Annotated in this window: 52 protein-coding genes (1 of these 52 only partly in view); 22 read left to right on the top strand and 30 right to left on the bottom strand. The window is 65.1% G+C overall.

Features of this window, described 5'->3' with window-relative positions; translation table 11 throughout:
* The 5 genes in view from PVZ78_RS05480 to thrS are tightly spaced (at most 41 nt apart) and all read left to right on the top strand, a layout consistent with a single transcriptional unit that may run on beyond the window.
* A protein-coding gene (locus PVZ78_RS05480) for a metal ABC transporter substrate-binding protein (RefSeq protein WP_009051647.1) crosses the window boundary here: on the top strand, positions 1-538 show its 3' portion. Its footprint begins 347 nt before the window's first position; only the last 538 of its 885 coding nucleotides appear in the window; its start codon lies off the left edge, out of view; its stop codon occupies positions 536-538.
* Positions 535-972, top strand: coding sequence for a phosphoribosyl-AMP cyclohydrolase (gene hisI, locus PVZ78_RS05475; protein ID WP_273828331.1), 438 nt, complete (start codon positions 535-537; stop codon positions 970-972). The genes PVZ78_RS05480 and hisI overlap by 4 nt, the downstream gene beginning before the upstream one ends.
* Positions 969-1,529 carry a gamma carbonic anhydrase family protein gene (locus tag PVZ78_RS05470; protein ID WP_009051649.1) on the top strand — a complete coding sequence of 187 codons (561 nt, stop codon included), beginning with the start codon at positions 969-971 and terminating at the stop codon, positions 1,527-1,529. Before hisI ends, PVZ78_RS05470 begins: the two co-directional genes overlap by 4 nt.
* 2 nt (positions 1,530-1,531) lie before the next feature.
* Positions 1,532-2,869: a dihydroorotase gene (locus tag PVZ78_RS05465; RefSeq protein ID WP_273828330.1), complete on the top strand. Its 1,338-nt coding sequence runs from the start codon at positions 1,532-1,534 to the stop codon at positions 2,867-2,869.
* A 41-nt stretch (positions 2,870-2,910) separates the two neighbouring features.
* Complete coding sequence (gene thrS, locus PVZ78_RS05460) at positions 2,911-4,809, top strand: threonine--tRNA ligase (RefSeq protein WP_273828329.1); 1,899 nt, start codon at positions 2,911-2,913, stop codon at positions 4,807-4,809.
* 107 nt (positions 4,810-4,916) lie between these two features.
* Here the strand turns inward: thrS and PVZ78_RS05455 are convergent, their stop codons facing one another.
* Positions 4,917-5,438 (bottom strand): DUF3617 domain-containing protein, encoded by a 522-nt coding sequence (locus PVZ78_RS05455; RefSeq protein ID WP_025806930.1) that lies wholly within the window; start codon positions 5,436-5,438, stop codon positions 4,917-4,919.
* A gap of 237 nt (positions 5,439-5,675) precedes the next feature.
* Between PVZ78_RS05455 and cls the strand changes: the two genes are divergently transcribed.
* Complete coding sequence (cls, locus tag PVZ78_RS05450; RefSeq protein WP_273828328.1) at positions 5,676-7,115, top strand: cardiolipin synthase; 1,440 nt, start codon at positions 5,676-5,678, stop codon at positions 7,113-7,115.
* A 1-nt stretch (position 7,116) separates the two neighbouring features.
* On the opposite strand, the gene cfaB is transcribed toward cls, so the two are convergent.
* The 5 genes from cfaB to hflK (PVZ78_RS05425) form a co-directional block, all read right to left on the bottom strand.
* Positions 7,117-8,304: a C17 cyclopropane fatty acid synthase CfaB gene (cfaB, locus tag PVZ78_RS05445; RefSeq protein WP_009051653.1), complete on the bottom strand. Its 1,188-nt coding sequence runs from the start codon at positions 8,302-8,304 to the stop codon at positions 7,117-7,119.
* Between the two features lie 326 nt (positions 8,305-8,630).
* Positions 8,631-10,535: a cation-translocating P-type ATPase gene (locus tag PVZ78_RS05440; protein ID WP_028683619.1), complete on the bottom strand. Its 1,905-nt coding sequence runs from the start codon at positions 10,533-10,535 to the stop codon at positions 8,631-8,633.
* Positions 10,532-11,590, bottom strand: coding sequence for a protease modulator HflK (gene hflK / locus PVZ78_RS05435; RefSeq protein WP_009051655.1), 1,059 nt, complete (start codon positions 11,588-11,590; stop codon positions 10,532-10,534). The genes PVZ78_RS05440 and hflK (PVZ78_RS05435) overlap by 4 nt, the downstream gene beginning before the upstream one ends.
* A complete protein-coding gene (gene hflC, locus PVZ78_RS05430; RefSeq protein WP_273828327.1) occupies positions 11,587-12,636 on the bottom strand; it encodes a protease modulator HflC in 1,050 nt (349 codons plus the stop codon). The genes hflK (PVZ78_RS05435) and hflC overlap by 4 nt, the downstream gene beginning before the upstream one ends.
* Entirely contained in the window at positions 12,633-14,600 is a 1,968-nt protein-coding gene (gene hflK, locus PVZ78_RS05425) for a protease modulator HflK (protein WP_273828326.1), read from the bottom strand. The genes hflC and hflK (PVZ78_RS05425) overlap by 4 nt, the downstream gene beginning before the upstream one ends.
* A gap of 240 nt (positions 14,601-14,840) precedes the next feature.
* Here hflK (PVZ78_RS05425) and PVZ78_RS05420 point away from each other — a divergent pair, with 240 nt between their 5' ends.
* From PVZ78_RS05420 to lpdA, 7 genes are all read left to right on the top strand, one after another.
* The gene (locus PVZ78_RS05420; RefSeq protein WP_041987965.1) at positions 14,841-15,494 is read left to right on the top strand and encodes a CDP-alcohol phosphatidyltransferase family protein; all 654 of its coding nucleotides are present in this window, start codon (positions 14,841-14,843) and stop codon (positions 15,492-15,494) included.
* Between the two features lie 10 nt (positions 15,495-15,504).
* Positions 15,505-17,262 carry a bifunctional alpha/beta hydrolase/class I SAM-dependent methyltransferase gene (locus PVZ78_RS05415; RefSeq protein ID WP_101284042.1) on the top strand — a complete coding sequence of 586 codons (1,758 nt, stop codon included), beginning with the start codon at positions 15,505-15,507 and terminating at the stop codon, positions 17,260-17,262.
* Positions 17,262-18,605: a phosphatase PAP2/dual specificity phosphatase family protein gene (locus PVZ78_RS05410; RefSeq protein WP_273828325.1), complete on the top strand. Its 1,344-nt coding sequence runs from the start codon at positions 17,262-17,264 to the stop codon at positions 18,603-18,605. Before PVZ78_RS05415 ends, PVZ78_RS05410 begins: the two co-directional genes overlap by 1 nt.
* A complete protein-coding gene (locus tag PVZ78_RS05405; protein WP_110176385.1) occupies positions 18,595-19,050 on the top strand; it encodes a hypothetical protein in 456 nt (151 codons plus the stop codon). The genes PVZ78_RS05410 and PVZ78_RS05405 overlap by 11 nt, the downstream gene beginning before the upstream one ends.
* A gap of 9 nt (positions 19,051-19,059) precedes the next feature.
* Complete coding sequence (locus PVZ78_RS05400) at positions 19,060-19,683, top strand: lysophospholipid acyltransferase family protein (protein ID WP_009051662.1); 624 nt, start codon at positions 19,060-19,062, stop codon at positions 19,681-19,683.
* Between the two features lies 1 nt (position 19,684).
* Positions 19,685-20,617 (top strand): phosphatidate cytidylyltransferase, encoded by a 933-nt coding sequence (locus tag PVZ78_RS05395; protein WP_009051663.1) that lies wholly within the window; start codon positions 19,685-19,687, stop codon positions 20,615-20,617.
* 234 nt (positions 20,618-20,851) lie between these two features.
* A complete protein-coding gene (gene lpdA / locus PVZ78_RS05390; RefSeq protein WP_124302285.1) occupies positions 20,852-22,252 on the top strand; it encodes a dihydrolipoyl dehydrogenase in 1,401 nt (466 codons plus the stop codon).
* A 115-nt stretch (positions 22,253-22,367) separates the two neighbouring features.
* On the opposite strand, the gene PVZ78_RS05385 is transcribed toward lpdA, so the two are convergent.
* Complete coding sequence (locus PVZ78_RS05385; protein ID WP_009051665.1) at positions 22,368-22,841, bottom strand: Lrp/AsnC family transcriptional regulator; 474 nt, start codon at positions 22,839-22,841, stop codon at positions 22,368-22,370.
* A 145-nt stretch (positions 22,842-22,986) separates the two neighbouring features.
* On the opposite strand from PVZ78_RS05385, the gene PVZ78_RS05380 reads away from it, so the two are divergent.
* Positions 22,987-23,613: a LysE family translocator gene (locus PVZ78_RS05380; RefSeq protein WP_009051666.1), complete on the top strand. Its 627-nt coding sequence runs from the start codon at positions 22,987-22,989 to the stop codon at positions 23,611-23,613.
* A gap of 171 nt (positions 23,614-23,784) precedes the next feature.
* On the opposite strand, the gene PVZ78_RS05375 is transcribed toward PVZ78_RS05380, so the two are convergent.
* The 5 genes from PVZ78_RS05375 to PVZ78_RS05355 are packed head-to-tail and all read right to left on the bottom strand — an operon-like array spanning position 23,785 to position 29,546.
* On the bottom strand, positions 23,785-24,609 hold the full coding sequence (locus PVZ78_RS05375) for a class I SAM-dependent methyltransferase (protein WP_009051667.1): 825 nt from the start codon (positions 24,607-24,609) through the stop codon (positions 23,785-23,787).
* Positions 24,603-25,760, bottom strand: a complete 1,158-nt coding sequence (locus tag PVZ78_RS05370; RefSeq protein ID WP_135007070.1) for an acyltransferase family protein — start codon at positions 25,758-25,760, stop codon at positions 24,603-24,605. Before PVZ78_RS05370 ends, PVZ78_RS05375 begins: the two co-directional genes overlap by 7 nt.
* Entirely contained in the window at positions 25,757-26,647 is an 891-nt protein-coding gene (locus PVZ78_RS05365) for a class I SAM-dependent methyltransferase (protein ID WP_028683608.1), read from the bottom strand. Before PVZ78_RS05365 ends, PVZ78_RS05370 begins: the two co-directional genes overlap by 4 nt.
* A complete protein-coding gene (locus tag PVZ78_RS05360; protein ID WP_028683607.1) occupies positions 26,644-27,948 on the bottom strand; it encodes a glycosyltransferase in 1,305 nt (434 codons plus the stop codon). The genes PVZ78_RS05365 and PVZ78_RS05360 overlap by 4 nt, the downstream gene beginning before the upstream one ends.
* The gene (locus tag PVZ78_RS05355) at positions 27,948-29,546 is read right to left on the bottom strand and encodes a glycosyltransferase (RefSeq protein WP_273828324.1); all 1,599 of its coding nucleotides are present in this window, start codon (positions 29,544-29,546) and stop codon (positions 27,948-27,950) included. Before PVZ78_RS05355 ends, PVZ78_RS05360 begins: the two co-directional genes overlap by 1 nt.
* Before the next feature lie 432 nt (positions 29,547-29,978).
* Between PVZ78_RS05355 and PVZ78_RS05350 the strand changes: the two genes are divergently transcribed.
* From PVZ78_RS05350 to PVZ78_RS05315, 8 genes are read left to right on the top strand one after another with little or no spacing between them, the layout of a single operon-like run.
* Positions 29,979-30,890 carry a GDP-mannose 4,6-dehydratase gene (locus PVZ78_RS05350; RefSeq protein ID WP_009051672.1) on the top strand — a complete coding sequence of 304 codons (912 nt, stop codon included), beginning with the start codon at positions 29,979-29,981 and terminating at the stop codon, positions 30,888-30,890.
* Positions 30,887-31,858 (top strand): GDP-mannose 4,6-dehydratase, encoded by a 972-nt coding sequence (gene gmd / locus PVZ78_RS05345; RefSeq protein WP_007924592.1) that lies wholly within the window; start codon positions 30,887-30,889, stop codon positions 31,856-31,858. The genes PVZ78_RS05350 and gmd overlap by 4 nt, the downstream gene beginning before the upstream one ends.
* Before the next feature lie 3 nt (positions 31,859-31,861).
* On the top strand, positions 31,862-33,304 hold the full coding sequence (locus tag PVZ78_RS05340) for a mannose-1-phosphate guanylyltransferase/mannose-6-phosphate isomerase (protein WP_009051673.1): 1,443 nt from the start codon (positions 31,862-31,864) through the stop codon (positions 33,302-33,304).
* Positions 33,304-34,101 carry an ABC transporter permease gene (locus PVZ78_RS05335; RefSeq protein WP_273828323.1) on the top strand — a complete coding sequence of 266 codons (798 nt, stop codon included), beginning with the start codon at positions 33,304-33,306 and terminating at the stop codon, positions 34,099-34,101. Before PVZ78_RS05340 ends, PVZ78_RS05335 begins: the two co-directional genes overlap by 1 nt.
* Positions 34,101-35,366 (top strand): ABC transporter ATP-binding protein, encoded by a 1,266-nt coding sequence (locus PVZ78_RS05330; RefSeq protein WP_103330794.1) that lies wholly within the window; start codon positions 34,101-34,103, stop codon positions 35,364-35,366. The genes PVZ78_RS05335 and PVZ78_RS05330 overlap by 1 nt, the downstream gene beginning before the upstream one ends.
* Positions 35,363-36,736: a glycosyltransferase family 4 protein gene (locus PVZ78_RS05325; RefSeq protein WP_124300816.1), complete on the top strand. Its 1,374-nt coding sequence runs from the start codon at positions 35,363-35,365 to the stop codon at positions 36,734-36,736. The genes PVZ78_RS05330 and PVZ78_RS05325 overlap by 4 nt, the downstream gene beginning before the upstream one ends.
* Positions 36,720-37,850 carry a glycosyltransferase family 4 protein gene (locus PVZ78_RS05320; RefSeq protein WP_135007074.1) on the top strand — a complete coding sequence of 377 codons (1,131 nt, stop codon included), beginning with the start codon at positions 36,720-36,722 and terminating at the stop codon, positions 37,848-37,850. The genes PVZ78_RS05325 and PVZ78_RS05320 overlap by 17 nt, the downstream gene beginning before the upstream one ends.
* Entirely contained in the window at positions 37,851-38,981 is a 1,131-nt protein-coding gene (locus tag PVZ78_RS05315; RefSeq protein WP_038635723.1) for a glycosyltransferase family 4 protein, read from the top strand.
* A 119-nt stretch (positions 38,982-39,100) separates the two neighbouring features.
* On the opposite strand, the gene PVZ78_RS05310 is transcribed toward PVZ78_RS05315, so the two are convergent.
* The 18 genes from PVZ78_RS05310 to PVZ78_RS05225 form a co-directional block, all read right to left on the bottom strand.
* Positions 39,101-39,994 (bottom strand): pyridoxamine 5'-phosphate oxidase family protein, encoded by an 894-nt coding sequence (locus PVZ78_RS05310; RefSeq protein ID WP_101284054.1) that lies wholly within the window; start codon positions 39,992-39,994, stop codon positions 39,101-39,103.
* 65 nt (positions 39,995-40,059) lie between these two features.
* Positions 40,060-40,683: a glutathione S-transferase family protein gene (locus PVZ78_RS05305; RefSeq protein ID WP_038635717.1), complete on the bottom strand. Its 624-nt coding sequence runs from the start codon at positions 40,681-40,683 to the stop codon at positions 40,060-40,062.
* Between the two features lie 130 nt (positions 40,684-40,813).
* On the bottom strand, positions 40,814-41,716 hold the full coding sequence (locus tag PVZ78_RS05300) for a LysR family transcriptional regulator (protein ID WP_124340934.1): 903 nt from the start codon (positions 41,714-41,716) through the stop codon (positions 40,814-40,816).
* Positions 41,717-41,774: 58 nt separating this feature from the next.
* Entirely contained in the window at positions 41,775-42,431 is a 657-nt protein-coding gene (locus tag PVZ78_RS05295; RefSeq protein WP_009051682.1) for an HAD family hydrolase, read from the bottom strand.
* The gene (locus tag PVZ78_RS05290) at positions 42,428-43,630 is read right to left on the bottom strand and encodes an MFS transporter (protein WP_198919560.1); all 1,203 of its coding nucleotides are present in this window, start codon (positions 43,628-43,630) and stop codon (positions 42,428-42,430) included. The genes PVZ78_RS05295 and PVZ78_RS05290 overlap by 4 nt, the downstream gene beginning before the upstream one ends.
* Positions 43,623-44,528, bottom strand: coding sequence for an ABC transporter substrate-binding protein (locus PVZ78_RS05285; RefSeq protein ID WP_053267932.1), 906 nt, complete (start codon positions 44,526-44,528; stop codon positions 43,623-43,625). Before PVZ78_RS05285 ends, PVZ78_RS05290 begins: the two co-directional genes overlap by 8 nt.
* Positions 44,521-45,129 carry a GDP-mannose pyrophosphatase NudK gene (gene nudK / locus PVZ78_RS05280; protein WP_009051685.1) on the bottom strand — a complete coding sequence of 203 codons (609 nt, stop codon included), beginning with the start codon at positions 45,127-45,129 and terminating at the stop codon, positions 44,521-44,523. Before nudK ends, PVZ78_RS05285 begins: the two co-directional genes overlap by 8 nt.
* 4 nt (positions 45,130-45,133) lie before the next feature.
* Complete coding sequence (mtnP, locus tag PVZ78_RS05275; RefSeq protein WP_028683596.1) at positions 45,134-46,045, bottom strand: S-methyl-5'-thioadenosine phosphorylase; 912 nt, start codon at positions 46,043-46,045, stop codon at positions 45,134-45,136.
* On the bottom strand, positions 46,042-47,154 hold the full coding sequence (locus PVZ78_RS05270) for a fatty acid desaturase family protein (protein WP_009051687.1): 1,113 nt from the start codon (positions 47,152-47,154) through the stop codon (positions 46,042-46,044). The genes mtnP and PVZ78_RS05270 overlap by 4 nt, the downstream gene beginning before the upstream one ends.
* A 2-nt stretch (positions 47,155-47,156) precedes the next feature.
* Complete coding sequence (locus PVZ78_RS05265) at positions 47,157-47,855, bottom strand: HAD family hydrolase (protein WP_110176361.1); 699 nt, start codon at positions 47,853-47,855, stop codon at positions 47,157-47,159.
* Entirely contained in the window at positions 47,852-49,225 is a 1,374-nt protein-coding gene (locus tag PVZ78_RS05260; protein WP_009051689.1) for an NAD(P)/FAD-dependent oxidoreductase, read from the bottom strand. Before PVZ78_RS05260 ends, PVZ78_RS05265 begins: the two co-directional genes overlap by 4 nt.
* A complete protein-coding gene (locus tag PVZ78_RS05255; RefSeq protein ID WP_016703957.1) occupies positions 49,206-50,312 on the bottom strand; it encodes a DegT/DnrJ/EryC1/StrS family aminotransferase in 1,107 nt (368 codons plus the stop codon). The genes PVZ78_RS05260 and PVZ78_RS05255 overlap by 20 nt, the downstream gene beginning before the upstream one ends.
* The gene (locus PVZ78_RS05250) at positions 50,309-50,821 is read right to left on the bottom strand and encodes an NUDIX hydrolase (protein WP_223265658.1); all 513 of its coding nucleotides are present in this window, start codon (positions 50,819-50,821) and stop codon (positions 50,309-50,311) included. The genes PVZ78_RS05255 and PVZ78_RS05250 overlap by 4 nt, the downstream gene beginning before the upstream one ends.
* The gene (locus tag PVZ78_RS05245) at positions 50,821-51,930 is read right to left on the bottom strand and encodes a DegT/DnrJ/EryC1/StrS family aminotransferase (protein WP_009051692.1); all 1,110 of its coding nucleotides are present in this window, start codon (positions 51,928-51,930) and stop codon (positions 50,821-50,823) included. Before PVZ78_RS05245 ends, PVZ78_RS05250 begins: the two co-directional genes overlap by 1 nt.
* Complete coding sequence (locus PVZ78_RS05240) at positions 51,920-52,999, bottom strand: Gfo/Idh/MocA family protein (protein ID WP_009051693.1); 1,080 nt, start codon at positions 52,997-52,999, stop codon at positions 51,920-51,922. Before PVZ78_RS05240 ends, PVZ78_RS05245 begins: the two co-directional genes overlap by 11 nt.
* 670 nt (positions 53,000-53,669) lie before the next feature.
* Positions 53,670-55,502 carry a glutamine--fructose-6-phosphate transaminase (isomerizing) gene (gene glmS / locus PVZ78_RS05235; RefSeq protein WP_273828322.1) on the bottom strand — a complete coding sequence of 611 codons (1,833 nt, stop codon included), beginning with the start codon at positions 55,500-55,502 and terminating at the stop codon, positions 53,670-53,672.
* A gap of 10 nt (positions 55,503-55,512) precedes the next feature.
* The gene (locus PVZ78_RS05230; RefSeq protein WP_273828321.1) at positions 55,513-56,280 is read right to left on the bottom strand and encodes a DeoR/GlpR family DNA-binding transcription regulator; all 768 of its coding nucleotides are present in this window, start codon (positions 56,278-56,280) and stop codon (positions 55,513-55,515) included.
* The coding region (locus PVZ78_RS05225) for a hypothetical protein (protein WP_273828320.1) at positions 56,225-56,412 on the bottom strand (188 nt) is incomplete at its 5' end. The genes PVZ78_RS05225 and PVZ78_RS05230, both read right to left, overlap by 56 nt.

Here is a 56,412-nt window from a genome sequence, read left to right as displayed (position 1 = left end):
CGGTGAGACCATTCCCGACCCTCACGCCTGGCACAACCTGGCGAACGCCGAACTCTATGTAAGCAACATCACCAAGGCGCTGGTGGCCGCCGACCCGGCGAACAAGGCCGACTACCAACGCAACAGCCAGGCTTACCTGAAACGGATCTACGCGCTGCTGGCCGAGGCCAAGGCCAAGTTCGGCGCGCTGCCGCCGGGCAACCGCAAGATCGTCACCTCCCACGACGCCTTCGGTTACCTGGGGCAGGCCTACGGCATCGACTTCATGGCCCCGCAAGGCCTGTCCACCGAGCGCGAACCCTCGGCCGCCGAAGTCGCCGCGCTGATCACCCAGATCCGCAACGCCAAGGTCAAGGCGGTGTTCATGGAGAACATCAAGGACGCACGCCTGCTCAAGCAGATCGCCGACGAAAGCGGCGCCCAGATCGGCGGCACCCTGTACTCCGACGCCCTCGCCGCCAAGGGGCCGGCCAGCACGTTCACCGGGTTGTTCGAATACAACCTGAACACCCTGTACGACGCCCTGAGCCAGCCATGAACAAGCGCCCTCCACTGTCGATGCTCGACCTGGAAAGCGCGCCCCTGGGCAGCCGTTGGCCGCTCACCAGCGTGCTCGATGCCCTGCCATGGAATGCCGACGGCCTGATCGCCGCCATCGCCCAGCAGTACGACAGCGGCGAGGTGCTGATGCTGGCCTGGATGAACCGCAGGGCGCTGGCCGAGACCCTGGCCAGCGGGCAGGTCTGCTACTGGTCGCGCTCGCGCCGGCAACTGTGGCGCAAGGGCGAAAGCTCGGGGCATCACCAGCGTTTGCTCGAAGCACGCCTGGACTGCGACGGCGACGCCGTCCTGCTGCTGGTGGATCAGCAAGGCCCGGCCTGCCACACCGGGCGCCCCAACTGTTTCTACAACGCCATTCGCGACGGCGCGGTGCAGGTCATCAGCGCACCGCTACAGGAAACCCCAGCATGATTCGCAAAAACCCTTCCGGCGATCTGCCGGTCATCGCCGAGTCGGCCTACGTCGACAAGACCGCCATCATCTGCGGCAAGGTGGTGATCGGCGAGAACGTCTTCGTCGGCCCCTACGCAGTGATCCGCGCCGACGAAGTCAACGAACATGGCGCCATGGACCCGATCATCATCGGCGCCAATTCGAACATCCAGGACGGCGTGGTGATCCACTCCAAATCCGGCGCGGCGGTGACCATCGGCGAATTCACCTCCATCGCCCACCGCTCGATCGTCCATGGCCCGTGCACGGTCGGCGACCGGGTATTCATCGGCTTCAACAGCGTGCTGTTCAACTGCGCGGTCGGCAACGGCAGCGTGGTGCGGCACAACTCGGTGGTCGATGGCCGCGACCTGCCGCAAGGCTTCTACGTGCCCTCCACCACCCGCATCGGGCCCAATACCGACCTCTCGCAGTTCCCGCCGGTCAGCGTCAGCGCCTCGGAGTTTTCCGAAGACGTGGCGCGCACCAATGTCGATCTGGTGCGCGGTTACAAAGCCCTGCAGAACGAGTTCTGAACATGAGCAGCGTGCTGATTCGCAATGCCCGGCTGGTCAATGAAGGACGCGAGTTCGACGCCGACCTGCTGGTGGACCATGGGCGCATCGTGAAGATCGCCAGCAGCATCGAAGGCGAGAATGCCCGCACCGAGATCGATGCCCAGGGCCAGTGGCTGGTGCCGGGCATGATCGACGACCAGGTGCATTTCCGCGATCCCGGCGCGCCGGAGAAAGGCAGCTTCTACAGCGAGTCGCGGGCGGCCGTGGCGGGTGGCATCACCAGCTTCATGGACATGCCCAACACCCAGCCCGCGACCCTGACCCTGGCCGCGCTGGAGGACAAGAAACGCCGCGCGGCCATCCACTCGGTGGCCAACTACGGCTTTCACTTCGGCGTCAGCCGCGACAACCTCGACACAGTCGCAGCCCTCGACCCGTGCCTGGTGGCCGGGGTCAAAGTGTTCATGGGCGCCTCCACCGGCAACATGCTGGTGGACGATCCGCAGGTCCTGGAGCGCTTGTTCGCCGAGGTGCCGACCCTTCTCCTGGCGCACTGCGAACACACGCCCAGCATCCAGGCCAACGAGCGGCGCATGCAGGAGCGTTTCGGCGAAGCGATTCCCGCCGTGGCCCACTCCCTGATCCGCGATGCCGAAGCCTGCTACCGCTCCTCGTCGCTGGCCGTGGACCTGGCCGGGCGGCATGGCACTCGCCTGCATGTCTTGCACCTGACTACCGCACGCGAACTTGCGCTGTTCGAAGACAAGCCGCTGGCGCAAAAGCGCATCACCGCCGAAGTCTGCCTGCACCATCTGCTGTTCGATGACCGTGACTACGCGCGCCTCGGGCACCTGATCAAATGCAACCCGGCGATCAAGACCCGCGCCGATCGCGACGCCCTGCGCCAGGCTCTGCTCGGTAACCGCCTGGATGTGATCGGCAGCGATCACGCGCCGCATACCTGGGCGCAGAAACAACTGCCCTACCGCCAGGCACCTGCCGGGCTGCCGCTGGTGCAACACGCCCTGCCCGCCCTGCTGGAACTGGTGGCCGACGGCGTGCTGCCCATCACCACCCTGGTGGCGAAAACCAGCCACCGGGTCGCCGACCTGTTCGCCATTCCCGACCGTGGCTACCTGCGCGAGGGTTACTGGGCCGACCTGGTGCTGATCAGGCCCGAACCCGAGGGCATCGCCGTGGCCCAGCAGCCGATCCTCGCCCAATGCGGCTGGACGCCCTTCGCCGAACGGCATTTCCGGCACAGCGTTGCTACCACCCTGGTGTCGGGGCAACTGGCCTGGCACGCCGGGCGCCTGTACGACAACTGCCAGGGTTTGCCGCTGCGTTTTACCCGCTGAGCCCTTTCCCCGAATCCCCCTGAAACACCAAGGAACACCCGATGATTCACATCACCCTGCCCGACGGCTCGCAACGCGAGTACGACCAGCCGCTTTCCGTGTACGAGGTGGCCGCGAGCATCGGCCTCGGCCTGGCCAGGGCGGCCGTCGCCGGCCGGGTGAACGATCAACTGGTGGATTGTTCCTTTGTGCTCGAGGGCGATGCCCGGGTCAGCATCGTCACCGCCCGCGAGCCCGAAGGCCTGGAGATCCTGCGCCACTCCTGCGCGCATCTGCTGGCCATGGCGGTGAAGGAGTTGTACCCCTCGGCCCAGGTCACCATCGGCCCGGTGATCGAGGACGGCTTCTTTTACGACTTTGCCTACGAACGGCCCTTCACCCCCGACGACCTGGAGCGCATCGAAGCGCGCATGACCCGGCTGGCCGCGACCAACCATGCGGTGCGCCGACGCGAGCTGTCCCGTGACGACGCCCTGGAATACTTCGGCAACCTCGGCGAGCACTACAAGGCCGAACTGATCCGCGACATCCCGCAAGACCAGGTCCTGTCGCTGTACCGCCAGGGCGATTTCGAAGACCTGTGCCGGGGCCCACACGTGCCGTTCACTGGAATCTTGCAGGCGTTCAAGCTGACCAAGGTCGCCGGCGCCTACTGGCGCGGCGATGCCAAGAACGCGCCGCTGCAACGGATCTACGGCACTTGCTGGGCCACGCCGAAAGACCTCAAGGATTACCTGACCCGCCTGGAAGAAGCCGGCAAGCGCGACCACCGCAAGCTTGGGCAGCAACTGGACCTGTTCCATTTCGACGACTGCGCGCCGGGCTCGGTGTTCTGGCACGCCAAGGGCTGGACCCTGTTCCAGCAACTGATCGGCTACATGCGCCAGCGCCAGGATCAGGCCGGTTATCAGGAAGTGAATACCCCGGACGTGATGGACCGCAGCCTCTGGGAAACCTCCGGGCACTGGCAGAACTATCGCGACCACATGTTCAGCACCACCACCGAGGACCAGCGGGTGTTCGCCCTCAAGCCGATGAACTGCCCCGGCGCGGTGTCGATCTTCAGCCGTGGCCTGAAAAGCTACCGCGACCTGCCGCTGCGCATCGCCGAGTTCGGCAAGGTGCATCGCTACGAACCCTCCGGTGCGTTGCACGGGTTGCTGCGGGTGCGCCACTTCACCCAGGACGACGCGCACATCTTCTGCACCCCGGCGCAAATGCAGGCGGAATGCGAGAGCACCATCGCCCTGGTGTTCGACATCTATCGCGACTTCGGCTTCCACGAGGTCACGGTCAAGCTCTCCACCCGACCGGCCCATCGCATCGGCAGCGACACGCTGTGGGACCAGCTGGAAGGTGCCTTGTCCGGCGCCCTGGAAACCATGGCGATCGACTACCGGATCAACCCCGGCGAAGGCGCGTTCTACGGCCCGAAACTGGAGTTCGTGCTACGCGATGCCATCGGCCGCGATTGGCAATGCGGCACCCTGCAGGTCGACCTCAACCTGCCGGAACGTTTCGATATCAGCTACATCGACGAGCACGGCGAACGCCAGCGCCCGGTGATGCTGCACCGTGCGCTGTTCGGTTCCCTGGAGCGCTTTATCGGCATCCTCATCGAACATTACAGCGGTGCCCTGCCGTGCTGGCTCGCGCCGCGGCAAGCGGTGGTGATCACCATCAGCGAAGGCCAGGCGGACTACGCCCGGTCGGTGGCCGACACCCTGCAGCGCCAGGGCCTGCGGATCGGCGCCGACCTGCGCAACGAGAAAATCAGCTACAAGATCCGCGAGCACAGCCTGCAAAAGGTGCCGTACCTGCTGGTGGTGGGCGATAAGGAAAAGGATGGGGGATTTGTCAGTTTGCGCAGCCGCCATGGCGAGGATCTGGGGCGGTGGCCAGTGAGCGAGGTAGCCGAGCGGATGCGCTCGGCGTTGTAGCGGCAGCGCCTGGGCGGACGCTATCGCGGGCAAGCTCCGCTCCTACAGAACTGCGGGCGTTCATGAAAGGTATGAACGCCCGCAGATTCGACTTGCCCGCGATGCTTTTAAGCCCTTGGTTTAACAGTCCCGCAATCCTGCCCCAGCCATACCGCGCGGGTGTCCATGCTGCCCTTCTGCTGGAAGCCGGTGGCATTGAAGGTGCCGCTGACGTTGGTGGTGAACTCGCGATCGCTGAGGAATTTCGCCACGCCCGAGCCCTGGGCTTTCGGGCAGCTGAAGCGGAATTTCCACTGGTTGGAAGTACGGTCGGTGACCTCCTGGCGGCAGCCAGATTGCGGGTCTTGCAGCGGAATGGTGTCGGACTTCACCTGCTCCGGCGTCAGGCACACGCGGATGCCCTTGCCGCCCATGGTCACGCCCTGCTTCTCCAGCTGTGCCCGTTGCTCGGGGGTCAGCTGTTGTTGTAACTGGCCGAGAATCAACGACAGATCCGGCAGGCTCTGGTCATCGACTTTCATGTTGCTGGTGGTCAGTTCCCACAGGCCCGGTTGCAGCATCTGGGCCTGCGCGGCCAACGGAAGCGAGACAACGGCAGCCATGGCCAAACCCAGTAGACGAAGCTTCATCGAATGACTCCTAGACAGTAGTGGCCCGTTAGACGCCAAAAATGCAGCGGCGTTGCATGGCGAATTAATTAGCGACAATCGCTGTGGAACATGGTCTGTTAAGGTCTGCATGAAAAGTCGGCGAGCGAAGGTCGAGCCTGTTTTCGCACCAGGCCTGCGTAGCGTCGACAGCGCCCAGCGCGCAGCCACTTTTCGTACAGCCCCTAGGCATTGAATCTTCAGGAGCAAGGCTGCCCCATGGATTATTTTGGCCCGCACATCTTTGGCTATCTGATTGCCACCCTGCACATTCTCGGCCTGATCGCCGCCATCCACGCCGTGTTGACCGTCAGGACCGCCCAAGGCTCCATCGCCTGGGCCCTGTCGCTGCTGTTCATGCCGTACCTGACCCTGATTCCCTATCTGGTATTCGGCCGCAGCACCTTCGATGCCTATATCAAGGCCCGGCGCCAGGCCAACCTGGAGATGCGCAAGGCGATCAACGAGCTGAACTGGCGCCCCTGGGTCGAGGAGGCCCTGAGTGCCCGCGCCTCGGCCGCCTACACCTCGCTGCGGGCCATGCCCAAGCTGGGACGCATGCCCTGCCTGGCCAGCAACCATGTACAACTGCTGGTCAACGGCGATGCCACCTTCGCCGCGATTTTCCAGGCCATCGAGCGCGCCCGCACGGCAGTGCTGATCCAGTTCTTCATCATCCACGACGACGACCTTGGCCGACGCCTGCAAAAGCTGCTGCTGAAAAAGGCTAGCGAAGGCGTGGCGATCCACCTGCTCTACGACCGCATCGGCAGCCATTCCCTGCCCCACTCCTATGTGCAGCCACTGCGCGATGCCGGCATCCAGGTACATGCCTTCGCCACCCGCAGCGGCTGGCTCAATCGCTTCCAGATCAACTTCCGCAACCACCGCAAGATTGTGGTGGTGGATGGCCTGCTGGGGTTTGTCGGCGGGCATAACGTCGGCGACGAATACCTGGGGAAAAAACCGCCATTGGCGCCCTGGCGCGACACTCATGTTTCGGTCAGCGGCCCGGTGGTGGCCTGCCTGCAGGAATCCTTCGCCGAAGACTGGTTCTGGGCCTCGCGGCAACTGCCGCCGCTGATCCTGCCCGACACCTACCCCGACGACGGCGTGCTGTGCCAGGTGCTGGCCAGCGGCCCGGCGGACCCTTACGAAACCTGCTCGCTGTTCTTCGTCGAAGCCATCCACGCGGCGACCGAACGGATCTGGATCACCAGCCCCTATTTCGTCCCCGACGAAGCAGTGTTTTCCGCCCTGCGCCTGGCCGTCCTGCGCGGGGTGGACGTGCGGATCCTGCTGCCGTCGCGCGCGGACCATCGGATCGTCTTCGCGGCCTCCAGCCTGTATGCCTTCGAAGCGGTACGCGCCGGGGTGCGGGTGTTCCGTTATCAGCCGGGTTTCCTGCACCAGAAAGTGGTGCTGATCGACAGCGAAATCAGCGCGATCGGCAGCGCCAACCTGGACAACCGCTCGTTCCGTCTGAATTTCGAGGTGATGTTGCTGACCGTGGACGAAGCCTTCGCCAGGGAGGTGGAACAGATGCTCAACCTCGACTTCGAACGCTCGCGCGAAATCGCCAAAGAAGAAAGCCGGGAAACCCACCGCCTGCAACAGCTTGGCATGCGGGTAGCCCGGCTTATTTCACCGATTCTTTAACTCACGAGTAATACAAGTCGTCGCGAGTCCAGGGCAGTTCATGACTGCCATCGGCGTGAGCCTTGACCGCGAGAATCTGGTGCAGGTTGATCCAGCCGCGGGCGAAGGCATAGGCGCAGCCGGCCAGGTACAGGCGCCAGATGCGCAGGACCTGTTCCGGCACCAGCCGGGAGGCGGCTTCCAGGTTGTCTTCCAGGCGCTCGCTCCAGTGGTCCAGGGTGCGGGCGTAATGCAGGCGCAGGCTTTCCACGTCGACGATCTCCAGCCCCGCTTCGCTGATCTCGGCCGAGATCATCGCCAGGTGCGGCAGCTCGCCGTTGGGGAACACGTACTTCTCGATGAAGTCGCCGGCCCCACGGCCCACGGGACGTCCATCGGTGTGCTTGGCGGTGATCCCGTGGTTCATCACCAGCCCGCCTTCGCGCACCGCGCCGAACAGCGTCTTGCAGTACTGCGCCAGGTTGGCGTGGCCCACGTGCTCGAACATGCCGACACTCACCACCTTGTCGAAGCGGCCGTCCTGAGGCAGATCACGATAGTCCAGCAGTTGCAGTTCCACCTGGTCCTGCAAGCCTTCGGCGATCACCCGCTCCCTGGCCAGTGCCAGTTGTTCCTTGCTCAGGGTGATACCGAATACCTTGGCCCCGAATTCCCGCGCCGCGTAACGCGCCAGCCCGCCCCAGCCACAACCGACGTCCAGCAGGTACTCGCCGGGCTGCAAGCGCAACTTGCGGCACAGGTGGCGGAATTTGGCTTGCTGGGCCTGTTCCAGGCTTTCACTGCCGGTCTCGAAATAGGCACAGGAATAGGCCATGTCGCTGTCGAGCCACAGCTGGTAGAACTCGTTGGAAAGGTCGTAGTGGTAAGAGATGGCGGCCGCGTCGGTGGCCTTGTCGTGCAGGGAGCGTACCGGCAGCACTTGTTCATCGCCGTCCAGCAGCGCCTGGGTCAGCTCATCGCAAACCCGGATGACTTCGCTGATCGAGCCTTCCAGTTCAAGTTTGCCCTCGACGAACGCCGCCCCCAGCGCGTCGAGAGTGGGATGGGTGAGCTGGGTGACCAGTTGCGGGTCCTTGACCACAATGGTGACGCTGGGCGCCGGCCCCAGGTTGAATTCATGGCCGTCCCAGAGCCGCAGGCGTAGCGGTAGTTGCAGATTCTGTAAGGCCGGTGGAAGTTGCGCGAGCATGGATTATCCCCCTTGTTTCAGACGTCTGAGTGAGGTTAGACCATACTGAAAAAATAGCAGGCTATCGATCTGATAGCTGAAATTCATCAGTGCCGGCATTGCAACAATCCCTGGTGAACAGCCAGCCGACCGTCCCGGGGCTGGGCCCTCTTCACAGATGACCGCCAGGCGGGCCCACAGTTCGACCTGGTTTCAAGTCTAGCTGCAGACGCTCATGCCCGCGCTTCACACCCCGGCCCTCCTCTCTATATATAGAAGCAACCGGTCGTGGCTCGAGGGGCAACAGCCACAAGCGGCGCTCCCCTCAGCGCCGCCGTCTTCCGCTCCTACAACTTGAGCAACGGCTCCTGGAAACGCAGCAACCGCCCGGCATTGCCCAGCACCAGCAAGGTGCTGAGGTTATGCAACACCGCCGCGATCATCGCCCCCGCCGCGCCGAGCCAGCCGAACGCGGCGAAGGCGACGATGGCCAGGGTCCAGCCCAGGCCGATGATCACATTGACCTGCAGGGTCTGGCGGCACTGGCGGCTCAGGCGCACACAGGTGCCAAGACGCCGCAGGTCGCTGCCGATCAGCACGATATCGGCCGAGGCCAGGGCAATGTCCGCCCCACCCGCGCCCATGGCCACACCGACCACGCCGGCCTTGAGCGCCAGGGAATCGTTGATCCCGTCGCCCACCACCATCGGCCGGAAACCGCTGTCGATTTCCCCCAGCACACGCTTGAGTTTGTCTTCCGGCAGCGCCTGGGCTTCGACATCGCCGATGCCGACATCCCGCGCCAGGCTGTCGGCCACGCTTTGGCGATCGCCGGTCAGCAACAGCTGGCGCCCCAGGCCCAGTTCACGCAACTCGTCGAGGGCAAAACGCGCCTCCGGCTTGACGCTGTCGGCCAGCAACAGCCAGGCAAGAAATTCGCCGTTCAACGCCAGCCCGGCAATCGGTCCGTCATGTTCCGGTACCGCGGTGGTGGCGATGCCGAGTTGACTGAACAACTCGGGACGCCCCAGGGCTGCTTCGCCCTGTTCGGTCTGCGCCACCACGCCGAGACCCTGGCGCTCGCGAATATCCGACAACACCAGGAAATGCTCCTGGGCCACCAACCCGGCCAGCGCGCGGCTGACCGGGTGGCTGCTGGCCGAACCGAGGCTGGCCGCCAGGTTCAACAAGGCCTGGCGATCTTCCCGCGGGCTGTCGATGGATTGCAGGCGCAAGGTGCCGAACGTCAGGGTGCCGGTCTTGTCCACCACCAACGAGGTCAGGTCCGCCAGCTCTTCGAGGAACGCCGAGCTGCGAATCAGGATGCCGTGACGCGCCGCCACGGCGATCCCGGCAATCGCCGTGGCCGGCGCGGACAGCACCAGGGCGCAGGGACAGGCCGCCACCAGCACCGCGAGCATCGCCTGGGCATCGTTGGTGATGAACCAGGTCACCGCTGCCAGCAGCAACACCAGCACCATGTAGCTGCCGGCGTAACGTTCGAGCAACCGGGTGATCGGCGGCTTGGAGCGCTCGGCGCTTTGCATCAGCGCGATGACCTTGCCCAGGGTCGATTCGTGGCCAGTGCGGGTCACTTCCAGGCGCAACAGGCCGTCGAGATTGATCGCCCCGCCGAACACCTGCATACCGACATCGGCCTCCAACGGCACCGACTCGCCGGTGATCGGCGCAGTGTCAAGGCTGGCTTGCCCGGACAGCACCAGGCCGTCGGCGGGCACCCGGTCGCCGGCGCGCACCTCGACGATATCGCCGGCCTTGAGCGTGGCGTTGTCCACCTCGCCAATGCTGCCGTCGGCCTGCACCAGCCGCGCATGGCTGCGGGTCAAACGGCCCAGGGCATGAATGGCTTCCTGGGAACCGATGACGCTGCGCTCTTCCAGCACGTGGCCGAAGATCATGATGATCGGCAACAGCGCCGCGGTCAGCAGGTCGCCGGTGGCCCAGGCGCCGAGCATGGCCAGGGCGATCAACTGGTCGGTAATGCCGTGCAGGCTCGGGTAACGCAGGCTGTACCAGGCCGAACGCATCACCGGCAGCGCCACCAGCAACGAGGCGAAACCCAGCAGCAACTGGCTGACGCCGGTCTGTTCCGGGGCCAGCCAGCGCCAGACCAGGCCCAGGCCGAGCAGCCCCAAGGCCAGCATGGCCAGGGTCAGCTGGCGCGCGGCGCTGCGTTGTTCGGCGGAAGTCAGCATGCTCGCCGGCGCGGCGGCATGGGTGTGAGCAGTCATGGTTGGGCTCCCTGAATGATCAGGCGGGAATCGTCTTTGGGATTGACCGTGGTCACCGAGCCGGCCTGACCGAGAATCTTCGGCAGGCGTTCGCGGTAGATGCGCAGGAGCATTTCCGGGTCGGTGCCATTGCGTTGTGCCTGGGCCAGGCTCTGGATGGTCGCGGTGTCGGCCTGGGCCTTGGCCAGGCGTTCACCGGCCTGGGCGTGCGCCACCTGCAAGGTGCGGTCGGCCTGTTCGTTGGCGGTTTGCGTGAGCTTTTCGGCGTCGGTGCGGGCGTTGGCCACCGCCTTGTCGGCCTGCTGGCTGGCAGTCAGCACCGCGTTGAAGGCGCTGACCGCCGGTCCCGGCAGGCTGGACTGGACGTCGACCCGAGTCACCTCGATGCCGATCCCCTGCCCGGTCGCCGCCAGATCCGCCAGCCGTTGGTTGATACCTTGCACCAGATCGCCACGCAACCGTTCGCGACGCTCGGCGGCCTGATTGTCGGCCCCGATCAGTTCCGGACGCGCCACCAATATCGTGTCGAGATCGCGGGCGGCGGTCAGGGCCAGGGCACTGCGGGTCACCAGCCGATCCAGCGCCGGCAACACATGTTCGCCCTGCAACACGAAGGCATAGGGCTCGGTGACCTTGTAGAACACCCGCACATCCAGCTGCACCACCCCGGCGTCGCCGGTCAGCAGATAACCGGAACCGGCCAGGGCATCGCTCAGCGGTACGGCGAAACTCGCCACCTTGTCACCCTTTAGGGCCGCATCGGAACGCAGCAGGCTTTCCACCCGGCGCTCGATCACCCGGTCCGCGGCGGGCAACAGCACCACCTGTTCGAACGGTTGCGGCCAGGCCAGCAACAATCCAGCGTTCTGAATGCGATCCAGAGCGCCGAAATGCAGGACCACCGCACGGTTCTGTGGATCGATCTGCCGCACATTGGAAAACGCCCAGGCCAGTGCCGCCAGCACGGTCACCGCATACAGGGCGAGAAACGCCAGGCGACCGGCCTGAATCCACGGGCTGCCAAGTTCATGTGTTCCACGTGGAACCAAACTCATGGTTGCGACCCGGCGGCTTTATTGCCGAGGGTCGGCGGCCCGTCCACCAGCACCCGGAACGGTGCGGCATCGGTGCGCAGAATCAGCTTGGTGCCCGGGGTCACCACCGTGCCCAAGGTGTCCAGCGAACGCAGCAGGTTGTACAGCTGCGGCGAACCAGCATAAGCGCGGCCATAAATCTCCGCCGCCTGCACCCGGGATTGCGCTTCGATATCCGCGGCCTTCACCGTGGCGTCGGCCTGGACGATGCGCGCATCGCGCTCGGCGGCGGAACGGATTTGCGCCGCTTCGCGCTTGCCGATGGCCGTGCGTTCGGTGGCGATGGTTTCACGCTCGGCGCGCATACGGTCGACGGTGGCGGTCAGGGTCACCGAGGGCAGGGTCAGGCGTTCCACGCCGACTTGCAGCACGCGCACGCCATAGGTACTCAGCAATTGCTGTTCGATCTGTTTGCGCAACTGGGCTTCGAAGTCGGCGATGCGTACTTTGCTCGCGTCGGTGTTCACCAGATTGGCCAGGTCGAAACTGCTGGCGGTGGTTTCCAGGGCCGAGCCGACAAAGGTACGGATCTGCCGCGCCGCTTCGTCCGGCTGGTTCTGCACCGCGCGCATAAAGCGTTTCACGTTGTCCGGGTCGCCCTGCACCTGCCACGCCACATAGGCCTGGACGATGATGCGCAGACCGTCGCGGGTACCCACATCCTGCAAACCGCTGGACGTGGTGCGCAGGCGCAGGTCCACCGGGATCGCCGCCTCGAACGGTGCCGGCCAGCGCCAGCCGAGGCCCGGCTCCAGCAGCACCCGCGCCGGGTTGCCGAAACGGGTGATCACCGTGGCTTCGCCGGAACGCACTTGCACCAGGCTCGCCGCGGCGACGGCGAACAGCACCAGCAACAGCGCCCAGGCCATGCGCCGCCAGGGAAAGGGCCCCGCCTCTTCCGGCGCGCCGTGGTGGTGATGATGGTGCCCATGATGGTGATGGCCGCCATGGCCGTCGTGATCGTGGCCGGCGTGATCCTGATGATCGTGGGAATGGGACTGGCTCAATGGACGGCTCCTGGCTGAGCGGTGTTACCCGGCACCGAAGGCTCGGTCGGCAAAGTGAATGTACGCAGGTCGAGGGTCGGTGCGTTGGCGCCGCCCAGGCGATGATCGAGCACCAGCAACTTGGCGTTGCGCAGGCCCTGGCTCAGCTGGCTCAAATACTGCTCCAGAACGAATGCCTGGCCGGCGCTGGCATAGGCCTTTTGCTCGGCGGAGAAACGCAGGTCGGCCGCTTGCGCCGTGGCCTGCACTTCATGGGCCGAGGCCTGGGCCTGGTCGCGGGCAATGCTGGCCTGCAACTGCGCCTGGTTGGTCTGTTCGCTGGCCGCGCCGCGCTCGCGGGAAATCAGCGCCTGGGCGCCGATCTGCGCGGCCTGGACACCGTGATAAGCATTGGCGGCGCCCGCCGGCGGGTGAATGGCTTCGACCACGGTGGCGAGAATCTCCACCCCGCTGTCGAGCTTCTCCAGGTCGGCCTGCACCGCGCGGCCGATATCCTCGGCCAGGTTGGTACGGTCTTCGCCCAACAGGCCATCGAGGGTGCGCGAGGCAAAGTCGTGGACCAGGATGCGGCTGGCGGTGCTGCGGATCAGCATCGGAATGTCGGCGCTGTTGTAGGTCGCGGCCAGCGCCGCCTGATCGCTCAAGCCGATGCGATAGACGAAGCGCACGTCCATGTTGACGATCTGGAAGCTCTGTTTGTCGGCACTGCCGCTGGCGATCACCTGGGACTTGTCGTTCACATGGCTGGCGTCCCACAAACGGTTGGCCACCTGTGGCGGCGGCCCTTCGGCGGATGCCGGTTCGACTACGGTAGGCGCCTCGCCGACGCTGGTGGCCAGTTCATGCACCACGCCGTTCTCGACACTCAGCACCCGCCCCAGCGGCCAGGGCAGACCCGCGTGCAAACCCGGGCCAAAGACCGCCACCGGCTTGCCGAAACGCTCGTAGATGCCCCGCCCCTGCAACGGCACTTCATGCAGGCCGGTGAGCAGCCAGCCCACCCCGAGCACCACCAGCAGCACCGGCAGGAACGCCCGGCGCATATAAGTGAAGGCCCAGATCTGCCGCAGATCGATGCCGAAGCGGTTGTGCAATTCGTGCTGCAAGGCCAGCAAGGGCTGCGGCGGCCAGCGCAACAAATCGGCAATCACGCTGTGGGCCAGCATGCGCGGCTCCAGTTGCGCGCGCCGCGGGCTGAACAACGACAGCACCGCGCGCAGCAGGAACTCCAGGGCCACCAGCGCCGGCAATACGCCGATCAACACGCCCAGGCGCACCGGCCAGAGCGCCGTATCGCTGCTGAACAACAGGCACAGCGCGGCCAGCACCAGGCTGATGATCGCCACTCGCGCCAACTGCGCCAGCGCCGCGGCTTCCGGCCATTCGCCGGGGTGTTCCTGGCTCAGCTGGCGCTCGAACACCAGCAAGCCGAAGGCCAGCAACAGCGCCAGCACCGCACCGACATTGCCCGCCAGGCCCAGGGCTGCGGCGGGCAAGCTCAGGTTCCACGCCTGCTCGATCACCAACAGCACCAGCAAGGCCCAGCCGCCCAGCCACAAGGTCGGCGCGCCGATCTGCGCCAGCAGCCCGGACCAACGCTGGCTGATGCCGTCCAGCAAGCGTTCGTACCAGCCGTCATCGGGCAAGGGTTCGTCCACAACCGGCTCCGGGTTCGGCGCCACATCTGGCGCGCGTAACACACCCGCGCGCCAGGCACTGACCCAGCCCGCCGCCTGCAGGCCGCCGACCAGCACCAGCAAAGCCGCCGCCAGATTGACCAGCAACGCCGGCCACAAGGATTGCGGGGCAAACAGGTCGACGAAAAACGCCAGCACCAACCCCACCCCGGCCAGCCCCGCCAGCCCGATGCCCCAACGCTTCAGACGGCGCTCGTGAAAGGCCGCCCGCTGAAACCTCGGCAAGGCTTCGACCCCCGCCCCTTCAGTCTCAAGATCGACTTGCATACCACCCCAACGCTGGTCGTTAACCCGTTCCGGCCTGTGGATAACTCTTCGGCAGGCCGCTGTATTTGTCACAAATCGTTACGATATAACGATAGTAGTGAAATTTTCGTCGCTTACCTATGCCTTTATTTGCCATGAGCGCGTCACAAAGCCGGGGAAAACCGCTGCTGCGCTGATGCCAGCCCGCGAGATCTGTGGCCATAATCCGTGGCCCACTTTGTGACAAGGAAACGTCCAGCCATGCTCTCCATCTACCAGCTCAAACCGCGCTTCCAGAACCTGCTGCGGCCTTGGGTCCAGCGCCTGTACGACAACGGCACCACGGCCAACCAGATCACCGTGCTGGCGGGGGTGATTTCGGTGCTGGTGGGGGCCCTGATCGGCAGTTTCGCCAACCACCTCTGGCTGTTCATCCTGATCCCGCTGTGGATGATCCTGCGCATGGCGCTGAACGCCATCGACGGCATGCTGGCCCGGGAATTCGGCCAGCAATCGCGCCTGGGCGCCTATCTCAATGAATTGTGCGACGTGATTGCCGACAGCGCGCTGATCCTGCCTTTCGCGCTGATTGCCGGCGTCAGCCTGCCGCTGGTCCTGCTGGTGACGCTGCTGGCGCTGTTCAGCGAATACGCCGGCGTGCTGGGGCCGATGATCGGCGCCTCGCGTCGCTACGACGGCCCCATGGGCAAGAGCGACCGGGCGTTCGTACTCGGCGTGCTGGCCACCGGCATCGCCCTGGGCTGGCTCAGCGCCGCCTGGATCAATGGCCTGCTGGCGGTGGTCGCCGCGTTGTTGGTCTACACCTTGATCAACCGGGTTCGCCAGGGCCTGCTCGAAGCACGACAGCAAGACGTGCCGCAACAAGAAATGCAGCAAAACGCCCCCTCAGAATAAGGAAGTTGCCATGCGCGAAGCTCTCCACCAGACCTTCACCACTCACGACGGCGTCGAGCTGTTCTACCGCCACTGGCCGGCCACTGCCGCCCCCGCGGACGGCCCGCGCCAGGCCGTGCTGCTGTTCCACCGCGGCCACGAACACTCCGCGCGCATCGCCCATCTGGTGGACGAACTGGACCTGCCGGCCTTCGATTTCTTCGCCTGGGACGCCCGCGGCCATGGCCAGTCGCCCGGCGCCCGGGGCGACAGCCCGAGCTTCGCCACCAGCGTGCGCGACGTGCAGACCTTCTGCGATCACCTGCGGGCCAGCCACGGCATCGACGAAGAACACATGGCCGTGGTGGCCCAGAGCGTCGGCGCGGTGATCGCATCCACCTGGGTCCATGACTACGCACCGCGCATCCGCGCCCTGGTGCTGGCGTCGCCGGCGTTCAAGGTCAAGCTCTACGTGCCTTTCGCCCGCCCGGGCCTGGCGCTGATGCGGCGGTTTCGCGGCAACTTTTTCGTCAACAGCTACGTCAAGGCGCGCTTCCTCAGCCACGACCCGGCGCGGGTGGCCTCCTATGACAGCGACCCGCTGATCACCAAGGCGATCTCGGTGAACGTGCTGCTCGGCCTCTACGAAGCCGCCGAGCGGGTGGTGGCCGACGCCCAGGCGATCCAGGTGCCGACCCAGTTGCTGATCTCCGGCGCCGACTTCGTCGTCCATCGCCGACCCCAGGAGCAGTTCTTCGAGCGCCTGGGCAGCCTGCACAAGGAAAAACACATCCTGCCGGGCTTCTTCCACGACACCCTCGGCGAGAAGGCCCGGGCCCCGGCCGTCGCCAGCGCCCGGCGGTTCATCCTGCAGAACTTCGCACGACCGCTGAACCGCCCTTCCCTGCTCGACGCCGACCGCCTGGGCCTGACCTGCGCCGAGTCCGAGGCACTGGCGGCACCGCTGCCGCATAACTCCCTGCGCGACCTCTACTGGCGCCTGACCCGCGCCAGCATGCGCCTGGGCAGCCAGCTCTCGGCCGGGGTCAAGCTGGGCTTCGACACCGGTTTCGACTCCGGCAGCACCCTGGACTACGTGTACCGCAACCAGGCGACCGGCACTTCGGCCCTGGGCCGGATGATCGACCGCAACTACCTGGACTCCATCGGCTGGCGCGGCATTCGCCAACGCAAGCTGCATGTGGAAGAACTGCTGCGCCTGGCCATGGAGAAATTGCGCGCCCAGCAGCGCGAAGTGCGCATCGTCGACATCGCCGCCGGCCACGGGCGCTACATTCTCGAAGCCTTGCAGGGCGTCAGCCCGCTGCCGGAATCGATCCTGCTGCGCGACTACAGCGACATCAACGTGCGCGACGGCAGCGCGCTGATCGCCGAGAAAGGCCTGGGCCAGATTGCCCGCTTCGTCAAGGCCGACGCCTTCGACCGCAACGACCTCGCAGCCCTGAAGCCCAAGCCGACGCTGGCGGTGGTGTCCGGCCTGTACGAGCTGTTCGCCGACAACCAGATGGTCAGCGACTCCCTGGCGGGCCTGGCCGCCGCCGTGGAGCCCGGCGGTTACCTGGTCTACACCGGGCAGCCGTGGCACCCGCAGCTGGAGCTGATCGCCCGCGCCCTGACCAGCCATCGCGCGGGGCAGGCCTGGGTCATGCGCCGGCGGACCCAGGCCGAGATGGACCAACTGGTGGAAGCCGCGGGGTTCCGCCGGATCACCCTGCGCGTCGACCAGTGGGGCATTTTCAGCGTGTCGCTGGCGCAGCGGGTGCAATGATGACGGTCGCCGCGACATACACCCGTGAGCCCGGCCTGCTGAAACCCGCGGTGCTCTGGCTGTTGCTGCTGGCGCCGCTGTTTTTCGGCACCTACGGCTTCGCCACCTGGGTCACCTCGCAACGGGCCGAGGTCGGCAGCCTGGTGTTCGACTGGGAGCGGCAGATGCCGTTCTGGGCCTGGAGCATCGTGCCCTACTGGTCGATCGACCTGCTGTACGGCTTTTCCCTGCTGCTGCCCACCAGCCGCGAAGAACTCAAGCGCCACGCCTTGCGCCTGTTGACCGCGCAAGTCATCGCGGTCAGTTGCTTCCTGCTCTGGCCGTTGCGCTTCACCTTCCAGCGCCCGGAGCTGGATGGCCTGTTCGGCTGGCTGTTCGACGTGCTGGCCGGCTTTGACAAGCCGTTCAACCAGGCGCCGTCGCTGCACATCGCGCTGCTGGTGGTGCTGTGGGTCTGCTATGCGCGGCATGTCCAGGGCATCTGGCGCTGGCTGGTGCACGGCTGGTTCGCGCTGATCGGCGTATCGGTGCTGACCACTTATCAACACCACTTTATCGACCTGCCCACAGGCGCCCTGGCCGGTTGGCTGTGCGTCTGGCTGTGGCCGCTGGACCGTCCCGGCATGCTGCAGAACCTGCGCCTGGCTCGCGATCGCCAGCGCTGGCGCCTGGCGTTGCGTTATGCCCTGGGGGCACTGCTGTTTGCCGTGCCGGCCCTGGCCTTCGCCGCAACCTGGCTGTGGCTGCTGTGGCCCGCCGTGGCCCTGCTGCTGGTGGCGCTGAACTACGGATTGTTCGACGCCAAGGGTTTCCAGAAAGGCGCGGACGGCCGCCTTAGCAACGCCACGCGCTGGCTGCTGGCGCCTTACCTGGCGGCGGCCTGGACCAATTCCCGGCTGTGGACCCGCAAGCATCCACAGCCCGACGAGGTTGTGGATAACGTCTGGCTGGGGCGCATCCCGACCCCGGGCGAGCTGCAGGACAGCCCGTTCAGCGCGGTGGTCGACCTGTGCGCCGAGCTGTCCATGGACGGCCGTCACCTGGCCTATCGCTGCGTGCCGGTGCTCGACCTGACCGCGCCCACCCCCTTGCAATGCCGCGAGGCCGCGCAAGCCATCGAAAGCCTGCGCGAGCACGCGCCGCTGCTGGTCTGCTGCGCCCTGGGCTATTCGCGCAGTGCCACCGCCGTGGCCGCCTGGCTGTTGTACACAGGCCGCGCCGCCAGCGTCGATGCGGCCATCGTGCAGATCCGTCGCGCACGCCCGCAGATCGTCCTGCAACCCGCGCACCGCCGGGCCCTGGAGCCTTTATCCACAGCCCAGGGGAAGGTGCATGGCCACTGATATGGAACTGCATGCGGTGGCGAGCCTGTTGCGCCGCGGGCATTCGCTGGACCTGTTATCCACAGGCCTGACACTGCTCGGCGCCCTGCTTGGCCTCGGCCAGTGGTTGCTCGGCGCGTCCGCCCCCTGGGCCATTGCCCTGAGCGTCGCCCTGCTGCTCCTGGGAGTGCTGCAAAAGTACTGGGCGCTGCGGGTGGCCTTCGATGCCGAGTTGTTCCAGCGAGTGGCGGACAGCCCGCTGCCGCTGGCCGAACGCAGCGCCGCGCTGGACCAGGCGCTGAGCGCCCTCGGCCTGCAACCGGCGACCGCCGGCGGCCGCCCATGGCAACAACGCAGCCGCGGCGCCCTCAACCTGTTGCGTCGCCAGGCCTGGCTGCTGGCGGCGCAAGTACTGCTGACACTGGGCTTCATCCTGGCCAGCCCCTGGCTGGCCATCGCCGGATAAGGAATTCTCATGCTCGAACCCCTGGTCGCCACCCTCATCACCTCCGCCGCCCGCACCATCACCGGGGCGCGCAGCCTGTGGCTCGGTTGCGGGCCGCAGGCGGTGCAACGCATCTACTTCGCCAACCACAGCAGCCACGGCGACTTCGTGCTGCTGTGGGCCTCGCTGCCGCCCGCGCTGCGCAAGGTGACGCGGCCAGTGGCCGGCGCCGATTACTGGCAGACCCGCCCGCTGCGCCGCTACATCATCAACCGCGTGTTCAACGGCGTGCTGATCGACCGCGAGCGCAAGGAGCCTGTGGATAACCCCTTGCAGCCGATGCTCGACGCCCTGGCCAACGGCGATTCGCTGATCATCTTCCCCGAAGGCACGCGCAACCTGGAGGAGGAAGGCCTGCTGCCGTTCAAGAGCGGCATCTATCACCTGGCGAAAAGTTACCCACAGGCCCAGGTGATTCCGGTGTGGATCGCCAACCTCAACCGCGTGATGCCCAAGGGTCGTTTCCTGCCCCTGCCGCTTCTATGCACCACCAGCTTCGGCGCGCCGCTGTCCCTGGAGGACGGCGAAAGCAAAGAGCAATTCCTCGAACGCAGCCGCGCAGCGCTGCTGGCCATGGCCCCGGAGCATTCTTGAGATGGATAGGCAAACCCTGATGTTGTTCGGCGGGATCGGCGCGGTACTGGTGCTGGCCTCGCTGATCGGTTTTCTGCTCAAGCTGCGCACCCGTGGCGCGCCGAGCTCGGTGATCGACAACCTCAACGCGCGCATCAACGCCTGGTGGGTGATGGTGCTGGTGATCGGCGTCGCCTTCTGGCTCGGCACCAGCGCGGTGATCCTGCTGTTCTACGCCGTCTCGTTCTACGCCCTGCGCGAGTTCCTGACCCTGATGCCGACCCGGCGCAGCGACTACCCGGCGCTGGTGGCGGCGTTCTACCTGGCCCTGCCCGTGCAATACCTGCTGATCTACTTCGACTGGTACGGGCTGTTCTCGATCTTCATCCCGGTCTATGTGTTCCTGCTGCTGCCGATCCTCGCGTCCCTGGGCGGCGACAGCACGCACTTCCTCGAGCGCGCCTCGAAGGTCCAGTGGGGGCTGATGATCGCGGTGTTCTGCGTGTCGTTCGTGCCGGCGCTGCTGACCCTGGATATCGCCGGCTACGAAGGGCGCAACCTGCTGCTGATCGCCTACCTGGTGATCGTGGTGCAGATGTCGGATGTGCTGCAGTACGTCTGTGGAAAACTCTTCGGCAAACGCAAGATCGCCCCGCGGCTGTCGCCGTCCAAGACCGTGGAAGGTTTTGTCGGCGGCATCCTGCTGGCCTCGCTGATCGGCGGCGCGTTGTGGTGGATCACCCCGTTCACTATCTGGCAGTCGTTCCTGATCGCCCTGCTGATCAACCTGCTGGGCTTTGCCGGCGGCATCGTCATGTCGGCGATCAAGCGCGACCGCGGGGTAAAGGACTGGGGCCACATGATCGAAGGCCACGGCGGCATGCTCGATCGCCTGGACTCGGTGTGTTTCGCCGCGCCGATCTTCTTCCACCTCGTGCGCTACTGGTGGACCTGAACACCCCGCCCCCTCTTCTTCTGTAGGAGCGAAGCTTGCTCGCGATGCGGCCAACGCGATTCAACGGCAGGACCGCGTCGATGCCATCGCGAGCAATCGAGCGTCGACCGGCTGCTCCTACAAGGAATGTGAATACCGCTTCTTGACCGCCTAGCCTTCGCACGCTCATATTACGGTCATAATTTTTTGCTCGACTACCTTTAAACCCGTCTTTGCGATCGCAGGAGAACAGCCATGAGCAGCTACGACGTCGTCATCCTCGGTGGGGGTCCCGGTGGCTACAACGCCGCCATTCGCGCCGGCCAGCTGGGGCTCAAGGCCGCCTGTGTCGAAGGCCGCGCCACCCTCGGCGGTACTTGCCTGAACGTCGGCTGCATGCCGTCCAAGGCCTTGCTGCATGCCTCGGAGCTGTATGACGCGGCCATGGGCAAGGAATTCGCCGAACTGGGCATCGAGGTCAAGCCCAGCCTCAACCTGGCCCAGATGATGAAGCAGAAGGACGACAGCGTGGCGGGCCTGACCAAGGGCATCGAGTTCCTGTTCCGCAAGAACAAGGTCGACTGGATCAAGGGCTGGGGCCATATCGACGGCCCGGGCCAGGTCACGGTGACCGACAGCGCCGGCGGCAAGACCCGGTTGCAGGCCAAGGACATCGTGATCGCCACCGGCTCCGAGCCGACACCGTTGCCCGGGGTGGAGATCGACAACCGGCGCATCCTCGACTCCACCGGCGCGCTGTCCCTCAGCGAAGTGCCCCGGCACCTGGTGGTGATTGGCGCCGGGGTGATCGGCCTGGAGCTGGGCTCGGTCTGGCGGCGCCTGGGGGCCCAGGTGACGGTGGTCGAGTACCTGGACCGCATCTGCCCCGGCGTCGATGGCGAAGCCGGCAAGACCCTGCAACGGGCCCTGGGCAAACAGGGGATCGCCTTCAAGCTCGGCACCAAGGTCACTAGCGCCAGCACCTCGGCCAACGGCGTGCAGTTGAGCATCGAGCCGGCGGCGGGCGGCACGGCGCAGCTGCTGGAAGCCGACTACGTGCTGGTGGCCATCGGACGCCGGCCTTATACCCAGGGCCTGGGGCTGGAGAACGTCGGCCTGGGCACCGACTCGCGAGGCATGCTCGCCAACCGCCAGCACCGCACCGAGGCCCCTGGCGTGTGGGTGATCGGCGACGTCACGTCCGGGCCGATGCTCGCCCACAAGGCCGAGGACGAGGCCATGGCCTGTATCGAACAGATTGTCGGCAAGGCCGGTGAAGTGAACTACAACCTGATCCCCAGTGTGATCTACACCAAACCGGAGCTGGCCAGCGTCGGCAAGACCGAAGAGCAGCTCAAGGCCGAGGGCCGGGCCTACAAGGCCGGCAAGTTCCCTTTCACGGCCAACAGCCGGGCCAAGATCAACCATGAGACCGAAGGTTTCGCCAAGGTCCTGGCGGACGCGCAGACCGATGAAATCCTCGGCGTGCATTTAGTAGGACCGAGCGTCAGCGAAATGATCGGCGAATACTGCGTGGCCATGGAGTTTTCCGCCTCGGCCGAAGATATCGCCCTGACCTGCCACCCGCACCCGACCCGCTCCGAGGCATTGCGCCAGGCGGCGATGGATGTCGAGGGGATGGCGACGCAGATGTAGAGCCTGTAGCCGCTGCCGCAGGCTGCGATAAGGCCGCAGGCCTTCAGCGATCTTCAGATCCTGCGCGCCCTTCGGTCGCGATCGCAGCCTTCGGCAGCGGCTACAGATGATCGCGTCAGGCCGGTAGATGCCCCAGCGGCAGCGCCCCCGGGGTCTTCACCGTGTGGATCGCGAAGTTGCTGCGGATATCGCTGACGCCCGGCAGTTTCAGCAGGCTGCCGGTGAGAAAGCGGTCGTAGGCGCGCAGGTCCGGCACCACCACCTGCAGCAGAAAGTCCGACTCGCCGGACACCAGGAACGCCGAAAGCACCTCCGGCAGCGCCGTCACCGCCTTGTGGAAGGCTTCGGAATGCTCGTCGGTGTGCCGCTCGACCTTGACCCCGACGAACACCGTCAGCCCCAGGCCCACTTCATCGCGATCGAGGTTGGCCTGGTAGCCGCGAATCACCCCGGCTTCTTCCAGCATCCGTACCCGGCGCAGGCAGGGTGAGGGCGACAGGCCGATCTCCTCCGCCAGTTGCACGTTGCTCAGGCGGCCGTCGCGCTGCAGGGCGGCGAGAATCTTGCGGTCGTAGGCATCCAGTTTCATTTTTGGCATTTTCCGATAGTCACTCCATGTCCAGACGGAAGATTATGCCAATTTCCGCCCTCATGCTGGCTGACTACGCAAGCACCTGCCCTGCCCTTCGGCCCTAGACTCTGGCTACCGAATCGACAACGAAAGGGGTGGCAAGGTGGCACAACTCTGGATGTTTTTCCTGGCGCTGGCGGTGGTCTATCTGCTGCCCGGCCCCGACATGATCCTGCTGCTGCAAACCGGCGCCCGCCAGGGCAAGGGCCTGGCGCTGGCCACCGCGGCAGGCCTGGCGATCGCCCGGGGCTGCCATGTGGCGCTGGCGGCATTGGGCCTGGCCGCCCTGTTCAAGGCCGCGCCCTGGACCTTCGAAGTGGTACGCCTGGGCGGGGCCGCCTACCTGCTGTGGCTTGGCGTGCAGTGCCTGCGGGCCAACCTGCTGCCCAGCCTGCAAAACGGCGAAGCCGCGAGCGCATTGCGCTGGCGCGAAGCGATCCGCCGCGGCCTGCTGACCAACCTGCTCAACCCCAAGGCGCTGCTGTTCTGCTCGGTGCTGCTGCCACAGTTCATCGACCCGCAGGCCGGCCCCGTGGCCGCGCAGTTCGCCAGCCTCGGCCTGCTGCTGGTGCTGGTGGGGTTGCTGTTCGACAGCACCTACGCCCTGGCCGGCGCCTGGATCGGCCGCTGGCTGGCGCACAACCGCGCCGCCCAGCGGGTCCAGCAATGGCTGTTCGGCAGCCTGCTGATCGGCTTCGCCCTGCGCCTGACTTTCGTGCAACAGGCCTGAAGCAGACCCTGTAGCCGCTGCCGCAGGCTGCGATAAGGCCGCAGGCCTTCAGCGATCTTGTGGCTTTGCACGCCCTTCGGTCGCGATCGTCCGAACGCGGCCCGAGCCTGCGGCAGCGGCTACAAAAGCCAGCGTCCTGCCTCATTCAAGCGGGCAAAAGCCCGCGCCGATTCAGGCCGGCTTGCGGGCAATGATGACCTGGCTCTTGGCGACCACAGCGTCCAGCGCGTGCTTGATCTGTACGCCACGCGGCGAGTTGAGGATGGTCTGCCAGGTGCTGGCCCACTGGTCGAGCAATGGGTGGTCGGGGTTGCTGAATTCGACCTTGGCTTCCCAGAACAGCAGCATCCACATCGACCAGTAGAAGCCGTACTGGCTATGGCTGAGCACCTCCAGCCCGGCGTCGCCGACCATCCGCTTGAACTGCTCTTCGCTGATGATGCGGATATGGTTGGGCTTCTGGAAATACTCGGGCGCGGCGATGTCCTTTTGCAGGTCCTCGGAGCTCGGGTGCGGCACGCTCAACAGGTACAGCGCGCCTGGCTGGCCGACCCGCACCAGCTCGGAGAGAAACTGCGCCGGGTCGTCCACATGCTCGATGACCTCGGTGGACACCACACGGCTGGCGGTACCGTCGGCGATCGGCAACGGATTGCAGTCGGTGACATGGCATTCGACACCGCGGGCCGGCGTATCGCTCAGGCGCTGGCGCGTCGCCTCGACCTTGGCCGCATCGATGTCGGCAATGATGATCTTCGCCCCGCGCATCGCGCAGTAATGCACGTTACCGCCATCACCACAGCCGACATCCAGCAGGGTATCCTCGGCCGTCACCGGAAAGCCGGTGAACAACTCGCCGTTTTCCTGGTTGAACCAGCCGCTGAGCATGGCGTCCTGCAGGCCCAGCATGTACGGATCGACCTTGGCCGGCGGCGGGGTCTCGGGCGTCACGGCCGCAGGAGCGCTCGCCGTGAGTTTTTTCAGAAGGCTCAGCATGAAGTGACTCCAGTGGAAGGAACGGGAGAGCGGGCTGCCCCCAGGCGCTGCACCAGCTCGGCGCCCCGATTGCGCAGGGGCAACTCGATGACACGGTAGTTGAGTTCGCTCAGCAACAGCAGCAGGCCCGCGGCGCAGGCCATTGCCAGCAGCGGCTGCTCGTTCAGCCCGGTCGTGCCCAGGGGCGCCAGGCGGAACCAGGCTTCGCGGACCAGCAGAAACACCGGGACATGGATCAGGTAGATCCCGTAGGAACGGCTGCCGACCCAGGCCAACAGACTTTTCAGCAGGCCGCGGGGCAACAGGTAGTCACGGTTGTAGGAAGCGATCCATACCAACAGCGCGCAGAGCACCGCCAGGGCGCCAACCCGGTAACGGGTGACATTAAAACCATCGGTGGCCAACCAGCCCAGGCCCAGGCACGACAGGATCAACAGCAGCGGGCCGAGCCCCGGATACCGTCCCAGCCACTTTGGCTCCCAGTGCCGGTAGCTGCCGCGGGCCGTCCACAGCGCCAGCAATACGCCGAGGGCCATGGCGTCGGTCCGGATGACCATCAGCAGCGCCGAGCGCAGGGTCAGGATCTGCACCAGTACCAGCGCCAGCAACGCCCAGGCCAGGTACTTGCGGCATAACAGCACCAGCAGCGGCAGCAACAGGTAGAACTGCTCCTCCAGCGACAGGCTCCAGTAGACGAAACTGGCGCCGTACTCATAGTGGAAAAAGCTGTCGGCGAACCGCAAATTGGCGAACTGCAACAGGCCGGCAACCGTGGCCCACAGGTTGGCGTGCAGGCTGCCGAAGGCCCCCGAACGATTGAGAAACAGGGTCGCCAGCAATATCAGCAGCAACCACAACCAGGCCGAAGGCAACAGGCGGAAGGCGCGGCGAATCCAGAAGTCGCGGGTCCGTTGCCAGAACTGCGCGGCGCTGGTGCAGGCGCGCAGTTGCGGGACCAGGCTGCGGGCGATGACAAAGCCGGAGATGGCGAAGAACAGGTCCACGCCCCACCAGAACTGGCCGTAGGCCGCAACGCTGCCCAGCCAGGCGAGCCCGTCGCGAAACAGACTGCCTTGCAGATGATGGAACACCACGCCCAGCACCGCGATGCCCCGCAGCAGCTCGATGTCCATGATCCGCTTGTCGTTCAAGACGGCTCAGCCACTGCGCCAGACAGCGGCTTGCGGGCGATGATGACCTGGCTTTTCGGCATGAAGCCATCCAGCACCTGCTTGATCGCCAGCCCGTCGGGTTGCGCCAGCAGTTCTTCCCAGGTCCGTGCCCAGCCTTCCATCAGCGCCGGGTACGGCGCCTGGATCCGGTCGCGCACGGCGCCCGGCGGCTCGCGGCCGGCGGCCCGTTCGCTGGCCCAGAAGAAGATCATGCCCATGACCCAGAAAAAGCCCGTGGCCTGCCGGTGTTCGATGACCAGCCCGGCGGCCTCGATCATCTGGCCAAAGCCTTCGCGGGAAAAGATCTGCACATGGTTCGGCGCGCGGTAATAGCCGGGCGGCGCGATGCCCTTCTGCAGATGCTCGCCCACCGGGTCCGGAACGCTGATCAGGTATTGCGCGCCGGGGCGGCCCATGCGCACCAGCTCGGCGAGAAACGGCGCGGGTTGTTCGATGTGTTCCAGCACTTCCATGCACACCACTTTGCTGGCGCAGCCCTGGGCCAGCGGCAACGGCAGGCTGTTGCTGACCAGCCCCAGGGCAGGCACGTCCGACTGCTCGGCGACTTGCCGGGCCAGCTCGCGCACCTTGTCGAACTCGCTGTCGGTAAAAATCACCGAAGCGCCCTGACGCATGGCGAACAGCGTGGCCACGCCCTCGCCACAGCCGACATCGAGCAGGGTGTCTTCAGCGGTAATCGCAAAGCCCTTGAGCAGCTCGCCGGTTTCAGAACGGAACCAGCCGTCGAGCAGGGCGTCGCGCAAGCCGCAATCGCGGGGAGAAACCGCCACCTTGGGCGCTTCGGCCAGCAGCGGCGCAGGCAACGGCGCGCCCCTGCGCAAACGCCGCAGAAACGCCCGCATCACGCGGGAAGCCCGGGGGTGGCAGGTGCCTTGCGCCGCTCCAGCACCTGCTGGAAGAACTCACCCAGGCGCTGTTCGGCCGTGGCCTGGCTACAGAAACGCCGCAGGCTTTCGATCGCATGGGTCGACATCCGTGCATAACGCTCCGGGTCCTGCAGGGCGACGTCGTAGCTGGCGCGATAGGCCGAGCACAGCGAATCCCAGTTGGTGATGTAGCGCAGGGTCCGATAGGCGGCCCGCGGATCGTGGGGCCAGGCGGTCAGTTCGTCGGTGGAGTCGACGATGAAGGTGTTGTCGTGGTCGATGTAGTCGGCCATCGCGGTGTTGCACGGCGCCACCGCCGGCTTGCCGCAGGACATGAACTCCATCAGCGGCAGGCACTGCCCTTCGCCGAACGAGGAATTCACCACATAGCAGGTGGCCTCCACCAGCCGCTCGTAGTCCGGATCGGACAGGAAGCCGTGGATCAGCACGATGCGGCACTGGTAGGACTGGTTCTTGTAGAGGTGGTGCAGCATGTCGGCCAGCGCGTTGCCGATATCGTGGTGGGTCAGTTTCAGCACCAGGGTGGCGTCGGCACAGTCGCGAAAGGTGGTGCAGAACGCGCTGATCATGTCCTGCCAGTTCTTGCGCCCGTCGTAGGGGTTGAACACCGAGGTGTAGACCACCCCGTCGAGCAGCAGTTGGCAATCGCGGGCCTGGGTATCGAGCACCAGCGGCGTGCCTTCGCGCAGCGTGCTCGGACCGTAGGCGTTCAGGTCCAGGGTGCGGCTGTCGAGCAACAGACCATGCAGATTGAGGGTCACCCGGGACGCCCGCGCCTGCTTGCCCAGTTGCTCGCCACGGCGGGCGAAGCGATCCCAGACCGGGGCCGGGATCGCACAGATCGGATAGTCCTCGCCCATCACATCGCGCACTGCTCGCACGGTAAAGCTGGAGTGGGTGATTGCCGCGCCCGCGGTGCCCAGGACCAGCCGCCAGTCATGCCGCGGCTCGCCCTGCCAGCTTTCGGTGGGAATGGTGCTGAACTCCCAGGCGAACACCGGGATGGTCGGGCAGGCGTAATGGTTGGGCGTGCGATGGGGCGGCGAGAACGACAGGAAAATGCACGCCTCGCCGCGGCTCTGGCAGTCGAAATACAGGCGGTCCACCAACTCGTCGGGGTTGCTGACCTCCAACACCTGGCCCAGCCGCTCCAGCACCGGCCGGAACTCCTTGAGCACGAAGTAGTAGCTGTATTCAGGGCGGCCGAGGTTCTGCTGGATATTGCTCTTGTTGGTTTCCGAATGGATGAGGATCAGCATCAGGCGTTACCCGCCACAGCCAGGGAGGACGCGCCGTCAGCCTCGGTCAACGGGGTCAGGGCGAAGAAGTCCCGCAGGCGCCCCTGGACGCTGGCGAAGCTGCTGTATTCCTGCATGCGCCGGGCCGCGGCCAGGGACATCGACTGGTAGCCCACGGGGTTTTCCTTGGCCATGCGGTAGCTGTCCTGGTAGGCGGTTTTCAACGAGCCCCAGTCCGGGCGGTGGCGCAGGGTGCGAAACAGGATGCGCGAGTCCTGCGGCCAGATCGCCGGCTCCTGGCTGGACTTGACGACGAAGGCCACCTCTTCGTCGATGTAATCCAGCATGGCCGTATGCAGCGGCGCGATCACCGGTTTGCCACAGGCCATGAACTCCATCAGCGGCAGGCACAGGCCTTCGCAGCGCGAGGCGTTGACGTAGAAACTGGCCGCGCCGTACAGCCGGGCGAATTGCTCGTCGTCCAGATAACCGTGCATGGCCACCACCCGACAGCTGAACGGAGACAGCTGCGACAGCAGGGTCAGCATTTCGACGTAATAGGTCGACAGGTCGTTCTGGGTCATCTTCAACACCAGGGTGGCGTCTTCGGTGTCGCGCATCGCCCAGCAGAACGCGGTGATCAACTGATGCCAGTTCTTGCGGCCGTCGTCGGGGTTGAACACGCTGACATAGACCACGCCATCGACCTGGAACTCCACCTGCTGGTCGGTGGCCGGGAGGACGGCCTGGGGATGTTCTGGCTCGGGCGCAGGTGGCGCTGGCACAACGTGCTCCGGGCCTGGCTTGGCCATCAACGCCCGCAGGCGTTCGGGGACCCGGTCACGCAACCCCTCGCGGTAGCATTCACGAATGTAGTGCTTGCTGATGAACAACGGCCGGCGCCATTCGCCGCCGGCCAGCGCCCGATACCATTCGCGCAGATAGTGCTTGGCGATGAACAGCCGGCGCCTGGCGGTCAGCGGCGGGGCTGCGACGATTTCGGCCTCGACTTCGACTGGAGCAGGAGACGGTGGCACTTCTTCCAGTACCGGCGCGATCAGGCCATCGGCGGAAAGCCCCAGCGTCCGGCTGTCGATGATGCAGCCCTTGATCTGCAGGGTGGTGCCGGCGTTGACCGGCACATTGGGGTATTGCCCGCGGACGCCGTCGAAGCGCTCCCACAACGGGGTAGGCAGCACCAGCACCGGGAAATGCTCACCCAGCACCCGCCGCACCGCCCGGGCCGTATGGCTGGACAGGGTGATCACCCGGCCATGGCGGCCAAGGGTGCGGCTCCAGTCCTGATGCGGGTCGTTATCCCAGTATTCGTGGGGGATCGAGTCGAACTCCCAGGCCACCACGCACAGGGTCGGGCAGTCCAGGTCGAGCGGGGTTTTCTGGGGTGGGGTGAACGAAAGAAACAGGCTGTCTTCGCCCTTGAGCCGCAGTTCGTGATACAGCCGATCGACCTCGGCGGGCGTCTGCACCACATGAACTCGCCCAAGGCTTTCCAGCACCGGGCGATAGGCCTTGAGCACGAAGTAATAGCTGTATTCCGGACGCCCGAGGCTCTGGCTGATGGAGCCGTCGTTCACATCCGAATAAAGAATGAAATTCATGGCATCTCACGATGAAGCCGCCATCCTGGCACCTTCACACAATGACGGTAGAGCCATGGCACCACGCCGGTGTTGGTAGGCGTGCATCCATCGTTCTCATGCCCGTCTACGTTCTTGTTCTATTGGTCAGTTTTGCATGGCGCCGAGACAGCCATCCTGATCGTTTTGGGGTCGAGACGAGGGGCATTCTAAACACATCCGTTTAAGATTCGGGAACCTCTCAACAAGATTTTTCCTATGCTGGAAAACGAGAACTTACCGGTCACGGTAGGACTTATTGAAATTCCAACGCAATTGGCACAGATTGACCACCAAACAACTACAACAAGCTTCGTCAATAGAAAGGCCCTGGGAAATAGCAGAGTTTTCGTATTTCTCACACGAATTATGTGTCCAAATATTGCCGAAGCCTCCGTCTAAAGAGGCTGCTGCTTGAAAAAGCGTCTGTTTGTAACGGGCCTGAATGGATTCGTGGGACGTCATCTACGCTCCCGCCTGGGCGCTGCCGATTCAGGCTGGGAACTGTTGCCCGCGCCGCCCTTCGACCTGACCCAACCGCAAAGCCTGCAAGACCTGTGGCCCGAGTTGCCGGATGCGGTGATTCACCTGGCTGGCCAGACCTTCGTCCCCGAAGCCTTCCGCGATCCTGCCCGGACCTTGCAGATCAACCTGCTGGGCACCCTCAACCTGTTGCAAGCGCTGAAAGCTCGCGGCTTCAGCGGCACCTTCCTGTACGTCAGCTCCGGTGACGTCTACGGCCAGGTCAGCGAAAACGACTTGCCCATCGACGAGCGCCAGCCGCCCTCCCCACGCAATCCTTATGCGGTGAGCAAGGCCTCGACCGAACTCCTGTGCCTGCAGTGGGGCATGAGCGAAGGCTGGCCCGTGATGGTGGCCAGACCGTTCAACCATATCGGTACCGGGCAGCTGGACAGCTTCGCCGTCGCCAGCGCCGCGCGCCAGATCGCCCGGATCAAGCACGGCCTGCAGGCACCGCGGCTGGAGGTCGGCGATATCGACGTCACCCGCGATTTCCTCGATGTCGCTGACGTGGTGAACGCTTACCTGGCCCTGTTGCGCAGTGGCGTGCCGGGCCAGGTCTACAACATCTGCTCCGGCCAGGAGCACAGCATCCGCAGCCTGATCCAGCAGCTGGCGGACATCGCCCAGGTCGAAATGGAACTGGTTCAAGACCCCGCCCGTCTGCGACGGGCAGAACAGCGTCGTGTCTGTGGCAGTCACGCCAGGCTGCAAGCCGTCACCGGATGGACGCCCGAAACCACAATAAAACAATCCCTGCGGGCGATCCTGTCCGACTGGGAGTCACGGGTACGACAAGAATGACAAAAAGTGCACTGATCACAGGGATCACCGGGCAGGACGGCGCCTATCTGGCCAAGTTGCTGCTGGACAAGGGCTATCAGGTTCACGGACTGGTGGCGCGACGCAGCAGCGACTCGCGCTGGCGCTTGCGTGAGATGGGTATCGAGGGCGAGATCCGCTACCTGGATGGCGATATGGCCGACGCCTGCTCCGTGCAACGGGCGGTGATCAAGGCGGCGCCCGACGAACTCTACAACCTGGCGGCGCAAAGCTTTGTCGCCGCTTCCTGGGACCAGCCGGTGACCACCGGCATCGTCGACGGGCTGGGCGTGACCCACCTGCTCGAGGCGATCCGCCAGTTCAGCCCGCACACCCGCTTCTACCAGGCCTCCACCAGTGAAATGTTCGGCCTGATCCAGGCCGAGCAGCAGGACGAAAATACCCCGTTCTACCCGCGCAGCCCCTACGGCGTGGCCAAGCTCTACGGACACTGGATCACCGTGAACTACCGCGAGAGCTTCGGCCTGCATGCCAGTAGCGGCATCCTGTTCAACCACGAATCGCCCCTGCGCGGCATCGAGTTCGTGACCCGCAAGGTCACCGACGCCGCCGCCCGGATCAAACAGGGCAAGCAGCAGGAGCTGCGCCTGGGCAACATCGACGCCAAGCGCGACTGGGGATTCGCCGGCGACTATGTCGAAGCCATGTGGCTGATGCTGCAACAAGGCAAGGCCGATGATTACGTGGTAGCCACCGGCGTCACCACCACCGTGCGCGAGATGTGCCAGATCGCCTTCGAACACGTCGGCCTGAACTACCGTGACTACGTGAAAATCGACCCGGCGTTCTTCCGCCCCGCGGAAGTCGACGTGCTGTTGGGCAACCCGGCCAAGGCCCAACGGGTACTCGGCTGGAAACCCAAGACCCATCTGGAAACCCTGATCCGCATGATGATGGATGCGGACATGAAACGCGTCGCCAAGGAGTAAGGCATGCTGATTCCAGTGATTCTTTCCGGCGGTGCCGGGACCCGCTTGTGGCCGGTTTCGCGCGAAGGTCATCCCAAGCCCTTCATGATCCTGCCCGACGGCCAGAGCCTGCTGGGCAAGACCTACCGCCGCGCCGCCGGGTTGCTGGCGGGCAGCGGCGACATCGTCACCGTGACCAACCGCGACCACTTCTTTCAAAGCAAGGATCACTTCCAGGCCGCCCGGCTGGATCGGCACCTCGGGCATTTCATCCTCGAACCTTCGGGCCGCAACACCGCCCCGGCCATCGCCATCGCAGCCCTGGCCGTGCAGGCCCGGCATGGTGACCAGGCGACCCTGGTGGTGATGCCCGCCGACCATCTGATCCGCAACGAAGAAGCCTTCAAAAGCGCGGTCGCCCATGCCGCGCAACTGGCCGAGACCGGGCATCTGGTTACCTTCGGCGTGACTCCGAACGCGCCGGAAACCGGCTTTGGCTATATCGAGTCGGGCGACGCTCTCGACGACCAGGGCGCCGCCAGGGTGCTGCGCTTCGTGGAAAAGCCCGACCTGAAGACCGCCCTGGGCTACCTCGAAAGCGGCCGGTTCCTGTGGAATTCCGGCCTGTTCTGTTTCACCGTCGCCACGCTGCTGGAGCAGCTGCAACAGCACGCCCCCGAGCTGCTGGAACTGGGCCGCGCCTGCCTGGCCGCGAGCACACCGGTGGAAACCGGGCGCATCCTCCAGCATGAATTGTCGGCGGAACATTTCGCCGAGATGCCGGACATTTCCATCGACTACGCGCTGATGGAGGTTTCGGACCAGGTCGCGGTGGTGCCCGCCCGGTTCGACTGGAGCGACATCGGTTCCTGGGGCGCGATCAGCGCCCTGGTCGACGCCGATGCCCAGGACAACCGCGCCACCGGCGAAGCCCTGTTCATCGACAGCCACGGCAACTTCGTACAGAGCGAGGGCCGGATGATCGCCACGGTCGGCGTCGACAACCTGATCGTGGTCGAGACCGCCGACGCCATCCTGGTGGCCCACGCCGACCGCGCCCAGGACGTGCGCCAGGTGGCCCGGCAGCTCAAGGACCGCAACCACGAGTCCTATCGCCTGCATCGCACGGTCAGTCGGCCCTGGGGCAGCTACACCGTGCTGGAGGAAGGCCCGGGCTTCAAGATCAAGAAAATCGTGGTCAAGCCGGGCGCGGCGCTATCGCTGCAGATGCACCACCATCGCAACGAACACTGGGTGGTGGTCAAGGGCACGGCCATGGTCACCAACAACGGCGACGGCTCGCACCTGGTCAACAGCAACGAATCCACCTTCATCGCCGCCGGGCACAAGCATCGACTGGCGAACCCGGGGGTGATCGACCTGGTCATCATCGAAGTGCAGAGCGGCGAGTACCTGGGCGAGGACGACATCGTCCGCTTCGAAGACCAATACGGCAGGACGGCCTGATGCTGCTCAATCTGTACCGCTCGCTGCGCAGCTACCGGGGCTTCATCCTCGGCAGCGTGCAGCGCGAGTTCCAGGCGCGTTATCGCAACTCGCTGTTCGGCGCCTTGTGGACCGTGCTCAACCCGCTGTCAATGATCGTCGTCTACACGGTGATCTTTTCCCAGGTGATGCGCGCCCGCCTGCCGGGGGTGGAGGACGGCCTGGCCTACAGCGTCTACCTGTGCGCCGGGCTGCTGACCTGGGGCCTGTTTTCCGAGCTGACCCTGCGCAGCCAGAGCATGTTCCTGGAAAACGCCAACCTGCTGAAGAAGATCAGCTTCCCGCGCATCTGCCTGCCGGTAATCGTGCTGCTCAACGCCGGCATCAACTTCGCGATCATCCTCGGCCTGTTCCTCGGCTTCCTGCTGATCACCGGGCGCCTGCCGGGCCTGGCGCTGCTGGGGTTGATCCCGCTGCTGCTGTTGCAGGTGCTGTTCTGCACCGGCCTGGGGATGATCCTCGGAGTGCTGAACGTGTTCTTTCGCGATGTAGCGCAGTTCTTCGGCATCTTCCTGCAGTTCTGGTTCTGGCTGACGCCCATCGTCTACCCCATCAGCATCCTGCCCGAGGCGATCCAGCGCCTGCTGGCGCTCAACCCGCTGACCGCGCTGATGCACAGCTACCAGAACCTGTTCCTGTACGACCAGTGGCCGCAATGGAGCTCGCTGACCCCGATGCTGGTGATCAGCCTGCTGTTCTGTGGCATGGGGCTGCGGCTTTTCCGCCAGCGCGTCGGTGAAATGGTGGATGAGCTCTGATGGGACATATACGCGTCACTGGCCTGGGCAAGGCCTATAAGCAGTACCCGAACCGCTGGAGCCGGCTGTTCGAGTGGATGATTCCGTTTTCCAGGCCGCGCCATCACCTGCACTGGGTGCTGCAGGGCGTCGACTTCGAGATCGAGCCGGGCCAGGCCGTGGGCATAGTCGGGGTCAACGGCGCCGGCAAAAGCACCTTGCTGAAAATGATCACCGGCACCACCCAGCCAACCTGCGGCGAGATCCACCTGCGCGGTCGGGTGGCGGCGTTGCTGGAGCTGGGCATGGGTTTTCACCCGGACTTCACCGGGCGCCAGAACGCGGTCATGGCCGGCCAGCTGCTGGGCATGCAGGTCGAGGAAATCGAGGCGCTGATGGCGGAAATCGAAGCCTTCGCCGAAATCGGCGAGGCCATCGATCACCCGGTACGCACCTATTCGAGCGGCATGCAGATGCGCCTGGCGTTCAGCGTGGCCACGGCCCGGCGCCCGGACATCCTGATCGTCGACGAGGCACTGTCGGTGGGCGACGCCTACTTCCAGCACAAGAGTTTCGAGCGCATTCGCAGCTTTCGCCGCGCCGGCACCACCCTGCTGATCGTTTCCCACGACCGCTCGGCGATCCAGTCGATCTGCGACACCGCGATCCTGCTCGAACAGGGCCGCGTGGCCATGCATGGAAAGCCGGAAGAGGTGATGGACTACTACAACGCCATGCTCGCCGAACGCGAAGGCCAGACAGTTCGCCAGGAAATGCTCGCCAACGGCCAGGTGCGGACCATTTCCGGCACCGGCGAAGCCGGGATCCTCAGTGTGCACCTGCGTGACGAGCGCGAGCGCTCGATCGAAATGGCCGAAGTCGGCCAGCCGGTGGTGCTGGAAGTACAGGTCGAGGTACGCCAGGACATCGAACGGCTGGTACTGGGTTTCATGATCAAGGACCGTCTCGGCCAGCCCATGTATGGCATCAACACCCATCGCCTGGACCAGGCCCTGACCGACTTGAGTGCCGGCGAGAAAGTCACCTTCCGCTTTGCCTTCACCATGGGCCTGGGCAAGGGCAACTACTCGGTGGCCCTGAGCCTGTCGCGGCTGGATTCGCATCTGGATCGCAACTTCGAATGGCGCGACTACGGCCTGGTCTTCCACGTCATCAACAACCGCCAGGAAGACTTCGTCGGCTGTTCCTGGCTGCAGGCGCGGACCAGCATTGTCCGCTCACCGTCGAAGTCCACTCAGTCAATGCCTCAGCGAGCCGCTCCATGACCCGACTGTTGATTGAATGCACCTATGTGTTCGAACACCCCGAGACCAACTCGGGCATCCAGCGTGTGGTGCGCAACGTTATCCGTGAACTGCCCGCGGCCGATGCCTCGGTCGAATGCATTCCGGTGGTCATGCTCAAGGGCCAGCTCTTGCGGGTATTGAGCCTGAAGCCGTTGAAACCCGAGCGCTGGAACCTGATGGGGTTGCGGGTGCGCCTGGAACAGATGGCCAACGTCTTCTGGCTGCGTCACCGCACCCTGGAGCGACGCAAACCCTTCGATTCCTACCTTGCGCGCCGCTTGCTCTATGTGGCGTGCCGCTTGACCGCACTGGTCTGCTTCAGCATTCCGTTGCGGCTGTGCAACCGGTTCCTCAACACCCGGGAAATCCCCCAGCGCTGCGTACCGCTGCAACATCAACCGGGCGATCAACTGGTGTTGCTGGACTCATCCTGGCATGCCGACTTCTTTCCCCTGGCCGAACAGCTCAAGCGCGACGGCGTGGGTATCGTCTCGGTGATCTATGACCTGATCCCCCTGACCCACCCACAGTTCTGCGACGCCGGGCTGGTCCGGGTGTTCAACCATTGGTTCGACTGGATAGCGCGCACCGCCGACGGCTACATCGCCATTTCCGCGACCATCCGCGACCAGGTCCGCGAAGAGATGCTCCGCCGGGTCGGGCGCCAACAGGTGGCACAGCGCTGGTTCGACTATTTCCACCTGGGTTCGGAACTGGACCAGTGCAGTGAAAACGCTCGGATCAACCCGGACCTGGCCCAGCTGTTCAAGGGCCAGGCAGCGGTCTTCCTGATGGTCAGCACCATCGAACCCCGCAAGAACCACGGGTTCCTGCTCGACGCCTTCGAGCGCGTCTGGGCCAGCGGTTCCCAGGCTCGCCTGTGCATCGCCGGGCGCATCGGCTGGAAGTGCGAGGCGCTGATCGAGCGGATTCGCCGGCACCCGGAGTTGAACCGGCGCCTGTTCATGTTCAACTCCCTGGACGACAACAGCCTGGAGTACGCCTATTCCAAGGCGACGGCGCTGGTGTTCCCCTCCTATGTCGAAGGGTTCGGCCTGCCTCTGGTGGAGGCCATGCAGCGCGGCTTGCCCGCCATGGGCAGCGACATCCCGGTATTTCGCGAGATCGGCGGCGAGTTCATGGCCTATTTCGACCTGAACAATCCACAGAGCCTGGCCGACCTGGTCATCCAGCAGGAAACCAGCGGCGTGTTTCCCGCGGCCCGCCATGTCGATGACTGGCGCTGGCTGGGTTGGCGAGAAGCCAGTACCCAACTGGTCGAACGCATTGTGTTCCACAGGAACCACGCCCCCACGGTCATGGAGACGCACGATGCGGATAGCCCTTAACGCGCGCATTCTCCAGTCGCCCCGCACCGGTATCGGTCATTACGTAGCGGAACTGGCCTCGGCCCTGGTCACCGAACAGGGGCTGGAGTTGTCACTGTTCCACGGCTGGGGCTGGAGCCCCGAGCTGCCGGCGGCGGCCATGCCGGGTTACTCCCAAGTGGCCCCTTGGCTGCGACAGATCCCCGGGGCCTACCAGGCACGGCGCTGGCTGGAACAGCGACGCTTCGACCAGGGGCAGCCTGCAGCGATCGACCTCTACCACGAGCCCAGCCTGTGGCCGCTGGAGTTCGAAGGCCCGACCGTGATGACCCTGCATGACCTGACTCACCTGCATTACCCCTCGACCCAGCCGCCGGCCCGCTTGAAGGAAATCGAGCGGCGTCTTGGCGCAGGCGTGGAACAGGCGCGGCTGATCCTGACGGACTCGCAGTTCATCGCCGATGAAGCCCAGGATTACTTCGGCCTGCCACGCGATCGCTTTGTCGTGGCGCCACTGGGCGTCGCCCCGCGCTTCCATCCACGCGGGCACGCCGAGCTGGAACACAGCCTCGCAGTCCATGGCCTGCAGCCTCAAGGCTACTTCCTGTGCGTCGGCACGCTGGAACCACGCAAGAACCTGTCCCAGGCCCTGCAGGCCCACGAACAGCTGCCGCCAGCGCTGCGCCAACGTTATCCGTTGCTGATCGTCGGCATGGCGGGTTGGGAGCAAGGACAATTCAGCGACACCCTGCAAAAGGCTTTGGCCAGCGGCCATGTACGACTGTTGGGCTACCTGCCGGACGAACAGGTGGCGCAGCTGGTGGCCGGAGCCAGGGCGCTGATCTTTCCATCGCTGTATGAAGGCTTCGGTCTTCCGGTCCTGGAAGCCATGGCCAGTGGCACACCGGTGGTAGTGACGCGGCGTTCGGCCATGCCGGAAGTCGCGGGTCTGGCCGGCAATTATGTCGAGCCTGGCGATGTGCATGGCTTGAACAGCACTATGCTTCGCTTGATCGACGATGAGCCCCATTGGCAGGCATGCCGCGAAGCGGGTTTGCAACAAGCCGGGCGGTTTTCCTGGAGGCACTGCGCGCAGATCACCGCGCGCACCTACCGTCAGGCTATAGGAGGCTGAATGCGGGTCTTACATTTCTTCAAAACCTATTTGCCTGACTCGGTCGGCGGTATCGAACAGGTCATCTTCCAACTCTGCGAAAGCGGCGCCCAACAGGGTATCGAAGGCCAGGTCCTGACCCTCAGCGCCGACCCGCACCCCGCGATACTCAAGCTCGGTCAGCATGAGGTGCACCGGGCCAAGCTCGACATACAGTTCGCCTCCACCGGTTTCTCCTACAGCGTGTTCAAGCAGTTCCGCGAAATGGCTGCCGAAGCCGACGTGGTCAACTACCACTTCCCCTGGCCGTTCATGGACCTGGTGCATTTCGTGAGTGGCATGAACAAGCCCTGCGTGGCCACCTACCACTCCGACATCATCCGCCAGCGCCATTTGCTCAAGCTGTACCGGCCGTTGATGAATCGCTTCCTGGGCAGTGTCGACCGGATCGTCGCCGCGTCGCCGAACTACCTGCACACCAGCGATGTGCTGCAGCAATTCCCGGACAAGACCCGGGTCATCCCCTACGGCCTGAACAAGGCCGGTTATCCACCGCCCGATAGCGAACGCATGGCCCGGTGGCGCCAGCGCCTGGGCGAGCGTTTTTTCCTGTTCGTCGGGGTGATGCGTTACTACAAGGGCCTGCACATCCTGCTCGATGCCCTCAAGGACGTGGACTACCCGGTGGTGATCGTCGGCGCCGGCCCGCTCGAGGCCGAGCTGCATGCCCAGGCCGCGGCCCTGGGCCTGCGCAACCTGCATTTCCTCGGCCGCCTGGGGGATGAAGACAAGGTGGCCTTGCTGCAACTGAGCTACGCCATCGTCTTCCCTTCGCACTTGCGCTCCGAGGCGTTTGGCATCTCGTTGCTCGAAGGCGCGATGTACGGCAAACCGATGATCTCCAGCGAGATCGGTACCGGCACCAGCTATATCAATATCCATGGCGAAACCGGCCTGGTGGTGCCGCCCAGCGATCCCCTGGCCTTCCGCGCCGCCATGCGCCAGCTCTGGGACAACCCGGAACAGGCCGCGCAAATGGGCCTCAAGGCCGAAGCCCGTTACCGGCAGCTGTTCACCGCCGACGAGATGGGCCGCAGGTGGAGCGAGCTGTACCAGGAGCTACTGGAGGAAAAAGCCCTGTCCTACGCCTGAGGTTGCGTTGTAGGAGCGAGCGGGCGGCGATCCGACTTGCCCGCGATGGACTTGAGAGCGCCGCGTTTACCCAGTCAACACGCGTCATCGTTAACGACCATCGCGGGCAAGCCTCGCTCCTACAGGTTTGTGCTCTGGTGCCAGCGCAGGGCCAGCGCCGCGGGCCGGCGCACCAGTTGTTCGACCTCGAAGCGCCACAGGCGCTCGGCGCCCGGGAAGGTTGCGATCTGCGGGTCGTCGAGCACGACTTCAGTGCGCCCGCTGAGCTGCAGCAGGTCGCCACGGCTGAAGTCGATGAACAGCAGGCCGGCGCGGGGGTTGAGCAGCAGGTTGCCCAGGGTGTTGAAGTGCAGGTTGCCGGCGAAATCCGGAATGCTCAGGCGGTTGCCCTCGACCTGCACGAAACCGGCCGGGCCGCCGCGGTGGGAAACATCGACCCAGAGCCGTCCCTCGACCTCCACGTAACTGGCGACAAAAAACGTATCGGCGCTCCGGATCATCGTCCTCGCCTCTTCATCCAGCACGTTCAGGCGCTGTACCGGCCGGTGCGCGGCCAGCGGCACCGACTCGAACTGACGCAGCTGGATGTAGCGCGGGCAGTTGCCGAAGGACTGCTCGACGCCCAGGGCAAAACCGCTATGGTCCAGCTCGACGATCCGCCCGTTGAGGCGGTTGCGCCGCCGGGTGTGCAGCTCGATGCCCAGCAGGCCAATGGCCGCGCCCGGCGTCAGCTGGGCGGGGTCTTCGGCGGCTGGCAGGCTGTCGAGCCTTAGCCGCCCAGGGGTTGGCGAGTGGGCGAAACCGACAGCCCCTTCGAGCACACTGGCCCAGGGGTTGCCCTGGTTATCCACAGCCCCGAGCAGCATGAACGGCAGCTGTTGATAAAACTGCCGGTGCTGATCGGGCATCTCGCTGCGGATCACCTTGCGCCCGACGACTTCCATGCGCTCGGCCACGCCGGCCTGGGCTTGCAGGCGGGTTTCTCCTGCGTGCCAGGGGGATTCGGTATTCATCATGAGTCTCCCCTGCGTCGATGACGCAGCAGTCAGCGGGCCCGGGAGGTGCCGGGCCGCCAGGTTCAGGCGCTTTGCAGGCCCACCGCGGTGCGCGGCATGCCGACGAAGCCGGGCAAGGCTTCGATGCGCGCCAGCCAGGCGCGGACCTGTGGATAATCCACCAGCGACACATTGCCCTCGGGGGCGTGGGCGATGTAGCTGTAGCCGGCGATATCGGCGATGGTCGGTTCGCTGCCCGCCAGGTAAGGGCTGGCCGTCAGTTCCTGCTCGACCACCTTGAGCAACGCATGGGAGCGGTCGATGGCCTCCTCGGCGTTGCGCTGCGCGCCGAATACGGTGATCAGCCGCGCCACCGCCGGGCCGAAGGCAATCGGTCCCGCCGCCACCGACAACCAGCGCTGGACCCGTGCCGCGCCAACCGGATCGCTGGGCAACCAACGGCCCTGGCCGTACTTCTGCGCCAGATACACCAGGATCGCGTTGGAGTCGGCCAGCACCACGCCCTGGTCGTCGATCACCGGCACCTGGCCAAAAGAGTTCAGCGCCAGGAAGGCCGCCTGCTTGTGCTCGCCTTTCGCCAGATCGACGAAGATGAGCTCAAAAGGCAACCCCAGCAGCGACAACATCAGTTCGACGCGATGGGCATGACCGGAACGGGGGAAGTTGTAGAGCTTGATGGCGTGCATGGCAGACTCCGCTGGGCAGGGGTGCGGCTCACAAGAGCGGCACTGACGGACGCCATCTTCTCTCTCAGGTCAAAACAACAGAATCACCAGAAAACACAATCCATCATTTCAGCCAGCGTAATGATCCACGCTACGACTGCAACGCCGGATGTTCGCGCAGCGCCTGCACCGTGAAGTCGACGAAACTGCGCACCCGCGCCGGGGCCTTGCGCCCGCCCTGATACACCACATGGATCGGCAACGGCGCCAGTTCGAACTCCGCCAGGACAATCTCCAGCTCACCAGCCTCCACCTTGCCCGCGACCTGGTACGACAGCACCCGGGTCAGGCCCAGCCCCAGGCACGCGGCACTGATCGCCGCCTGGTTGGCGGTAACCACCAGCCGCGGCTCCGGACGAACGCTCAAGGGGGTTCCGCCCTCGTTGAACAGCCAGCTCCTGGACTGGCCGATGGACGACGGCGCAATCAGCGGCGCCTGGCGCAACTCCTGCGGATGGCGCGGCCGCCCATGCCGGGCCAGGAAAGCCGGGGACGCGCAGATGACCCGCCGCACCTCGCCGACGCGCATGGCGTGCTGGCCGCTGTCGGGCAACTCGCCGATGCGCACCGCGACGTCCATGCCTTCCTCGACCATGCTCACCACCCGATCGACCAGCAGGGCATTGATGCTGACCTCGGGAAAGCGTTCCAGGTAATCCACCATCAGCGGGGTCACGAACAACTCGCCGAACAGCACCGGCGCGGTGATCGTCAGTTGGCCGCGCGGGAGGGCATGGATGCCGGCGGCCGAGGCCTCGGCGTCCTGCAACTCGGCGAGGATGCGCCGGCTGTCTTCCAGGTAACGCTGGCCGGCTTCCGTCAGCAGCACATTGCGCGTGGTGCGGGTCAGCAACTGGGTGCCGATACGCTGCTCCAGCGCCGCCACCGCCCGGGTCACGCTGGGCGCGGACAGCCCCAGGCGCCGGGCCGCGGCAGCGAAGCCCTGCTCCTGGGCGACGCTGATGAACACCTGCATTTCCTGGAATCGGTCCATGGCGGTCCTCGCAGTACGGCGCCCTGCCCCGGCACCGTCCCGCATGGACCGCCCGGGCTCAGGCAGGGACCTGGAGTCGCTGCCACAAGGCCTCATCGTTGAAGTCCCGGATGATACTCCGCGCACCCGCCTCGCGAAGCTGAGTTTCCTCGAGCCCCGACAGCATGCCGAAGGTGTGGATGCCCGCCGCCGCCGCGGAGCGCACACCGGCCAGCGAGTCCTCGAAGGCCAGCGCCTGATCGGCGCTCACCTCCAGCAGTTGCAGGGCGGTCAGGTAAGGCAGCGGGTCGGGCTTGCCGCGCGCCAGCTCACCGCCGATCACCAGCGCATCGAAACGCTCGGCAATCCCCAGGCCCTGGAGCATGGCTTCGGCGTTTTCCCGGGGTGCGTTGGTCACCACCGCCATGGGGATGCCGGCCGCCTGGGCATAATCCAGGGTGCGCAATACGCCAGGCACCGGCGTGGTCTCGCGCAGTTGGGCGCGGAACATGGCCTCCTTCTGTGCCGCCAGCTCCGGGTACTGCGCCGCCGGGGCATTGGGAAACAGGCCGGAGAAAATCATGTCGTCGGGAAAGCCCATCACATGGGCCTTGTAGTAATCCAGGCTCATGGACTTGCCCCAGCGCGCCAGCAACTGGTTGTAGGCGTTGAGGTGCAGGTCATCGGTGTCGATGAGGGTGCCGTCGAGATCGAACAGCAGGGCAGAAAGCTTCAAGGGCGTGCTCCGGGAAAATGCAGACCGCGCGCGATCGGCAGCATGAGAAAGGGATAAACGATCAACAGGCTGAAAGCCGCTTCGACACCGATCCGCTCGGACAGCAGGCCGAGCAGGAACGGCGCCAGCAACAGCGCCACGCCCACCGCCTGGGAGGCCTGGGCGCTGATGGCCGAACTGGCCCGGGGCGCGACACGCATCGCCGAACCGAGGATCAACGGGAAGAAATTGCCCAGGCAGGCACCCAGGACAAAGATCAACAAGGCAGTGAGCAGTTGGGTCTGGCTGAAGTACAGCAGCACCAGGGTGGCGATGGCCCCGAGCATCACGCCGACCAGCAGCGGCAACGGGCTGATGCGGCTCAACGCATAACGGCTGGCCAGGCGCCCGCACACCGTGCCGGCAAAATACAGGCTCATCAGCGTGGCCGCGGCCGAGGCGCTGACCTGGACGTGCACGGCCAGGTATTCCGCGCCCCAGAAACCGACGCCCCATTCCGCGGAGATCCCCAGCAGCACCAAGGCCCACAGGCTCATCTGCACCCGCCGGGTCATGAGGCTCTGCCCGCTCTCGCTGGCTTGATGGGTGGCGGCGACTGTCGCCGGGGCGTTCCAGGCACTCAGCGAGAGCACGGTCACCAGCAGCGCGATGGCGGCGATGCTGCCCGGCACCAGGCGCCAGGACAGCCCCAGGCCGGTCATGCTCCCCACCAGCAAGGCGCCGCCGAGCACGCACAGCCCGGCGACTATATGCGCCTCCACCAGCCTCGGCGCGGCCTGCTCGCGATAACGCTCGCCCAGGGCCGCCTGCCCCACCGCCAGCACAAACCCACCCGACAGGCCCATCGCCCCGGCGGCGAGCAAGGTCAGCGACCAGTGCCCGGCCAGCGCGAACAAGCTGCTGGCGATCACCACCGAGAGGCAGGCGATGGTGCTCATGCTCGTCGACCGCGCCCGTCGCTCCAGCCAGCGATAGGGCCAGCCGACCAGCGCCAGGCCGGCGGCATAGGCGGCGAAATGCAGGCCGGCCCAACCGAGGTCGAGCGCCAGGGTTTCGCGCAGGAACGGCATGATCGGCCCGAGCAACCCTTGCTGGGCGCCGAACAGCCCGAACAGCAGGTAAAGGAACCACGGGCGCGCTTCACGGACCTGCTCCTGGCGGCCGAGCGCTTGACTGGAATCCCGCGCGGCTTCAGCCATGAGCCGTCTCCCGGGAGAACAGCGCCTGCCATTGCCGGCAGCGCGCGGCCTTGTCCCGACTGGCCTGCACGGCCGGCAGCGGTTGCAGCGCACCGGTCGGATGGGCCTGGCCCGGCACCACCTTGCCATAACGCTGGCTGATCGCCGCCGCGGCAGGCGTGAGCATCCACTGCAACGCCTGCTGCGCATGGGCGGCGTTGGGCGAGCCGGCCCGACAGGCAAACACCTCGTCCTCATAACAGCGCGCATCTTCCGGCACGCACCAGCGCAGGTGCGGGTGCTGTTCGGCGGCGCGGGTGGCCGCGGTCGACACTGTCACCCCCAGCCAGGCCTGCCCCTGCACGACGGCCTCGATCGGCGCCGTGGAGGAGCCGCTGATCGAAGGCTCTTGCCTGGCCACCTGGGCCAGCAGCGGCCAGGCCTGTTCAGCGTAGTGTTCGAGCAATGCGCCAAGGTGCAGGTAGCCGGCACCGGAACGCCCAGGGTCGGGCAAGGCCAGCCGCCCGGACCATTCGGGAGCGGTCAGGTCCTGCCAACGGGTCGGCACCGCCAGGCCCTCGCGGGCGAGGACCTTGGGGTCATAACAGAAGGCCGGGACGAAACCCGATGCCGCGAACCAGCGGCGATCCGTGGCCACCGCCGCCTCCGGCAGGCCGGCGAATTCGATGTCCGTCAGTGGCATCAATTGCCAGGCCAGGGCGGGGTCGAGCAAGGCGGTGGCCGCCGTGCCCAGCAACAGGTCCCAGGCCCCGGCGCTGCCGCTGTGCAGGCGTTCGATCAGCTCCGAGGTGGAACAACGGGTCAGGCGCACCGGCATGCCGATGTGCTGGCTGATGCCGGCGATGAATTCGGCCAGCTCGGCATGCTCCATCGAGCTGATGGCGTTGAGCTCAGTCATCGGCGGCCTCCAGCAAGCGGTGCAGCTTGGCGTACTGCAGCAGCATGATGGTCTTGCCGTCGCAGATCTCGCCGCTGTCGATCATGGCCAGGGCGCGGTCGATCGGCAGCTCCAGCACTTCGATCTCTTCGCCCTCGTGTTCCAGGCCGCCGCCCTCGCTCTGCTTGTCTTCGTCGAAATATTCGCCGACGAAAAAGTGCAGGCGCTCGGTGACCGACCCCGGGCTCATGAAGGCCTCGAACACCTTGCGCACCTCACGGATGCGGTAGCCGGTTTCCTCCTCCGTCTCCTTGTGGATGCAGGTACGGGCATCGTCCTTGTCCAGCAGCCCGGCGCAGGTTTCGATCAGCATGCCGTCGTGTTCGTTGACGAAGGCCGGGAAGCGAAACTGCCGGGTCAGCACCACCGTCTGCTTGGCCCGGCTGTACAGCAGGATGGTGGCGCCATTGCCGCGGTCGTAGGTTTCCCGGTCCAGGGTGCGCCAGACGCCGTCGCGGCCCTGGAAGTCGTAGGTGGTCTTGCGCAGCACGTACCAGTTGTCCGAAAGCACTTCGACCTGATGGATCCGCACACGGTCCTTGGTGGGGATGGCCTGGTTCATCGATTCATTCCTTGTTCGCGGACAAATGAGTGGCATTGGGCGCAACGCTCAACAGGCGCTCGACCATGCGCGGGTCGCGGTGCTCGGGAGCGGTCATCACCGCGGTGTCCAGGGCGCGGTCGCAACCGCAGGGGCAGGCCCCGGCATGCCGGCCCAAACGGGTCACGGCTTCGGTCACCAGGCGCCGGGTCAGGTTGAAGGTCTCCGCCATGCGTTGCGCCACCAGCGTGGCGTTCACCGGCTCGTGGGATTCGTGCCAGCAGTCGAAATCGGTCGGAATGGCGATCATCGCGTAGCAAAGCTCGGCCTCGCGGGCCAGCTTGGCTTCGGGCATCGCGGTCATGCCGATCACCGTGCCGCCCCACTGGCGGTACAGGTGGGACTCGGCGCGGGTCGAGAACTGCGGGCCTTCCATGACCACGTAGGTGCCGCCGTTGCGTGCCTGGATATCGCTGGCCTCGGCACTCTCGGCGAGCACGCCGCGCATGCGCGCGCAGACCGGCTCGCCGAAGGGCACATGGCCGACCAGCCCGGGGCCGAAAAAGGTTTTGTCACGCTGGATGGTGCGGTCGATGTACTGGTCGATCAGCACAAAGCTGCCTGGAGGCGCGTCGTGGGTCAGGCTGCCCACCGCGCTGACCGACAGCAGTTGCGTGCAACCGACACTGCGCAGCGCGGCGATGTTGGCGCGGGCATTGATCGAGGCCGGCGGAATCACATGGCCCACGCCATGCCGTTGGACAAAGGCCACGGGCACGCCATTGAGCGTGCCCAGGGTGAGCGGCGAGGACGGCGTGCCGAAGGCGGTCGTGCACTCCACCTGCTGAATGTCCTGCAGGCCCGGCAGCTGTTGCAGGCCGCTGCCGCCGATGATGCCGATACGTTGAACGTGCGGGGTTGGAGTGGAATGGGTCACAGGCTACCTCTCGACTTCAGGGGGGACGGTTCGTGTTCGCTGCACACCAGGCGTTCATAGAGTTCGGACAGGGCCGTGGGCGCATTGCCGCGGGGCAGCAGCAACCCTTCGCTGGCGTTGGTGCTGTAGCGCGGTTCGTGGATTTTCAGGTGCCGGTCGATCGCCGGCAGGTAGTTCCAGCGCACGCCGGGGTACAGGGAATGCGCCAGGTGATAGGCGTCGGACGTCGGGGCGATGAACACCCGCACCAGCCAGCCGGATACCCCGAAGTAATCGGTGGGTCGGCCCGCCAGGTATTCCAACTCGCGGCGGTTGCGCGCGCTGCCTTCGATGAACCAGCGGTGCTCGGTCAGCAGCGAGATCCAGGCAAACACCGGATAGGACGTCAGCAACGGCAGCAACCAGCCGAACAACACGCCTTTCCAGCCGCCGAAGGCGTACAGCAACGCCGCCACCGCCGCCACACTCAGGCAGCGCGCCAGGGTGGTCAGGCGGGAGTGGTTGAGCAGGCTGCTGCGCACCAGGGTGGTGAGATTCACCCAGGCCCCGCGAGGGGTCAGCGGGTACAGCAACAGGCCATAGAAACCGCTGGGCGACAGGCCGGCAACGTAGCCGCCGGCCTGCACCCGGGCGCGGTTGGGATCAAGTTCGGGATGGTTGGGGTGGCGATGGTGCTCCAGGGTATGGGTCTGGTGCCGGCTGCGCATGTCGCGCTTGAACATCGGGAACTGGTAGAACAGGTTGCTCAGCCACCACTGCCAGCCATGGTGGCGACACAGGGCGAAGTGCACCGCGTTGTGCCCGAACTCCTGCAACGCGCGCATGCGCCCGCCGCTCCACAACAGCACGGCCAGCCAGGCCAGCGGCGACGAGTAGATCGACGCCGCCTGCACCGCGGCGACTATGTCCAGCCACGTCCAGACAAAGGGCAGCGGCGCGAACCAGGTATCCAGCGGACGGTAGTACTGCTCCCGCCGCCCTTCCAGGCGCGGTATCAGCTTGAGCAGGCGCAGCACCCGCTGCGCATCCCGGTAATAGAACGCCACCAGCCCGCGCAACAGCAGCGAAACAGCGATCAGGCCAAGCAGGACAATGTGCGCAGTGTCCATGATCAGGCCCCCTCGCGAACGACGGCGCGCCGCTCGTTGCTGGCGTAATGGCCCAGCAATTCGCCCAGCCCGCCGAAGACCGGGGCGTCGGCCTGCCGCAGGCGGTCGATGTCCTGATGGCCGGTGCTGACCAGCAGCGGCTTCCAGCCGACGGCCCGCGCCACGTCGTAGTCGTGCAGGGTGTCGCCGATGAACAGGGTGCACCCGGCCGGCGTGCCGAGCTTCTCCTGCAGCATCAGGGCCTCGGCGGTCTTGCTGGTGGCCTGGTTGTGGCTCAGCCCCACGACATGCTCGAAATGCCCGCGCAGGCCCTTGGCCTCCAGGGTCTGGAGCAGCACGTCGCAATGCGAGGCGGACACGATGGAGACGCCGATGCCGGCATTGCGCGCCGCCTCCAATACCTCGAACACCCCATCGTGCAGCGGGCACTGCGCGACATTCGTATCGAAGTGCTCCAGGTAGTGTTCGACGATTTGCGCGAAGGGCGTGCGCTGTAGATCGAACCCCAGGGAGGCGTAGAAATCGGCAATCGGAAAGTCGAACAGCGCACGGTAACGAACGGCATCGATGGGCGGCACCGCATAGCGCTCGCCACAGCGATTGACCGCGCTGACCGCCAGGGCGATGTCGTCGATCAGGGTGCCATTCCAGTCGAATACCAGGTGTTCGATCCCCGAGAAGTGCAGTCGATCATCGATCATGGTCGGGTTTTCTCCGCAAGAAGGGCGTTGAGGGCGATGCGCGAGGCGATCGCCGGTGTGTATAGCTTGCTGGGCTCCATCACCAGGTTGGTCACGCCAATCTGGGTTTCCAGGGCCCGTCGATTGTTCGCCGAGACCTGGCCCAGGCCGGCGCCGTACCAATGATGGAAACGGGTGCGCCAACTGCGCTGGCCGACGGTTTCGGGAAAGCGGAAGTCTTCGGTGGTGGCCATGCTCCAGGCGCCATCGACCACCCCGCACAGGCGGCCCTGCAATTGGCGAAAGCCCTGGCCTCCCTGCAGCAATACCTCGTCGATGTGGCGGTCGATGCAATCGGCCTCCAGCGCACCGATGGTCATGCCCTGGCTGTACAGCGGGTTCATGCTGCTCAGAGCGTCGCCGACCACCAGCAGCCCGGCGGGCCAGTGCTCGACCCGGTCGAAGTGGGTGCGGCGACTGCCGGGCATCTTGAAGGTATGGACCGGCGACAGCGGTTCGGCGTCGCGAATCACCTCATGGATGTCCGGCACCGGAAGCGCCGCCAGCGCCTGCAGGAACTCCTGCGGATCGTTGCCGGGAAAATGGCCGAACCAGCCGCCGGTGGTGACCATCCAGCGGTCGCCTTCGATCGGGCTGATCACCCCCATGGAACGCTGCAACGGCGCCTTGGGCAGCACCAGCAGCACTTGCCACTGCTCGGCATAGGCTGGCAGGCGCCGGTAGATGCGCGACGCATAACCCAGCTCGGTCTTGACCACGCTGGTCTCGACCTCGCCGAAGCCAGCCTCTTTCAACCACGTCGGCAAGCGCGTGCCACGCCCGCTGGCGTCCACCAGCAAGTCGCAGCGCAGCGTCCGCTCGCCGTGGCCATCGTCGACGGTCACCGCCTCGACCCGCCGGGACGGATCGGCCCCGGTGAACTCGATTCGTGTGACCCGGGTGCTGGACAGCACCTCGACGTTCAGCACGCCGAGCAAGGCCCGGCGCAGCTGGTTGTCGATCAGCCGCCGACTGCAGTAATGGGCATAGATGCCACTGCGGTAGCGGTTTTTCCAACGCCCGCCCTGGTACCACTTCACGTCGTGGCCCAGGTCGGCCACTTGTGCGCCCCCCTGCTCCAGGGCGCTCAGGGTGCCGGGGAAGATGCCTTCGATGATCTGCTTGCCGCGCAGCAACAACAGGTGGACGTGATGCTCCTGGGGCAGGCTCTGGCGCGGCCCGGTCTCGTCGAAGAAATCGCTCTTCTCGATCACCGTGACCCGCTGGAAACGCCGGGCCAGGACCGCGGCCGTCAGGCAGCCCGTCACGCTGCCGCCGATGACCACGGCATGGCGACCGCCCGCGGCGGTATCAGGCTGGGGAGTAGTCATTGAGCACCTTTGCAATGTAGGCCAGGTCGTCGTCCGCCAGGCCCGGGTGCAGCGGCACCGTAGTCAGCGAACGCAGCAACCGGGCGGCGTTGGGGCAATCGCGGCGGTACTGCGCCAGCAGCGGCAACTGGTACAGCGGCTGGTTGTCGTACTTGCCGATGTCCGAAGGGATGCCATGACGCTGCTGGTAATGCACCAGTTCACGCCCATCGTGCCCCACTGCCTGCAACAGCAAGGCATAGGCGTTGGCCTCTCCACCGGGGGTCAGCGGCAGCTCGCGCAGCGCCGGGTTGTCCAGTTGCTCCAGCAGCCGCCGGCGGTTGTCCTGGCGCTGGTGCAACCGGCTTTCCAGTTGCCGCGAACGCGCCAGCCCGAGGGCGGCCTGCAGGCCACCGAGCTTGAGGTTGATGCCCAGGGTTTCACCGGTGAGGTTGCCGAAGCGGGTGTAGGCCCGGATACGGCTGGCGCGCTCGTCGTCATCGGTCATGACAAAGCCGCCCTCACCGGTGGACATGAACTTGCAGTCATGGGTGCTGAAGCAGCTGATGTCGCCATGCTGCGCCAACCAGCTGCCGTTCAGGCGTGTCAGGTGCGCATGGGCCAGGTCCTGGATCAGCGGGATGCCGGCCTGGCGCGCGGTGGCCCAGGTGGTGTGCGAGGCAATCGGATAGCCCCACATCGGCACCTCGATCACCGCGCAGGTCCGCGGGCCGATGCAGCGTTGCAGGTCATCCGGGTCGAGCCCGAAGTTGTCCGGCGCCACATCGCAGAACACCGGGACCAGGCCCAGGGACAGGATCGGCAGGACGGTGCAGATCGGGCACGTGGGCGCGACTATCACCTCGTCCCCCGGCTGGAAGCGCACGCCGGCCAGTGCCGCGGTGACCGAAGCGGCCCCCGACGACACAGCGATCACGTGGCGCACGCCGTACAGCACGGCGAGCGCAGTCTCGTAGTCCTCGACGATCTGCGAGGTGCCGGTCAGCCCTGTCGCCAGGGCGCGTTGCAGCTCGGGCACATCGTCGGCGGTATCGTGGCCGCACTTGTCCGCGATGACCCGGGTGGGTCGGGAGATGGCCTGGTTCATGGCGCCACCTTCCTGCCGACCATGTCCCACACCTCGGCATCGGCGAATACCCGGTCCACCATGCGCCGGAAGTTGGGGAACATCTTCAGCTCGGCAGTTTCCTGCCGGCTGAAGAAGCGCGCGTTTTCCACCTCGCGCTCCGGCGGGCAAGCCCGCAGGTCGGTGGCGGTGAGGTAGATCAGGTCCAGGTGGTAATGCGGCCCGCGCTTGTCATCGATGAACTCGCAGAGGATCCGGTAAGGCTGGTGCAACACCGTGACATCGGTCTCGGCATCGGCCAGTTCCAGGTCACGCTCGCCCAGCAGGGCGGCGTGAATCCCGGTTTCCTCGTAGATCTCGCGCAGCACTGCCACATCAGGGGTTTCCCCCTGCTCTATATGGCCGCCCGGGTACAGCCAGACCCCCAGCTTGCGATGGTGCAGCAGGAGCATCTTGCGGTCCGGGTTCAACACGAACGCCGAGGCCGTGAAATGCCGGTCCAGGGTCGAACGATCGAGGACATCCGTCATCATGGCGCACCGTACTGGTTGATCCGTTCGGCCATGTAGTCCAGTTCGGCGCGGGTGATGTCCGGATGGACCGGGATGGTAGTCATGCTGGCCAGCAGCGCCTCGGCGTTCGGGCAGTCGTTGCGGTACTGGGCCAGCGCCGGGAACTCGTAGAGTGCCTTGCAGCCGTAGCGCTTGATGTCCGACGGGATGCCCGCCTCGTCCAGGTAATCGATGAAGGCCCGGTTGTCGGCGAAATGCAGTTCCAGGTTGAGGAAGTAGTAGTTGGTCCGCCCGCCCTCGATGATGACCTTTTCCCGCACCTTGCTATGGTCGAGCTGCTGCAGGAAGTAGCTGGCATTGGCGCGTCGTTGCTCGATCTGCGCGGCCAGCGAATCCAGGCGGTTGGCGCCCAGGGCGGCAGGCAGCGCGGCCAGCTTGTAGTTGAGGCCGAAGTCCTTGCCGTTGAGGTTGCCGAAGCGGCTGTAGTCGCGGCAGCGCTGGGCCAGTTGGTCGTCGTCGGTGAGGATGAAACCGCCCTCGCCGGTGGCCAGCGGCTTGCGCTCGTGGGTGCTGAAGCACGACAGGTCGCCATAGGCCGACAGCGGCCGGCCGTTGAGGGTGCTGCCATGGGAATGCGCCAGGTCGAGGATCAGCTTGATCCCCAGCTCGCGGGTCAGGCCTTGCAGCTCATCGACTTCGGTGGGGTAGCCCCACATCGGAATATCGATGATCGCCCGGGTGCGCGGGGTGATGCGGGCCTTGATCGATTCCGGGTCGGCGCCGAAACCGTGACGGCGGGTGTCGACGAAGATCGGGTTGGCACCCGCGGCCATGATCGGATAGATGGTGCACAGCGGGCAGCTCGGCGTCAGCAGCACATCGTCGCCGGGACCGACGCCGGCGGCGTAGATCGCCACGCTCAGGGCCGCGCCACCCGAGGAGACTGCGATCGCATGCCGCGCCTCGAACCAGGCCGCCAGCTTGGCCTCGTATTCGCCCACCACATCGCTGGTGCCGGACAGCGGCCGTTCCAGGGTGTTCTGCAGGGTCAGCAGATCGTCGGCGTACACCGGACGGTACTTGTCGGAAACGGAAATGCGGGCAGCGCTGGAGAGATTAGAGGACATTGGTCTGGGCTCCGAGAAAGGCTGGGGACTTGGCGGCATGGGTGGAGTGGAGGGCAAGCACGGGGGCGACATCGGCGCGAGCGCTGTCGGCATGACAGATCTGCTCGATCACCCGGAAGGTCGGCAGCAGGCTTTCGAAGCTGGCCTCGTAAGGCGAACGGTTGCGCACCGCGTCGAAGAACTTCTCCAGTTCGCCGAAATAACCGCTGCGCTCATAACCCGAATCCAGCGGCCCTGGCTGCCACGCGCCGCGCCAGCGCTTGGCGGTGCCGGTTGCCCCGGTGCCATGCACCGGCTCGTGCAGGGTGATGTTCCACAGGTTGTTGAGCTCGACCATCATCGAATTGGAGCTGACGATCTTCATGTCGAATTCGAAGTACGGGAACATGGTCCCGCTCAGCAGGCTGACCGTCGCGCCGGAGCTGAAGCCGAGCTCCAGGCTCACCAGCAACGAGTCCTCGTGGCGCTGCACCCGGGATTCGATATCGCGCAATTCGCCACCACCGAAGGTCACGCCAAGGTCGATGGTGTGAATCGCCTGGGCCAGCAGGAACGAACGCAGGGTGGAATCCAGCCCCCACAGCGGCGCGGTGGGTTTGCTCGCATAGTGGTTGAGCTGGATGTGCACGACCTTGCCGAACTGCTCGGTGCGCGTCATATCGCGCAGCTGGCGCATCGGCTTGGCATATTTGAAGTTCATCCCCACACCGGTGACCACCTGGGCCTGGCGAGCCGCGCCGATCAGGTATTCGAGCTCGGCGAGGGTGAAGCACGGCGGCTTCTCGACAAAGACATGCACGCCCTTGGCCATTGCCTTGATCGCCAGGTCGCGGTGCGCCTGGGGCGGACAAGCCATGACCACCGCATCCAGCGCAGCGGTATCGAGCATCTCGTCGAAGTCGTCGGTGATCGCGACCTCGGAGATGAAACGGTGAATCTGTCCGGCGCGGTTCAAGTCGCTGTCGCACACGGCGACGATGCGAATATCCGGCATTTGCAGAAGCGTAGGCAGCAGGTTTTCTTGCATCTGCGCGCCGAGGCCGACGATGCCAACTCTGAGTACAGTCATAACCATCTCCATCCTGGAAAAGTGGGTACTGCGTCATGAAAAGGTTGGACGAACGACTACACGGGATCCGCCTCGGGTCACCTGCGGGGTGAGCCGATCCGGTCCGACATTCGCTTCAATCGAGGCAGGATTGCCTCAGAACAACGGATCACCTTTACAGAGTCCGTTCGGGCTGTTGCCCAGGGTCACCCGGGTGGAACACTCGGATGTTTCACGCCACACGCCGACACCCGGTTGAGACCGAGGAGCCATAGAGGCGCGATGGGCAGAAGGGATAGCGCCGCGAAGGCGATAGGTAGGAGGGGAATCAGGTCGAATCGAGCGCTGGTGGCAATGAGCTACCTGGCCGAAAACCTGGATCGAAGAATTGTGGCTTCGTTGAAAAACGGAACAACGACCGAAATGCCGATACGCATGCATGGCTGAATCATCCTTGAAGCGCTGTTTTATCCTTGTTATGCAGGAGCTCCGGTTCCGTGAGCCCTTGCTTGCCACACACCTCATCAATGTGTGGCTTGGAGGTATAGATCAGCCTTTTTAGGAGCGCAAATCAGTTGCTATATCGTTTCATCATATTGTTTTGAACAATCCGGACATAAGGCAACGGGCCATATAGGCCCGTTGTCAAAGCGCCGACCGGGTCGAAAAAATCAGCCCGGTTGTGGATAACTCACTCCACCGTCACCGACTTGGCCAGGTTGCGCGGCTGGTCGACGTCAGTGCCCTTGAGTACCGCGACGTAATACGACAGCAGTTGCAGCGGGATGGTGTAGAGGATCGGCGACAGGATGTCGTGGATATGCGGCATGTGGATAACATGCGTGCCCTCGCCGTTGGTCATGCCGGCCTGCTCGTCGGCGAAGACGATCAGCTCGCCGCCACGGGCGCGGACTTCCTGCAGGTTGGACTTGAGCTTTTCCAACAGCTCGTTATTCGGCGCCACGGTGACCACCGGCATGTCGTTATCCACAAGGGCCAACGGACCGTGCTTGAGCTCACCGGCCGGGTAGGCTTCGGCGTGGATGTAGGAGATTTCCTTGAGCTTGAGTGCCCCTTCCATCGCCACCGGGAATTGCGCGCCACGACCGAGGAACAGGGTGTGGTGCTTCTCGGCGAACAGTTCGGCGATTTTTTCCACCGTGCTGTCCATCGCCAGGGCTTCGCCCAGGCGGGTCGGCAAGCGCCGCAGTTCTTCCACCAGGGTGGCTTCGACGCCTTCGCCCAGGGTGCCGCGGACCTGGCCCAGGGACAGGGTCAGCAACAGCAGGCCCACCAGCTGGGTGGTGAAGGCTTTGGTGGAGGCCACGCCGATCTCGCGACCGGCCTGGGTCAGCAGGGTCAGGTCGGATTCACGCACCAGCGAGCTGATGCCGACGTTGCAGATCGCCAGGCTGGCGAGGAAACCCAATTCCTTGGCGTTACGCAGGGCCGCCAGGGTGTCGGCGGTTTCGCCGGACTGGGAGATGGTCACGAACAAGGTGTCCGGCTGCACCACCACCTTGCGGTAGCGGAATTCGCTGGCCACTTCGACCTGGCACGGAATCCCGGCCAGCTCTTCCAGCCAGTAACGGGCAACCATGCCGGCGTGGTAGCTGGTACCGCAGGCGACGATCTGCACATTGCGCACTTTGGCGAACAACTCGGCGGCCTGTGGACCGAAGGCCTGGACCAGCACCTGGTTCGGGCTCAGGCGGCCTTCGAGAGTGCGTTGCACCACGGCTGGCTGCTCGTGGATTTCCTTGAGCATGAAGTGGCGGAATTCGCCTTTCTCGGCGGCTTCGGCACCATCGCGGTATTGCACGGCTTCGCGCTCGACCGCTTTGCCGTCGACATCCCAGATCTGCACGCTGTCGCGGCGAATCTCGGCGATATCGCCCTCTTCCAGGTACATGAAGCGGTCGGTTACCTGGCGCAGGGCCAGTTGGTCGGAAGCCAGGAAGTTCTCACCCAGGCCCAGGCCGATCACCAGCGGGCTGCCACTGCGGGCGGCGACCAGGCGGTCCGGCTGGCTGGCGCTGATCACAGCCAGGCCATAGGCGCCGTGCAGCTCCTTGACGGTGGCTTTCAGGGCCACGGTCAGGTCGCCCAGGTCCTTGATCTTGTGGTCCAGCAGGTGAGCGATGACTTCGGTGTCGGTGTCCGAAGTGAACACGTAACCCAGGCCTTTGAGCTGCTCGCGCAGGGCTTCATGGTTCTCGATGATGCCGTTATGGACAACTGCCAGGTCACCGGAGAAATGCGGGTGGGCGTTGCGTTCGCACGGCGCGCCGTGAGTGGCCCAGCGGGTGTGGGCGATGCCCAGACGACCAATTAATGGTTCGCTGGCCAGGGCCTGTTCCAGTTCGCTGACCTTGCCCGGACGACGCAGGCGCTCAAGCTTGCCATCGTTGGTCAGGACCGCCACCCCGGCGCTGTCATAGCCACGGTATTCGAGGCGCTTGAGGCCTTCGAGCAGGATGGGCGTGATATTCCGTTCAGCAACGGCACCGACAATTCCACACATGGTTTCTCTCCTAGATGACTGCCGCGCAAATCAGCGTGATGCCGCGGGCCTGAATCTGGTCGCGGGCCTCTGCAGGCAGGCGATCATCGGTAATAAGGGTATGGACGCTGCTCCAGGGCAGCTCCAGGTTGGGAATCTTGCGGCCGATCTTGTCGGCCTCGACCATCACCACGACTTCCCGCGCCACCTCGGCCATCACTCGGCTCAGGCCGAGTAACTCGTTGAAGGTGGTGGTCCCGCGCACCAGGTCGATGCCGTCGGCACCGATAAACAGCTGGTCGAAGTCGTAGGAACGCAATACCTGCTCGGCGACCTGCCCCTGGAACGACTCGGAATGCGGGTCCCAGGTGCCGCCGGTCATCAACAGCACCGGCTCGTGTTCCAGTTCGCCCAGGGCATTGGCCACATGCAGCGAGTTGGTCATCACCACCAGGCCCGGCTGCTGGCCGAGTTCGGGGATCATGGCCGCGGTGGTACTGCCGCTGTCGATGATGATGCGCGCGTGTTCGCGAATCCGCGCCACCGCCGCACGGGCGATGGCTTGTTTATAGCGGGAGACCGGCTGGCCGATATCACCAACCAGTTCCTGCGGCATGGTAATTGCGCCGCCGTAGCGCCGCAGCAACAGGCCGTTGCTCTCCAGGGCTGCCAGGTCTTTACGGATCGTAACTTCCGAAGTTTCGAAGCGTTTAGCCAGCTCGTCCACGCTCACCTCGCCCTGTTCATTGAGCAAGGCAAGAATGTTGTGACGGCGTTGGGGCGTATTGCGTTTCGACATGAGCACTTAAGTTTCGATTCGAAAGATAACGGAAGCAATCAAAACCTATTGCTGGAAATTCGTCAAGCGAGGGAAATGAAAAAATGCTGTGGATAAAAGCATCGCGGGCAAGCCTCGCTCCTACAGACAGTG

It is taken from the genome of Pseudomonas sp. SBT1-2 (assembly GCF_028640875.1).
GTDB lineage: Bacteria > Pseudomonadota > Gammaproteobacteria > Pseudomonadales > Pseudomonadaceae > Aquipseudomonas > Aquipseudomonas chlororaphis_I.
This window is presented reverse-complemented; position numbering and strand designations above follow the sequence as displayed.

Excerpts from the sequence above, each read along its gene's own strand:
- hisI (WP_273828331.1), top strand. The coding sequence starts at position 535 with ATGAACAAGCGCCCTCCACTGTCGATGCTCGACCTGGAAAGCGCGCCC.
- PVZ78_RS05470 (WP_009051649.1), top strand. The coding sequence starts at position 969 with ATGATTCGCAAAAACCCTTCCGGCGATCTGCCGGTCATCGCCGAGTCG.
- PVZ78_RS05465 (WP_273828330.1), top strand. The coding sequence starts at position 1,532 with ATGAGCAGCGTGCTGATTCGCAATGCCCGGCTGGTCAATGAAGGACGC.
- thrS (WP_273828329.1), top strand. The coding sequence starts at position 2,911 with ATGATTCACATCACCCTGCCCGACGGCTCGCAACGCGAGTACGACCAG.
- PVZ78_RS05455 (WP_025806930.1), bottom strand. The coding sequence starts at position 5,438 with ATGAAGCTTCGTCTACTGGGTTTGGCCATGGCTGCCGTTGTCTCGCTT.
- cls (WP_273828328.1), top strand. The coding sequence starts at position 5,676 with ATGGATTATTTTGGCCCGCACATCTTTGGCTATCTGATTGCCACCCTG.
- cfaB (WP_009051653.1), bottom strand. The coding sequence starts at position 8,304 with ATGCTCGCGCAACTTCCACCGGCCTTACAGAATCTGCAACTACCGCTA.
- PVZ78_RS05440 (WP_028683619.1), bottom strand. The coding sequence starts at position 10,535 with ATGACTGCTCACACCCATGCCGCCGCGCCGGCGAGCATGCTGACTTCC.
- hflK (WP_009051655.1), bottom strand. The coding sequence starts at position 11,590 with ATGAGTTTGGTTCCACGTGGAACACATGAACTTGGCAGCCCGTGGATT.
- hflK (WP_273828326.1), bottom strand. The coding sequence starts at position 14,600 with ATGCAAGTCGATCTTGAGACTGAAGGGGCGGGGGTCGAAGCCTTGCCG.
- PVZ78_RS05420 (WP_041987965.1), top strand. The coding sequence starts at position 14,841 with ATGCTCTCCATCTACCAGCTCAAACCGCGCTTCCAGAACCTGCTGCGG.
- PVZ78_RS05415 (WP_101284042.1), top strand. The coding sequence starts at position 15,505 with ATGCGCGAAGCTCTCCACCAGACCTTCACCACTCACGACGGCGTCGAG.
- PVZ78_RS05410 (WP_273828325.1), top strand. The coding sequence starts at position 17,262 with ATGACGGTCGCCGCGACATACACCCGTGAGCCCGGCCTGCTGAAACCC.
- PVZ78_RS05405 (WP_110176385.1), top strand. The coding sequence starts at position 18,595 with ATGGCCACTGATATGGAACTGCATGCGGTGGCGAGCCTGTTGCGCCGC.
- PVZ78_RS05400 (WP_009051662.1), top strand. The coding sequence starts at position 19,060 with ATGCTCGAACCCCTGGTCGCCACCCTCATCACCTCCGCCGCCCGCACC.
- PVZ78_RS05395 (WP_009051663.1), top strand. The coding sequence starts at position 19,685 with ATGGATAGGCAAACCCTGATGTTGTTCGGCGGGATCGGCGCGGTACTG.
- lpdA (WP_124302285.1), top strand. The coding sequence starts at position 20,852 with ATGAGCAGCTACGACGTCGTCATCCTCGGTGGGGGTCCCGGTGGCTAC.
- PVZ78_RS05385 (WP_009051665.1), bottom strand. The coding sequence starts at position 22,841 with ATGAAACTGGATGCCTACGACCGCAAGATTCTCGCCGCCCTGCAGCGC.
- PVZ78_RS05375 (WP_009051667.1), bottom strand. The coding sequence starts at position 24,609 with ATGCTGAGCCTTCTGAAAAAACTCACGGCGAGCGCTCCTGCGGCCGTG.
- PVZ78_RS05360 (WP_028683607.1), bottom strand. The coding sequence starts at position 27,948 with ATGCTGATCCTCATCCATTCGGAAACCAACAAGAGCAATATCCAGCAG.
- PVZ78_RS05355 (WP_273828324.1), bottom strand. The coding sequence starts at position 29,546 with ATGAATTTCATTCTTTATTCGGATGTGAACGACGGCTCCATCAGCCAG.
- gmd (WP_007924592.1), top strand. The coding sequence starts at position 30,887 with ATGACAAAAAGTGCACTGATCACAGGGATCACCGGGCAGGACGGCGCC.
- PVZ78_RS05340 (WP_009051673.1), top strand. The coding sequence starts at position 31,862 with ATGCTGATTCCAGTGATTCTTTCCGGCGGTGCCGGGACCCGCTTGTGG.
- PVZ78_RS05335 (WP_273828323.1), top strand. The coding sequence starts at position 33,304 with ATGCTGCTCAATCTGTACCGCTCGCTGCGCAGCTACCGGGGCTTCATC.
- PVZ78_RS05330 (WP_103330794.1), top strand. The coding sequence starts at position 34,101 with ATGGGACATATACGCGTCACTGGCCTGGGCAAGGCCTATAAGCAGTAC.
- PVZ78_RS05325 (WP_124300816.1), top strand. The coding sequence starts at position 35,363 with ATGACCCGACTGTTGATTGAATGCACCTATGTGTTCGAACACCCCGAG.
- PVZ78_RS05320 (WP_135007074.1), top strand. The coding sequence starts at position 36,720 with ATGCGGATAGCCCTTAACGCGCGCATTCTCCAGTCGCCCCGCACCGGT.
- PVZ78_RS05315 (WP_038635723.1), top strand. The coding sequence starts at position 37,851 with ATGCGGGTCTTACATTTCTTCAAAACCTATTTGCCTGACTCGGTCGGC.
- PVZ78_RS05310 (WP_101284054.1), bottom strand. The coding sequence starts at position 39,994 with ATGAATACCGAATCCCCCTGGCACGCAGGAGAAACCCGCCTGCAAGCC.
- PVZ78_RS05305 (WP_038635717.1), bottom strand. The coding sequence starts at position 40,683 with ATGCACGCCATCAAGCTCTACAACTTCCCCCGTTCCGGTCATGCCCAT.
- PVZ78_RS05300 (WP_124340934.1), bottom strand. The coding sequence starts at position 41,716 with ATGGACCGATTCCAGGAAATGCAGGTGTTCATCAGCGTCGCCCAGGAG.
- PVZ78_RS05290 (WP_198919560.1), bottom strand. The coding sequence starts at position 43,630 with ATGGCTGAAGCCGCGCGGGATTCCAGTCAAGCGCTCGGCCGCCAGGAG.
- PVZ78_RS05285 (WP_053267932.1), bottom strand. The coding sequence starts at position 44,528 with ATGACTGAGCTCAACGCCATCAGCTCGATGGAGCATGCCGAGCTGGCC.
- nudK (WP_009051685.1), bottom strand. The coding sequence starts at position 45,129 with ATGAACCAGGCCATCCCCACCAAGGACCGTGTGCGGATCCATCAGGTC.
- PVZ78_RS05270 (WP_009051687.1), bottom strand. The coding sequence starts at position 47,154 with ATGGACACTGCGCACATTGTCCTGCTTGGCCTGATCGCTGTTTCGCTG.
- PVZ78_RS05265 (WP_110176361.1), bottom strand. The coding sequence starts at position 47,855 with ATGATCGATGATCGACTGCACTTCTCGGGGATCGAACACCTGGTATTC.
- PVZ78_RS05260 (WP_009051689.1), bottom strand. The coding sequence starts at position 49,225 with ATGACTACTCCCCAGCCTGATACCGCCGCGGGCGGTCGCCATGCCGTG.
- PVZ78_RS05255 (WP_016703957.1), bottom strand. The coding sequence starts at position 50,312 with ATGAACCAGGCCATCTCCCGACCCACCCGGGTCATCGCGGACAAGTGC.
- PVZ78_RS05250 (WP_223265658.1), bottom strand. The coding sequence starts at position 50,821 with ATGACGGATGTCCTCGATCGTTCGACCCTGGACCGGCATTTCACGGCC.
- PVZ78_RS05245 (WP_009051692.1), bottom strand. The coding sequence starts at position 51,930 with ATGTCCTCTAATCTCTCCAGCGCTGCCCGCATTTCCGTTTCCGACAAG.
- PVZ78_RS05240 (WP_009051693.1), bottom strand. The coding sequence starts at position 52,999 with ATGACTGTACTCAGAGTTGGCATCGTCGGCCTCGGCGCGCAGATGCAA.
- glmS (WP_273828322.1), bottom strand. The coding sequence starts at position 55,502 with ATGTGTGGAATTGTCGGTGCCGTTGCTGAACGGAATATCACGCCCATC.
- PVZ78_RS05230 (WP_273828321.1), bottom strand. The coding sequence starts at position 56,280 with ATGTCGAAACGCAATACGCCCCAACGCCGTCACAACATTCTTGCCTTG.